Origin of the sequence: Sphingomonas sp. PP-CE-1G-424 (assembly GCF_004341085.1) — a bacterium.
Lineage (GTDB): Bacteria > Pseudomonadota > Alphaproteobacteria > Sphingomonadales > Sphingomonadaceae > Sphingomonas.
This window is the reverse complement of sequence record NZ_SLXW01000005.1, coordinates 1-54,235: the sequence shown is the minus strand read 5'-3', so window position 1 is coordinate 54,235 and position 54,235 is coordinate 1. Positions and strand designations below refer to the sequence as shown.

General features: G+C 65.2%; 65 protein-coding genes and 3 tRNA genes (1 of these 68 cut by a window edge). 50 read left to right on the top strand and 18 right to left on the bottom strand.

The features are described from left to right. Window positions 1–297 carry the beginning of a M1 family metallopeptidase gene (locus tag C8J43_RS16980; protein WP_133031920.1) on the bottom strand. It extends 1,431 nt beyond the left edge of the window, so the window shows 297 of its 1,728 coding nt (coding positions 1–297); its start codon is at window positions 295–297; its stop codon lies beyond the left edge, outside the window. 343 nt (window positions 298–640) lie between these two features. Between C8J43_RS16980 and lon the strand changes: the two genes are divergently transcribed. The 7 genes from lon to C8J43_RS16945 all read left to right on the top strand — a co-directional run bounded on the left by lon (window position 641) and on the right by C8J43_RS16945 (window position 8,734). Further along, window positions 641–3,034, top strand: a complete 2,394-nt coding sequence (gene lon / locus C8J43_RS16975; RefSeq protein WP_107962240.1) for an endopeptidase La — start codon at window positions 641–643, stop codon at window positions 3,032–3,034. 124 nt (window positions 3,035–3,158) lie between these two features. Next, window positions 3,159–3,431: an HU family DNA-binding protein gene (locus C8J43_RS16970; RefSeq protein ID WP_056048186.1), complete on the top strand. Its 273-nt coding sequence runs from the start codon at window positions 3,159–3,161 to the stop codon at window positions 3,429–3,431. Window positions 3,432–3,498: 67 nt separating this feature from the next. Continuing rightward, window positions 3,499–3,573: transfer RNA gene (locus C8J43_RS16965), tRNA-Val, on the top strand. 281 nt (window positions 3,574–3,854) lie between these two features. Beyond that, window positions 3,855–4,493 (top strand): CerR family C-terminal domain-containing protein, encoded by a 639-nt coding sequence (locus C8J43_RS16960; protein WP_133031919.1) that lies wholly within the window; start codon window positions 3,855–3,857, stop codon window positions 4,491–4,493. Continuing rightward, window positions 4,490–5,653: an HlyD family secretion protein gene (locus tag C8J43_RS16955; protein ID WP_133031918.1), complete on the top strand. Its 1,164-nt coding sequence runs from the start codon at window positions 4,490–4,492 to the stop codon at window positions 5,651–5,653. Before C8J43_RS16960 ends, C8J43_RS16955 begins: the two co-directional genes overlap by 4 nt. Window position 5,654: 1 nt before the next feature. Further along, window positions 5,655–7,271: a DHA2 family efflux MFS transporter permease subunit gene (locus C8J43_RS16950; protein ID WP_133031917.1), complete on the top strand. Its 1,617-nt coding sequence runs from the start codon at window positions 5,655–5,657 to the stop codon at window positions 7,269–7,271. Continuing rightward, a complete protein-coding gene (locus C8J43_RS16945) occupies window positions 7,271–8,734 on the top strand; it encodes an efflux transporter outer membrane subunit (RefSeq protein ID WP_133031916.1) in 1,464 nt (487 codons plus the stop codon). The genes C8J43_RS16950 and C8J43_RS16945 overlap by 1 nt, the downstream gene beginning before the upstream one ends. 307 nt (window positions 8,735–9,041) lie before the next feature. Here C8J43_RS16945 and C8J43_RS16940 read toward each other — a convergent pair whose 3' ends face one another. Further along, the gene (locus C8J43_RS16940) at window positions 9,042–9,377 is read right to left on the bottom strand and encodes a DUF6481 family protein (protein ID WP_133031915.1); all 336 of its coding nucleotides are present in this window, start codon (window positions 9,375–9,377) and stop codon (window positions 9,042–9,044) included. A 309-nt stretch (window positions 9,378–9,686) separates the two neighbouring features. On the opposite strand from C8J43_RS16940, the gene C8J43_RS16935 reads away from it, so the two are divergent. Both C8J43_RS16935 and C8J43_RS16930 read left to right on the top strand, forming a co-directional pair. Continuing rightward, window positions 9,687–11,315 (top strand): hypothetical protein, encoded by a 1,629-nt coding sequence (locus C8J43_RS16935; protein WP_133031914.1) that lies wholly within the window; start codon window positions 9,687–9,689, stop codon window positions 11,313–11,315. Window positions 11,316–11,421: 106 nt separating this feature from the next. After that, window positions 11,422–14,229, top strand: coding sequence for a TonB-dependent receptor (locus tag C8J43_RS16930; RefSeq protein WP_133031913.1), 2,808 nt, complete (start codon window positions 11,422–11,424; stop codon window positions 14,227–14,229). A 267-nt stretch (window positions 14,230–14,496) separates the two neighbouring features. On the opposite strand, the gene C8J43_RS16925 is transcribed toward C8J43_RS16930, so the two are convergent. Beyond that, entirely contained in the window at window positions 14,497–15,153 is a 657-nt protein-coding gene (locus C8J43_RS16925) for a 2OG-Fe(II) oxygenase (RefSeq protein WP_133031912.1), read from the bottom strand. A 158-nt stretch (window positions 15,154–15,311) separates the two neighbouring features. On the opposite strand from C8J43_RS16925, the gene C8J43_RS16920 reads away from it, so the two are divergent. From C8J43_RS16920 to C8J43_RS16825, 20 genes are all read left to right on the top strand, one after another. Beyond that, on the top strand, window positions 15,312–16,130 hold the full coding sequence (locus tag C8J43_RS16920) for a type II secretion system protein N (RefSeq protein ID WP_133031911.1): 819 nt from the start codon (window positions 15,312–15,314) through the stop codon (window positions 16,128–16,130). Continuing rightward, the gene (gspD, locus tag C8J43_RS16915; protein ID WP_133031910.1) at window positions 16,127–18,346 is read left to right on the top strand and encodes a type II secretion system secretin GspD; all 2,220 of its coding nucleotides are present in this window, start codon (window positions 16,127–16,129) and stop codon (window positions 18,344–18,346) included. The genes C8J43_RS16920 and gspD overlap by 4 nt, the downstream gene beginning before the upstream one ends. Further along, window positions 18,343–19,995, top strand: a complete 1,653-nt coding sequence (locus tag C8J43_RS16910; protein ID WP_243645642.1) for an ATPase, T2SS/T4P/T4SS family — start codon at window positions 18,343–18,345, stop codon at window positions 19,993–19,995. The genes gspD and C8J43_RS16910 overlap by 4 nt, the downstream gene beginning before the upstream one ends. Before the next feature lie 171 nt (window positions 19,996–20,166). Continuing rightward, window positions 20,167–21,393 (top strand): type II secretion system inner membrane protein GspF, encoded by a 1,227-nt coding sequence (gene gspF, locus C8J43_RS16905; protein ID WP_133031909.1) that lies wholly within the window; start codon window positions 20,167–20,169, stop codon window positions 21,391–21,393. After that, entirely contained in the window at window positions 21,390–21,842 is a 453-nt protein-coding gene (gspG, locus tag C8J43_RS16900; protein WP_133031908.1) for a type II secretion system major pseudopilin GspG, read from the top strand. Before gspF ends, gspG begins: the two co-directional genes overlap by 4 nt. After that, complete coding sequence (locus C8J43_RS16895; protein WP_133031907.1) at window positions 21,817–22,287, top strand: GspH/FimT family pseudopilin; 471 nt, start codon at window positions 21,817–21,819, stop codon at window positions 22,285–22,287. Before gspG ends, C8J43_RS16895 begins: the two co-directional genes overlap by 26 nt. Next, window positions 22,277–22,681 carry a type II secretion system minor pseudopilin GspI gene (gene gspI, locus C8J43_RS16890; protein WP_107954948.1) on the top strand — a complete coding sequence of 135 codons (405 nt, stop codon included), beginning with the start codon at window positions 22,277–22,279 and terminating at the stop codon, window positions 22,679–22,681. The genes C8J43_RS16895 and gspI overlap by 11 nt, the downstream gene beginning before the upstream one ends. Beyond that, the gene (gspJ, locus tag C8J43_RS16885) at window positions 22,678–23,364 is read left to right on the top strand and encodes a type II secretion system minor pseudopilin GspJ (RefSeq protein WP_243645640.1); all 687 of its coding nucleotides are present in this window, start codon (window positions 22,678–22,680) and stop codon (window positions 23,362–23,364) included. Before gspI ends, gspJ begins: the two co-directional genes overlap by 4 nt. Further along, window positions 23,351–24,349 carry a type II secretion system minor pseudopilin GspK gene (gspK, locus tag C8J43_RS16880; protein ID WP_165899656.1) on the top strand — a complete coding sequence of 333 codons (999 nt, stop codon included), beginning with the start codon at window positions 23,351–23,353 and terminating at the stop codon, window positions 24,347–24,349. The genes gspJ and gspK overlap by 14 nt, the downstream gene beginning before the upstream one ends. Beyond that, window positions 24,346–25,431, top strand: a complete 1,086-nt coding sequence (gspL, locus tag C8J43_RS16875; RefSeq protein ID WP_133031906.1) for a type II secretion system protein GspL — start codon at window positions 24,346–24,348, stop codon at window positions 25,429–25,431. Before gspK ends, gspL begins: the two co-directional genes overlap by 4 nt. Next, window positions 25,428–25,904: a type II secretion system protein GspM gene (gspM, locus tag C8J43_RS16870; RefSeq protein ID WP_056058034.1), complete on the top strand. Its 477-nt coding sequence runs from the start codon at window positions 25,428–25,430 to the stop codon at window positions 25,902–25,904. Before gspL ends, gspM begins: the two co-directional genes overlap by 4 nt. Further along, window positions 25,901–26,626 (top strand): type II secretion system protein N, encoded by a 726-nt coding sequence (gene gspN / locus C8J43_RS16865; protein WP_133031905.1) that lies wholly within the window; start codon window positions 25,901–25,903, stop codon window positions 26,624–26,626. Before gspM ends, gspN begins: the two co-directional genes overlap by 4 nt. Window positions 26,627–26,692: 66 nt before the next feature. Next, window positions 26,693–26,769 (top strand) — tRNA-His (locus C8J43_RS16860). A gap of 111 nt (window positions 26,770–26,880) precedes the next feature. Next, on the top strand, window positions 26,881–27,930 hold the full coding sequence (locus C8J43_RS16855) for a Glu/Leu/Phe/Val dehydrogenase dimerization domain-containing protein (RefSeq protein WP_133031904.1): 1,050 nt from the start codon (window positions 26,881–26,883) through the stop codon (window positions 27,928–27,930). A 190-nt stretch (window positions 27,931–28,120) separates the two neighbouring features. After that, complete coding sequence (ccmC, locus tag C8J43_RS16850) at window positions 28,121–28,846, top strand: heme ABC transporter permease CcmC (protein WP_133031903.1); 726 nt, start codon at window positions 28,121–28,123, stop codon at window positions 28,844–28,846. 97 nt (window positions 28,847–28,943) lie between these two features. Then, entirely contained in the window at window positions 28,944–29,390 is a 447-nt protein-coding gene (gene ccmE, locus C8J43_RS16845; RefSeq protein WP_133031902.1) for a cytochrome c maturation protein CcmE, read from the top strand. After that, window positions 29,387–31,300: a heme lyase CcmF/NrfE family subunit gene (locus C8J43_RS16840; protein ID WP_133031901.1), complete on the top strand. Its 1,914-nt coding sequence runs from the start codon at window positions 29,387–29,389 to the stop codon at window positions 31,298–31,300. Before ccmE ends, C8J43_RS16840 begins: the two co-directional genes overlap by 4 nt. Continuing rightward, entirely contained in the window at window positions 31,297–31,824 is a 528-nt protein-coding gene (locus C8J43_RS16835; protein ID WP_133031900.1) for a DsbE family thiol:disulfide interchange protein, read from the top strand. Before C8J43_RS16840 ends, C8J43_RS16835 begins: the two co-directional genes overlap by 4 nt. Window positions 31,825–31,958: 134 nt before the next feature. Then, window positions 31,959–32,330, top strand: coding sequence for a cytochrome c-type biogenesis protein (locus C8J43_RS16830; RefSeq protein WP_243645649.1), 372 nt, complete (start codon window positions 31,959–31,961; stop codon window positions 32,328–32,330). Beyond that, entirely contained in the window at window positions 32,246–32,974 is a 729-nt protein-coding gene (locus C8J43_RS16825; protein WP_243645639.1) for a hypothetical protein, read from the top strand. The genes C8J43_RS16830 and C8J43_RS16825 overlap by 85 nt, the downstream gene beginning before the upstream one ends. 112 nt (window positions 32,975–33,086) lie before the next feature. On the opposite strand, the gene C8J43_RS16820 is transcribed toward C8J43_RS16825, so the two are convergent. Beyond that, window positions 33,087–33,305, bottom strand: coding sequence for a DUF3072 domain-containing protein (locus C8J43_RS16820; RefSeq protein ID WP_056058060.1), 219 nt, complete (start codon window positions 33,303–33,305; stop codon window positions 33,087–33,089). A gap of 51 nt (window positions 33,306–33,356) precedes the next feature. After that, window positions 33,357–34,463, bottom strand: a complete 1,107-nt coding sequence (gene ald / locus C8J43_RS16815; RefSeq protein ID WP_132740815.1) for an alanine dehydrogenase — start codon at window positions 34,461–34,463, stop codon at window positions 33,357–33,359. Window positions 34,464–34,590: 127 nt separating this feature from the next. Between ald and C8J43_RS16810 the strand changes: the two genes are divergently transcribed. From C8J43_RS16810 to C8J43_RS16795, 4 genes are all read left to right on the top strand, one after another. After that, complete coding sequence (locus tag C8J43_RS16810; protein WP_056482500.1) at window positions 34,591–35,031, top strand: Lrp/AsnC family transcriptional regulator; 441 nt, start codon at window positions 34,591–34,593, stop codon at window positions 35,029–35,031. Between the two features lie 404 nt (window positions 35,032–35,435). Beyond that, window positions 35,436–37,283, top strand: coding sequence for a potassium transporter Kup (locus C8J43_RS16805; protein WP_133031974.1), 1,848 nt, complete (start codon window positions 35,436–35,438; stop codon window positions 37,281–37,283). Continuing rightward, window positions 37,283–37,801 carry a 2'-5' RNA ligase family protein gene (locus C8J43_RS16800; protein WP_133031899.1) on the top strand — a complete coding sequence of 173 codons (519 nt, stop codon included), beginning with the start codon at window positions 37,283–37,285 and terminating at the stop codon, window positions 37,799–37,801. Before C8J43_RS16805 ends, C8J43_RS16800 begins: the two co-directional genes overlap by 1 nt. A 66-nt stretch (window positions 37,802–37,867) precedes the next feature. Beyond that, window positions 37,868–37,944 (top strand) — tRNA-Met (locus C8J43_RS16795). On the opposite strand, the gene C8J43_RS16790 is transcribed toward C8J43_RS16795, so the two are convergent. The 12 genes from C8J43_RS16790 to C8J43_RS16740 form a co-directional block, all read right to left on the bottom strand. Continuing rightward, the gene (locus C8J43_RS16790) at window positions 37,901–39,532 is read right to left on the bottom strand and encodes a recombinase family protein (RefSeq protein WP_133031973.1); all 1,632 of its coding nucleotides are present in this window, start codon (window positions 39,530–39,532) and stop codon (window positions 37,901–37,903) included. The two genes, C8J43_RS16795 and C8J43_RS16790, sit on opposite strands and share 44 nt — an antisense overlap. 91 nt (window positions 39,533–39,623) lie before the next feature. Next, window positions 39,624–40,019: a hypothetical protein gene (locus C8J43_RS16785; RefSeq protein ID WP_133031898.1), complete on the bottom strand. Its 396-nt coding sequence runs from the start codon at window positions 40,017–40,019 to the stop codon at window positions 39,624–39,626. Further along, window positions 40,019–41,518, bottom strand: coding sequence for a ParB N-terminal domain-containing protein (locus tag C8J43_RS16780; RefSeq protein WP_133031897.1), 1,500 nt, complete (start codon window positions 41,516–41,518; stop codon window positions 40,019–40,021). Before C8J43_RS16780 ends, C8J43_RS16785 begins: the two co-directional genes overlap by 1 nt. Further along, the gene (locus tag C8J43_RS16775; RefSeq protein ID WP_207893437.1) at window positions 41,515–41,904 is read right to left on the bottom strand and encodes a hypothetical protein; all 390 of its coding nucleotides are present in this window, start codon (window positions 41,902–41,904) and stop codon (window positions 41,515–41,517) included. Before C8J43_RS16775 ends, C8J43_RS16780 begins: the two co-directional genes overlap by 4 nt. A 2-nt stretch (window positions 41,905–41,906) precedes the next feature. Beyond that, entirely contained in the window at window positions 41,907–42,083 is a 177-nt protein-coding gene (locus tag C8J43_RS21960) for a hypothetical protein (RefSeq protein WP_165899660.1), read from the bottom strand. Beyond that, on the bottom strand, window positions 42,080–42,406 hold the full coding sequence (locus C8J43_RS16770) for a hypothetical protein (protein ID WP_133031896.1): 327 nt from the start codon (window positions 42,404–42,406) through the stop codon (window positions 42,080–42,082). The genes C8J43_RS21960 and C8J43_RS16770 overlap by 4 nt, the downstream gene beginning before the upstream one ends. Beyond that, on the bottom strand, window positions 42,406–42,657 hold the full coding sequence (locus C8J43_RS16765; RefSeq protein WP_133031895.1) for a hypothetical protein: 252 nt from the start codon (window positions 42,655–42,657) through the stop codon (window positions 42,406–42,408). The genes C8J43_RS16770 and C8J43_RS16765 overlap by 1 nt, the downstream gene beginning before the upstream one ends. Continuing rightward, entirely contained in the window at window positions 42,654–42,836 is a 183-nt protein-coding gene (locus tag C8J43_RS16760; protein WP_133031894.1) for a hypothetical protein, read from the bottom strand. The genes C8J43_RS16765 and C8J43_RS16760 overlap by 4 nt, the downstream gene beginning before the upstream one ends. Next, on the bottom strand, window positions 42,833–43,285 hold the full coding sequence (locus C8J43_RS16755; RefSeq protein WP_133031893.1) for a helix-turn-helix transcriptional regulator: 453 nt from the start codon (window positions 43,283–43,285) through the stop codon (window positions 42,833–42,835). The genes C8J43_RS16760 and C8J43_RS16755 overlap by 4 nt, the downstream gene beginning before the upstream one ends. Further along, window positions 43,282–43,479 carry a hypothetical protein gene (locus tag C8J43_RS16750; RefSeq protein ID WP_133031892.1) on the bottom strand — a complete coding sequence of 66 codons (198 nt, stop codon included), beginning with the start codon at window positions 43,477–43,479 and terminating at the stop codon, window positions 43,282–43,284. Before C8J43_RS16750 ends, C8J43_RS16755 begins: the two co-directional genes overlap by 4 nt. A 94-nt stretch (window positions 43,480–43,573) precedes the next feature. After that, window positions 43,574–44,095: a phage regulatory CII family protein gene (locus tag C8J43_RS16745; RefSeq protein WP_133031891.1), complete on the bottom strand. Its 522-nt coding sequence runs from the start codon at window positions 44,093–44,095 to the stop codon at window positions 43,574–43,576. A gap of 141 nt (window positions 44,096–44,236) precedes the next feature. Next, window positions 44,237–44,530, bottom strand: a complete 294-nt coding sequence (locus C8J43_RS16740; protein ID WP_133031890.1) for a YdaS family helix-turn-helix protein — start codon at window positions 44,528–44,530, stop codon at window positions 44,237–44,239. A gap of 85 nt (window positions 44,531–44,615) precedes the next feature. Here C8J43_RS16740 and C8J43_RS16735 point away from each other — a divergent pair, with 85 nt between their 5' ends. The 5 genes from C8J43_RS16735 to C8J43_RS16715 all read left to right on the top strand — a co-directional run bounded on the left by C8J43_RS16735 (window position 44,616) and on the right by C8J43_RS16715 (window position 46,972). Continuing rightward, window positions 44,616–45,101: a helix-turn-helix transcriptional regulator gene (locus tag C8J43_RS16735; protein ID WP_133031889.1), complete on the top strand. Its 486-nt coding sequence runs from the start codon at window positions 44,616–44,618 to the stop codon at window positions 45,099–45,101. 178 nt (window positions 45,102–45,279) lie between these two features. Further along, window positions 45,280–45,744 carry a sigma factor-like helix-turn-helix DNA-binding protein gene (locus C8J43_RS16730; protein ID WP_133031888.1) on the top strand — a complete coding sequence of 155 codons (465 nt, stop codon included), beginning with the start codon at window positions 45,280–45,282 and terminating at the stop codon, window positions 45,742–45,744. A 28-nt stretch (window positions 45,745–45,772) separates the two neighbouring features. After that, the gene (locus tag C8J43_RS16725) at window positions 45,773–46,135 is read left to right on the top strand and encodes a hypothetical protein (protein WP_133031887.1); all 363 of its coding nucleotides are present in this window, start codon (window positions 45,773–45,775) and stop codon (window positions 46,133–46,135) included. A 47-nt stretch (window positions 46,136–46,182) separates the two neighbouring features. Continuing rightward, window positions 46,183–46,632, top strand: a complete 450-nt coding sequence (locus C8J43_RS16720; RefSeq protein ID WP_133031886.1) for a hypothetical protein — start codon at window positions 46,183–46,185, stop codon at window positions 46,630–46,632. A gap of 7 nt (window positions 46,633–46,639) precedes the next feature. After that, window positions 46,640–46,972 (top strand): hypothetical protein, encoded by a 333-nt coding sequence (locus tag C8J43_RS16715; protein ID WP_133031885.1) that lies wholly within the window; start codon window positions 46,640–46,642, stop codon window positions 46,970–46,972. Here the strand turns inward: C8J43_RS16715 and C8J43_RS16710 are convergent. Further along, window positions 46,969–47,169, bottom strand: coding sequence for a hypothetical protein (locus tag C8J43_RS16710; RefSeq protein WP_133031884.1), 201 nt, complete (start codon window positions 47,167–47,169; stop codon window positions 46,969–46,971). The two genes, C8J43_RS16715 and C8J43_RS16710, sit on opposite strands and share 4 nt — an antisense overlap. Before the next feature lie 56 nt (window positions 47,170–47,225). Between C8J43_RS16710 and C8J43_RS16705 the strand changes: the two genes are divergently transcribed. The 12 genes from C8J43_RS16705 to C8J43_RS16655 all read left to right on the top strand — a co-directional run. Next, entirely contained in the window at window positions 47,226–47,942 is a 717-nt protein-coding gene (locus C8J43_RS16705; RefSeq protein ID WP_133031883.1) for a hypothetical protein, read from the top strand. A gap of 47 nt (window positions 47,943–47,989) precedes the next feature. Continuing rightward, complete coding sequence (locus C8J43_RS16700) at window positions 47,990–48,706, top strand: hypothetical protein (protein ID WP_133031882.1); 717 nt, start codon at window positions 47,990–47,992, stop codon at window positions 48,704–48,706. 67 nt (window positions 48,707–48,773) lie between these two features. Then, window positions 48,774–49,058, top strand: coding sequence for a hypothetical protein (locus C8J43_RS16695; RefSeq protein ID WP_133031881.1), 285 nt, complete (start codon window positions 48,774–48,776; stop codon window positions 49,056–49,058). A gap of 169 nt (window positions 49,059–49,227) precedes the next feature. Beyond that, entirely contained in the window at window positions 49,228–49,968 is a 741-nt protein-coding gene (locus C8J43_RS16690) for a hypothetical protein (RefSeq protein ID WP_133031880.1), read from the top strand. 41 nt (window positions 49,969–50,009) lie between these two features. Beyond that, complete coding sequence (locus C8J43_RS16685; protein ID WP_133031879.1) at window positions 50,010–50,924, top strand: HNH endonuclease signature motif containing protein; 915 nt, start codon at window positions 50,010–50,012, stop codon at window positions 50,922–50,924. Between the two features lie 144 nt (window positions 50,925–51,068). Next, window positions 51,069–51,446, top strand: a complete 378-nt coding sequence (locus C8J43_RS16680; protein ID WP_165899658.1) for a hypothetical protein — start codon at window positions 51,069–51,071, stop codon at window positions 51,444–51,446. Beyond that, entirely contained in the window at window positions 51,427–52,047 is a 621-nt protein-coding gene (locus tag C8J43_RS16675; protein ID WP_133031877.1) for a hypothetical protein, read from the top strand. The genes C8J43_RS16680 and C8J43_RS16675 overlap by 20 nt, the downstream gene beginning before the upstream one ends. 190 nt (window positions 52,048–52,237) lie before the next feature. Beyond that, window positions 52,238–52,450, top strand: a complete 213-nt coding sequence (locus tag C8J43_RS16670) for a hypothetical protein (RefSeq protein WP_133031876.1) — start codon at window positions 52,238–52,240, stop codon at window positions 52,448–52,450. Next, the gene (locus C8J43_RS21955) at window positions 52,450–52,617 is read left to right on the top strand and encodes a hypothetical protein (RefSeq protein ID WP_207893436.1); all 168 of its coding nucleotides are present in this window, start codon (window positions 52,450–52,452) and stop codon (window positions 52,615–52,617) included. Before C8J43_RS16670 ends, C8J43_RS21955 begins: the two co-directional genes overlap by 1 nt. After that, entirely contained in the window at window positions 52,614–53,252 is a 639-nt protein-coding gene (locus C8J43_RS16665; protein WP_133031875.1) for a DUF3164 family protein, read from the top strand. The genes C8J43_RS21955 and C8J43_RS16665 overlap by 4 nt, the downstream gene beginning before the upstream one ends. 5 nt (window positions 53,253–53,257) lie before the next feature. Continuing rightward, window positions 53,258–53,620: an HNH endonuclease gene (locus C8J43_RS16660; RefSeq protein ID WP_243645638.1), complete on the top strand. Its 363-nt coding sequence runs from the start codon at window positions 53,258–53,260 to the stop codon at window positions 53,618–53,620. Between the two features lie 130 nt (window positions 53,621–53,750). Next, the coding region (locus C8J43_RS16655; RefSeq protein ID WP_133031874.1) for a hypothetical protein at window positions 53,751–54,235 on the top strand (485 nt) is incomplete at its 3' end.

Genomic DNA, 54,235 nt, shown 5'->3' with positions numbered 1-54,235 from the left:
GCCGTCGATCGCGATCGCGCTGACCGGCAGATTGCGGTCCAGGTCGATCGGTAGGCGGGCGAGAGGGGCCTTTGCCGTGAAGACCAGCGTAGCGACACCGTTCAGACTTTCCGTTTCGGGTAGCACCTCGAACGCGAGGTCGGCGCTGTCGAACCGGAGCGCGGTCTGCTCGGGTGTCAGTACGCCCCCAGACCGCTGCGTCTGCGCGGTGATCGCGGGCTCGCCCTTCTTGGGAAGCGGCGCGGCGGCTGTGAGAAGTGCGACGGCGCTTACCGCGAGGAGAAGACCTGATTTCATGGCGTATCCTCGCGCGGAGGTCAGGGCGATACAAGCTATAAGCCTATATTCCTCGTCATTCCCGCGGAGGCGGGAACCCATACCGGCTAGCCTCGCAGCATGATCACAGACCTCCGAGGATATGGATCCCCGCCTTCGCGGGGATGACGGTGGGGTATTCGAACGCTGGACCCCGGAACAAGGCTCTCCTGAGCGTAGCCGAAGGACCCGTGGTGACGGGGTGTTTGCGGCATCGTTTCGGACCGGATCGTACCGATCCCACCGCCAACCAATTGATGGACGGTTCATCCTCACCATATACACTGTAGATTATGCCCCCATGCAGGCACCCACCGGAGCGTTCATGACCCAGTACCCCGTCCTTCCCCTTCGCGACATCGTCGTGTTCCCGCACATGATCGTACCGCTGTTCGTCGGCCGCGATAAGTCCGTTGCCGCGCTCGAAGCGGCAATGGCGGCGGACAAGGAGATCTATCTCGTCGCGCAGGTCGACCCGGCGGAGGACGATCCCTCGCGCGACGACCTGTATTCGATGGGCGTCACCGCGACCGTGCTCCAGCTTCTCAAGCTCCCCGACGGCACCGTGCGCGTGCTGGTCGAGGGCAAGGGCCGTGCGACTCTGGAAACGCTCGACGAGAGCGGCGACTTCCTCACCGCTACGGTCGAGCCGGTCGCCGATGCCGAGGTCGAAGGGCCCGAACTCATCGCGCTGATGCGCTCGGTGGTCGACCAGTTCGAGAACTACGCCAAGCTCAACCGCAAGCTCTCGTCGGAAACGTCGGTGCAGCTGTCCGAGATCGAGGACGCGTCGAAGCTGTCCGACGCGGTGATCGCCAACGTCCAGATCAAGGTTGCCGAGAAGCAGGCGATCCTGCTCGAAACCAACCCGTCGAAGCGCCTCGAAATGGCGTTCGCGGCGATGGAGGGCGAGCTGGGCGTCCTGCAGGTCGAGAAGAAGATCAAGAGCCGCGTGAAGCGCCAGATGGAGAAGACGCAGCGCGAATATTATCTGAATGAGCAGTTGAAGGCGATCCAGCGCGAGCTCGGCAACGAGGACGGCGAGGGCGAAGGCGACGAAATCGCCGAGCTGACGCAGAAGATCGCGACGCTCAAGATGAGCAAGGAAGCGCGCGGCAAGGCGACGTCGGAGCTGAAGAAGCTCAAGACGATGGCACCGATGAGCGCCGAGGCGACCGTCGTGCGCAACTATCTCGACGTCCTGCTCGGGCTCCCCTGGGGCAAGAAGTCGAAGATCAAGAAGGACATCGCCGCCGCACAGGTGACGCTGGACGAGGATCACTATGCGCTCGAGAAGGTCAAGGACCGGATTGTCGAGTATCTCGCGGTGCAGGCGCGCACCAACAAGCTGAAGGGGCCGATCCTGTGCCTCGTCGGCCCTCCGGGTGTCGGCAAGACCTCGCTCGGCAAGTCGATCGCCAAGGCGACCGGCCGCGAGTTCATCCGCCAGTCGCTCGGCGGCGTGCGTGACGAAGCCGAGATCCGCGGCCATCGTCGCACCTATATCGGCTCGCTGCCGGGCAAGATCGTCACCAACCTGAAGAAGGCCGGCACGTCGAACCCGCTGTTCCTGCTCGACGAGATCGACAAGCTCGGCCAGGATTTCCGCGGCGATCCGGCGTCGGCGCTGCTCGAGGTGCTCGACCCGGAGCAGAACGGCAAGTTCCAGGATCATTACCTAGAGGTCGATATTGACCTGTCGGACGTGATGTTCGTCTGCACGGCCAACTCGCTGAACCTGCCGCAGGCGCTGCTCGACCGCATGGAGATCATCCGTCTCGAGGGCTATACCGAGGACGAGAAGGTCGAGATTGCCGAGCGCCATCTGGTCGAGAAGCAGATCGAGGCACATGGCTTGAAGCCGGGTGAGTTCACGCTGACGCAGGAGGGTCTTCGCACACTCATCCAGCAATATACGCGCGAGGCCGGCGTGCGTACGCTGGAGCGCGAGATCGCCAAGCTGTGCCGCAAGGCACTGCGCCAGATCCTCGAGAACAAGACCACCAGCGTGACGATCACGCCCGAGAACATCGGCGAATATGCCGGCGTGCAGAAGTATCGCCACGGTCTCGGCGAGACCGAGAACCAGATCGGTGCGGTCACCGGCCTCGCCTGGACCGAAGTCGGTGGCGAGTTGCTGACGATCGAGAGCGTGACGGTCGCGGGCAAGGGGCAGGCCAAGCTCACCGGCAAGCTCGGCGACGTGATGAAGGAGTCGATCGAGACCGCGTTCAGCTTCGTCAAGGCGCGCGCGCCGAGCTACGGGATCAAGCCGAGCCTGTTCGCGCGGAAGGATATCCATATCCATCTGCCCGAGGGGGCGGTGCCGAAGGATGGTCCGTCGGCGGGTATCGGCATGGTCACGTCGATCGTCTCGACGCTGACCGGTGTGCCGATCCGGCGCGAGGTGGCGATGACCGGCGAGGTCACGCTGCGTGGGCGCGTGCTGCCGATCGGCGGCCTCAAGGAGAAGCTGCTCGCAGCGTTGCGCGGGGGCATCGAGACGGTGCTGATCCCGGCGGAGAACGAGAAGGATCTCGCGGAGATCCCGGCAAACATCAAGGCGGGGTTGAAGATTATCCCCGTTTCGCATGTCGACGAGGTGCTTCGCCTGGCGCTGACCGAGCCGCTCGAAGCGATCGAGTGGACCGATGCGGACGAGCTGGCGGCATTGCCACCGGCACCGATCGCGCCGGTCGGGGGTGGCCTTCACCACTGATCCATGTTTGGTAAGCGATGACGCGGCGGTTTCGTTTGACAGCAGACGGGGCCGCCGCATTATTGCGCGCTGAGTGCGGTCGCGAGTCCATCGTGGCTGATTCGAGTTTTTTCCGGGGGATTATATGAACAAGCAGGAGCTGATCGCGACGGTTGCCGACACGTCCGGGCTGGTAAAAGCCGACGCGGTCAAGGCGGTCGAGGCGGTGTTCGACGCGATCGAGGCATCGCTCAAGAAGGGCGACGAGGTTCGCCTGGTCGGTTTCGGCACGTTCTCGATCTCGAAGCGCAAGGCGTCGACCGGCCGCAACCCCCGGACCGGCGAGCCGATGACGATCAAGGCGTCGACCCAGCCGAAGTTCAAGGCCGGCAAGGGCCTGAAGGACGCGGTCAACTAGAACCGGTGTCGATAGGGCTGGACAGGTGGACGGGGTCTGCCTAAAGGCCCGCTTCCGAACGAGTTTCGGGCGCGTAGCTCAGTGGTAGAGCACACCCTTCACACGGGTGGGGTCGCTGGTTCAATCCCAGCCGCGCCCACCAGATTTACGCCGGTTCCTTCGCACGAGGGGGCCGGCGTTGCTGTTTCTGGCGTGGTTCGGTGTAGCGTGATCTCACGGCGGGCTTCGTCCCCAAAGTTCCGTCATCCTGACGAAAGTCAGGATCCAGAGCCACGCGGTGCAACGCCGGTTACCCTGGACCCTGATTTTCGTGGGGATGGCGGGGTGGTTTTCGTGACGCGACGTGCGGCGGACTTCTAACTTCCGCGCACCATGACAGATTGTTCATTAGGCTGGTTCGTTCGATCGAACTAAACGCCCTCCGTGGTCCAGTCCCGACTCCTCGACATCGCGATCAGCGAATTCGGCACCAAAGGGCTGGAGGGAGCGAGTACGCGTGGGATCGCCGCCGCGGCGGGCACCGCGATGTCCTCAATCACCTATCACTACGGCGGCAAGGAGGGTTTGTACCTCGCCGCCGCCGACCGGATCGCCGAGCGCATGTCCGCCGTGATGGGCGACCCGTCCGAGCTGTCGCACGACGTCGCAGCGGACGATGCCACCGAAGCCCGCGCCCAGATTCACCGCATCTTCGGCCGGCTCGCGGACAAGATGGCGAGCAACGAGAGCGCGGACTGGACGCTGTTCGTGCTCCGCGAGCAGATGAATCCGAGCGAGGCGTTCGAGCGCATCTATGGCGGCGTGATGGGTCAGATGGTGCGCAGACTGAGCGACCTCGTCTGCATCGCCACCGGTTGTGCCGAGATCCGCACCGGCCGGATCGCGACGATCACCTTGATGGGACAAGTCATCACGCTGCGGGCGAACCGCGCGACCTGCCTCAAACTGCTCGAGCGCGACACGCTCGAACCCAACGACATCCTCGATATCAAGGCGCGGATCGACGCCAATATCGACGCCATTCTCGATTCGATGCGTGCTGAAGAACAGGGCCAGGCATGACCGACCAAACGAACCACTCCGATAACGACCATGACGATGAGGATCGGAAGCCCGATCCGAACGGCGAGGACCAGCAGTCCGATACCGACCAGCAGGACGGGTCTGAGGACGACAAGAAGCCGTCGGTGTTCAAGAAGCCGCTATTCTGGATCATCCTGGTCATCGTCGTCGGCGGACTGATCATCGGCGGCGTGCTCTATTGGCTGCATGCGCGCCAGTTCGAGTCGACCGACGATGCGTTCGTCGACACGCACATCGTCCGCCTCGCGCCACAGGTCGCGGGCACGCTGGTCCAGGTCGCCGACATCGACAACCGCCACGTCGAGGCCGGTCGCCTGCTCGCGGTGATCAAGTCGTCGGGCCGCCATGCGCAGGTCGTCGAGGCGCAGGCGAACGAATCGCAGGCCCGCGCACAGTTCGCGCAGGCCCAGGCACAGGTCACCGCTGCCGAAGCGCAACGTCAGCAGGCAGCCGCACAAGCGCGCGTGCCTATGGCCGCTGCGGTAAAGGCCCAGCAGGATCTCGCGCGCTACGAGGCGTTGCTGCGGCTCGATCCGAGCGCGGTCGCCGGCCAACAGCTCGATCAGGCGCGAGCCACCGCCCGCCAGACCGCCGCTGACGCCGCCGCCGCCCGCGAGCAGATCGACACCGCCAGCGCGCAGATCAGCGTCGCCAGGAAGCAGGTCGGCGCGGCCAAGTCGGTGATCGACGCCCGCCGCGCGCAGGTCGACCAGGCGAACGTCACGATCGGCGATCTCCGCGTGACCGCGCCGGTCGCAGGCCAGGTCGTCAATCGCTCGGTCAATGTCGGCTCCTATGTCGCGCCCGGCACGCAGCTGATGGCGATCATCCCCGACAAAATGTGGGTGACCGCCAACTTCAAGGAAACGCAGCTCACGCTGATGAAGATCGGCCAGCCCGTCGACATCCATGTCGACGCGTATCCCGGCGTCGACTTCAAGGGCCATGTCGATTCGATCCAGCGCGGCGCAGGCCAGGCGTTCGCCTTGCTCCCCCCGCAAAACGCGACCGGCAATTACGTGAAGGTGGTCCAGCGCGTCCCCGTCCGCATCGTGTTCGACGCGAAGAACGGCCCCGATCCAAAGCGCTATCCGATCGGCCCCGGCATGTCGGTGGTGCCGACCGTCAAGGTGCGCTGAGGTGGCGAAAGCTCCTGCGAAGGCAGATGCGGGCGGCGGCCACACGTGGTCGCCGAGCCGGTCGGCGGCGGGCAAGTACAGCCCGTGGCTGATCGTCGCGATCATCTCGATCCCGACCTTCATGGAGGTGCTCGACACGTCGATCGCCAACGTCGCGCTCGATCATATCTCGGGCGGGTTGTCGATCACCACCGACCAGGCGACGTGGGTGCTGACCAGCTACCTCGTCGCCAACGCGATCGTCATCCCGATCTCGGGCTGGCTGTCCGACGCGATCGGCCGGAAGCGCTATTTCCTGCTCTCGATCGCGCTGTTCACGCTCGCATCGCTGCTCTGCGGCCTCGCGCCGAACATCGCCACGCTCGTCGTCGCCCGCGTGCTGCAAGGCATCGGCGGCGGCGGATTGGCGCCAGTCGAACAGTCGATCCTCGCCGACACCTTCCCGCCCAAGCAACGCGGAATGGCGTTCGCCGCGTTCGCGATCGTGGTCGTCGTCGGCCCCGTGCTCGGGCCGACGCTCGGTGGCTACATCGTCGAATATTCGAGCTGGCACTGGGTGTTCCTGATCAACGTCCCCGTCGGCATCGCCGCGTGGTTCCTGGTCGAGACGTTCGTCGACGAGCCCGATCAGGTGAAGAAGGACCGCGACGAGCGCTTCAAGAACGGCCTGACGATCGACTATGTCGGCGTTGCGCTGGTCGCGCTCGGGCTCGGCTTCCTCGAACTCACCTTCGATCGCGGCGAGCGCGAGGACTGGTTCGCAAGCGGCTTCATCGTCATGTCGGCGATCATCGCCGCGGTGTCGCTGGTCACGCTCGTCATCTGGGAGCTGAACCACAAGGACCCGGTGATCGACCTCAAGCTGCTGAAGAACCGCAACTTCGCGCTGACGATCGGCGTGATGGGCGTCACCGGCATGATCCTGTTCGGTACCACGCAGCTCATTCCACAGATGCTGCAACAGGTGCTCGGCTACAGCTCGCTCGATGCCGGGCTGGCGCTGACCGCAGGCGGTCTGGCGACGCTCGTCATGGTGCCGTTCGCAGGGCGGTTGAGCGGGCTGGTCGACGTCCGCTTCCTCCTCTTCCCCGCGTTGTTGGTGCAGGCGTTCGCGCTGTGGAACATGAGCCACCTGACCGCCGACATCGCGTTCTCCGACGCGGCGTTCGCGCGGCTGTTCCAGGCGATGGCGCTGCCGTTCCTGTTCGTGCCGATCAACGCGATCGCCTATGTCGGGCTCAAGCAGACGCAGACCGCACAGGCGTCGAGCCTGCTCAACGTCTCGCGCAATCTCGGCGGGACGATCGGCATCTGCTTCGCGCAGACGCAGCTTGCAGGCGGGTTGCAGCGTCACCAGTCGGAACTGACGCAGACGCTCAATCCGCTCGATCCGAATTATAACGACTGGATGCAGAAGGCGACGAGCGTGTTCGGCGGGCAGGGCGATGCGACGACGCCTTTGGCCGTGCTGTACAGCCAGATGCAGCGGCAGGCGACGATGCTCGCGTTCCTCGACGTGTTCCGCGCGATGATGGTGGTCGTGCTGTGCGTCGCGCCACTGGTTCTATTCATGCGCTCCGGCAAGACCGGCGGCGCCCCCTCGGGAGGGATGCATTGATGCGTGCGCGGTTCATGGTGGTTGCGGTTGCGGCCCTGCTCGCGGGGTGCACCGTCGGCCCGAATTACACGCCGCCCGAGATGGCGGTGCCGCCGGCGTTCGTCGGTCCGCAAGCCACAGTGGGTGCGACCGTCGATCCGGCGCGCTGGTGGTCGGCGTTCGGCGATCCGCAACTCGACGGCCTCGTCGAGCGCGCGCTGAAGGGCAATCCCGACATCGCGATCGCCGCCTCGCGCGTGCGTCAGGCCCGTTTGCAGGAGATCGTCGCGCGCTCGCAAGGGTTGCCGAGCGTCAACGCCAGCGCCAGCCCGAGCCATATCGAGTTCAGCAAGAACGCCGGCCTCTCGTCGATCGCACGCGCGTTCAGCGGCGGCACGGGGGCAGGCGGCACCGGCTCGACCGGCGGCATCGCGCTGCCCGGCAGCGGGATCACGACCTATTCCGTCGGCTTCGACGCCAGCTGGGAACTCGACCTGTTCGGCGGTATCCGTCGCAGCACCGAAGGTGCGCGGGCTCGGACCGAAGCAGCAGTCTGGTCGAAACGCGACGCCGCGGTGACGCTCGCCGGCGAAGTCGCCCAAGCGTATTTCGCGCTGCGGCTCGACCAGGCGCAGATCGCGACGATCGAGGGCGAGATCGTCCGCCAGCGTCGTGCGCTGGAGATCGCGGGCAACACCGCTAAGGTTGGCCTCGTTCCCCCGATCGACGTGACGCGTCAGCGCGCCTCGATCACCTCGACCGAGGCGCGCGCCGAACCGGTCCGTGCCGATGTCGATGTTCGCATGCACGCGTTGGCGATCCTGCTCGGCGAGCCGCCGGCGACGCTGATGGCGGAGCTCGCGGCGCCTTCGGCCGCGCCACTCGGGGTGCCGACGATCCCGGCCGGGTTGCCGTCAGAGTTGTTGCGGCGCCGCCCGGACGTGCGGGCCGCCGAACGCGATCTCGCGGCCTCGACGGCGGATATCGGCGTGGCGGTGGCGGATATGTATCCGAAGTTCAGCCTCACCGGCATGGGCCAGCTGATCTCGACCGCGCTCGGCAATCTGTTCTCGGGTGACAGCCTCCAGCTGACCGCGTCCGGTGCGGCGCAGTTTCCGTTGCTCGACTGGGGCCGGCGCAAGGCGACCGTGAAGTCACGCGAGGAGGACCGCCAGCAGGCGTATCTCCGCTATCGCTCGACCGTGTTGCAGGCGTTGCGCGACGTCGAGGACCCGCTTGCGCAGATCGCGGCCGAGCGTCGCCGCAACGCAGCGTTGCAGCGCGCGGTGATCGATGCGCAGAGCAGCGCGAACGCGGCGGAGTCGCAGTACCGGACTGGGTTCGTGGCGCAGACGACACTGCTGAATGCGGAGACGGACGTGCTGACGGCGCGCGAACAGCTGGTGTCCAGCGATGCGCAGTTGCGGCAACTGACGGTGGCGCTGTTCAAGGCGCTTGGTGGTGGTTGGGAGCAGGCGGAGTAAGGGCCTGCTTCACCCCGTCCGTTACCCACGCCTGATTGTTCTCCCGCGAAGGCGGGAGCCCAGTCTGGACTCCCGCCTTCGCGGGAGAACAAGCTAGTTAGTGGACTGCACCCGTTCCACGATCACCACCCCGGCGAAGGCCGGGGCCCAATTGGGAAACGTCGGTAACCTAGGTGTGCGGTTCATCACTGCGACCTTGCCAATTGGGCCCCGGCCTTCGCCGGGGTGGTAGTCTTTTTGGGCAGGTGCTTTCAGCGAGCAGCCGTTGATCCAGAAGACAGGGGCGGCCCCACAGCCGCCCCAAAGATCACTTCTTCTTGTTCTTCCGCGCCGCATACTTGGCGTCACGGATCGCCTTCTTCTCGGCGTCGGTCAGTTCGACCTTAGCCTCGGCCTCGCGCTTCTTTTCGGCAGCGGCCTCGGCTTCGGCCTTCTTGGCAGCCTTTGCCTCGTCTTCAGCAGCACGCTTGGCAGCGCGCTTCTCGCGCTCCGCCGATTCCTTGGCTTCGCGCGCGGCAAGGCGCTCGGCGACGACGGCTTCGTCGATCGGCGGCTTGGCACGGAGCGCTTCGAGCGCCTTCTGCTTGGCGGCGGCTGCGCTGCTCGTGCGGTCCTGGAAACTGGGGTCCTTGAAAGAGGCCATTGTCGTCGAATAATCCTGTAATGATGGTCTGGCCGCTCGGACGCAGGGATGCGCGAGCGGTGACGCTGGCAGCGCCTGTAAATCATCGCGCGCCGGATCGGAAGAGATGTGTTCATCTGCGCGCGTTTCAAGCCTGCGTCCCAGCATCGTCCCAACCAGCGGTCATCAAACCGTCACATCATAGTCATGCAAGCGTAACCGAAATCGCATCGTGGCGTCATCTGCCCAGCCTAACCGCCATGTCACGGTCGGCAGGGGGGAGCCTGGGTCGATCCGAACAATCAACGGTACGACTCGGGAGTCCTTCGCATGACCACCTTTACTCGCCTCGGCACGATCCTGCTGACCGGCACGGCCTGCCTCGCACTCACCGCATGCGGTGGCGCCGACGATGTCGCTTCGCCAGGCGCAGGCACGGTGATCATCACGCCGCCCGCCACGCCGACGCCGACGCCGGCAACCCCGACACCCACGCCGACGGCAATTACCGCCGCGCAGTTCGCCTCGACCTCGGGCGCCATCGCAAGCGGTGCGATCACGATCAGCGCCGACGAGCAGCTCGCGATCGTCAATGCCGGCACCAACAACAACGTCAGCGGCACCAACGTCCTGACCGGCGTGTACCCGACCGCCGCGACGTCCGCCACGACCGCGACCGACTCCTCGTCGATCAACCCGTTCTTCACCAGCACGAACTTCGTCGGCGCGCTGAACGGACCGTCCGACACCGCGTTCCAGGGATGGACCTGCAACTCGACCTCGGCACAGTTCGGCGGCACCACGACCGCTAGCTGCACGGCGGTTCCCGCTGTCGGTACTGGCGGTTCGGCCGCAGCATGCCCGACCGGCACGATCGACGACGGCCTGGTCCAGACGTTCCGCGCCTGCCGCCTGCCGACCGTGATCTCGTCCAGCCTGACGCTGCCGAAGATCGCCGGCGTGTTCTACCGCCTGCGCGGCCAGACCGAAGTCGGTGCCGATGTCGGCACGACCGGTGCCGATACCGGCGTGACGCTGACGATCGCGCCGGGCGTCATCGTCGCGGCGGACTCGACCGAAGTCACCGCCGACCTCCTGCTCGTCAACCGCGGGTCGAAGATCAGCGCCGTCGGCACGCGCGATGCGCCGATCATCTTCACGTCGCAGCAGAACCTGACCGCCAACGGCGTCAGCGATGCGACGCAGGGCCAGTGGGGCGGGATCATCCTGCTCGGCCGCGCCCCCGTCGCGGTCTGCGCGACCGGCACCGGTCCGAACAACGCCGGCGGCACCAGCACGACCTGCCAGCAGGCGATCGAAGGCGTCACCGGGCGCTTCTACGGTGGCCCAACCGCCGCGGACAACAGCGGCACGATGCAATATGTCCAGATCCGCTACAGCGGCATCGCGATCAGCGACGGCAACGAGCTTCAGGGCCTGACGCTGGGCGGCACCGGTTCGGGTACGACGATCGATCACGTCCAGAGCCACAATTCAGCCGATGACGGCATCGAGATCTTCGGTGGCACCACGAACATCAAGTATTTCGCGGTCACCGGCGCGGACGACGACGGCTACGATATCGACAACGGGTATCGCGGCTTCATGCAGTTCATCATCGCCGCGCAGCGTCTGCTGGGTGCGACCGCCGACTCGTTCTCGACCGAGATCGACTCGAACGGTGCCGAGGATCTGCTGCCGCGGACCTTCGGCCAGTATTCGAACTTCACGTTCGTCCAGACCGCGCTTGCGCCGGCCGCGATCCGCCAGCGTGGCGGGTCGGACATGCGCTTCATCAACGGGATCGTGAAGACGCCGGCGACCGTCGCCTGCCTCAACCTGATCGCGCAGGAAACCAGCCAGGCCGATCGCTCGACGATCCGCGCGGCCGATGCGTCGAAGCAGGACGTTGGCCCGCCGATCTTCACCTCGGTCTACTTCAACTGCAACGGCCGGTAAGCCTCCGGTCGGCTCTCCGCAGTCGATGATGTGAGCAGCGATGCCGGGGCGGTTCCAAAGACCGCCCCGGCATTCGCCCATAGACCCCTGATCTGGATATTCGGCCATGCAAACGCGCTTCGGCTATGCCACCTTACTTCTCCTGACCTCGCAGCTGGTCACGCCGGCCGCGCTGGCCCAAACTGGTGGCGCCGCGCCGGCTCCCGCCGCGCCGCCCCCCGCCTCGACAACGCCGACGGGGCCTACCTCGACGCCGGTGGACACGTCTGCGCCACAGGCTGCAGGTGCACAGGCCGCCGGTGCACAGGCCGAAGTGTCGACGCCTGGTTATGATCCCAATGGCGGCGAGGACATCGTCGTCGTCGGCCGCAACATCCCGAATTTCGTCCGTGCGACGCCGCAGGTCGTGTCGATCCTGTCGACCGAGGACATCGCCCGCACCGGCGAAGGCGACATCGCCGGCGCCTTGTCGCGCGTTACCGGTCTCAGCATCGTCGGCAACGGCTTCGTCTATGTCCGCGGCCTCGGCGATCGCTACTCGTCGTCGCTGCTCAACGGTTCGCCCTTGCCGAGCCCCGAGCCGCTACGCCGTTCGGTCCCGCTCGACATCTTCCCGACCACGATCGTCGGGTCCGCGCTGGTCCAGAAGACCTATTCGGTGAACTATCCCGGCGAATTCGGCGGCGGCGTGATCAACCTCACGACCAAGACGATCCCGGACAAGAACTTCCTGTCGTTCGGAGGCTCGGTTTCGGCCGACACCGCGACGACCAGCGAGCTCGGCTACACCTACTACGGCGGCGATAAGGACTGGATCGGCTACGACGACGGCACCCGCAAGGTGCCGAGCTTCATCAAGGATGCGCCAAAGGGCAACGGCAACATCTCCGCCGCGCAGGCCGCCACGCTCAGCAACGCCTCGACCTCGCTGCTCCAGCGCAACAACCAGCTCCCCGCCAATTTCTCGGGCGAAATCAGCGGTGGTACGGTGTTCGACATCGGATCGGGCCGGCTCGGCGTCATCGCATCGGTCAGCGCGAGCAACACCTTCCGCACGCGCAACATCACGCAGCAGGATTCGGTCACGCCCGAGGGTTTGCTGCGCAACGATTTCCAGACGCTGCTGACCGACAACCGGATGGTCGCCAACGGACTGCTCGGCATCGGCTACGAGTTCGGCGAGAACAGCGTCAAGCTCACCAACGTCTACATTCACGATACGCTCAAGCAGGCGCGCGGGTCGGCGGCGACCACCTACAACAACTCGAGCGGTCTGCGCTTCCAGCAGAGTACCAACTGGTTCGAACGCCAGTTGTTCGAGACCCAGCTGGTCGGCGCGTTCAAGCCGGTGGACGCGCTGACGCTCGACGTCCGCGGCGCCTACGCGAATTCGAAGCGCAACGCGCCGTACGAGCGGCAGTTCGATTATCTCTGCTCGAACACCACCACGACGGGTCTGCCGATCACCGTGCAGGATCCGAACGGCACCGGGGGCGCGCAGTGTAACGGCGCCTATCAGGTGACGCAGCGCTTCTCGCCGTTCGCGTCGATCATCTTCAGCGAACTGAAGGAGGACCTCTACAGCGGGCAGGCCGATCTGGCCTACAAGCTGTCGACCGCGCGGCCGGTGACGCTTTCGACCGGTTATTTCTATTCGGACACGAAGCGCACGTCGTCGCGCCTTCAGTTCAATTACCAGACGCCGCGCGGTGGTGGCACCGCGCCGGGCTATCCCTACAATCTGCTGCGCCCGGACTATCTGCTCGCGATCGACACGAACGATCCGAACAACTCGCTGGAGCTGCAGTTCAACACCCCGCTCGGCGCGTACCAGTATGACGCGTCGCTGCGTATTCATGCAGGCTATGTCCAGGCTGAAGCCGAGGTCGCCGACGGTATCCGCGGCACGATCGGCGTCCGCTACGAGACGGCGGACGAGCGGGTGACCCCGATCGATTCCGCGACGACGCGCCTGAAGAACGACTATTTCCTGCCGGCTACCACGCTGACCTGGAATTTCGCGCCCGACATGCAGTTTCGCGTCAGTGGATCGAAGACGATCTCGCGCCCGCAGTTCCGCGAGCTTGCGCCGCAGCAGTTCCGCGATCCCGAATCGGATCGCCTGTTCTTCGGTAACCCGCTGTTGCAGGATACCAAGCTCTACAATCTCGACGCACGGTACGAGTGGTTCTTCGCGCGTGACCAGCGTTTCACGCTCGGTGCGTTCTACAAGCGGATCGACAAGCCGATCGAGCAGGTCGGTTTCTACACCGGCGCGGACGATCGTCTCCAGACCGGCTTCACCAATCTGCCCAAGGCCAAGCTGTACGGCGGCGAGGTCGAGTTCCAGAAATACGTGCCGCTCGACACGCTCGGCAGCGATTTCTTCGCGACGCGGCGGCTGCTGTTCATCGCCAACTACACCTATACGCAGTCGTCGATCACGGTGGACGACACCTGCGTGCCGAACGTGGTCGACCAGACCACGAAGGTCGCAGGGTGCGATACCGGGTTTGCGCCCGCGACGGGCAATTTCCGTGACGGCGCGCCGCTCACCGGTCAGTCGGATCACTTGGTCAACGTCCAGCTTGGACTGGAGGATACCAAGCGGCTGTCTCAGATCACGCTGCTGTTCAACTATGCCAGCGACCGCGTGACGAACCGCGGCCCGTCCAACCTCGGTGGCGCGGGCTTCCTGCCCGACATCATCGAAAGGCCCGGCATCCGCCTCGATCTCGTCGCGCGCCAGGGCATCGAACTGCGCGGGGCCAAATTCGAGGTGAAGGCCGAGGCGCGCAACCTCACCAAGACGCGGTTCAGCGAAGGCCAGACGTTCGAGAACGGCAACAAGGTGTACATCAACCGGTACAATCTGGGTCAGGTGTTCACGCTGGGTATCAGCACGACGTTCTGAGGAAGGGGCGGTCGTTCACGTTGCGCTCCAGCGGCGAGCGCAGTCGGAGCGACCGACCTCCCAAGAAGAGCACCTCCCCGGCGAAGGCCGGGGCCCAGTTGGAAAGGTCAGCGTAACGTAGCGCCGTCCTCCGTCAGCAACGTTGCCCAACTGGACCCCGGCCTTCGCCGGGGAGGTGCTTTAACTGGGGTAGGTGCTGAGGCGCGGGCACCGCCGCTACGCCTATCCACCCGTTCTCATCCGACCGATCATGGCCTTAGACCAAGCCTAGCCCCATGCCTTCTCGCGAAACCATTTGGTGATCACATACTTGACCCCCGACCGTACCTTCATCCCGTGATGCAGCGTCGCAGGGTTGAGGCTGCCATCCGCTCGCCGGTTGTTCCACGCGAGCAGCTTGCCCGTCTCCGGCTGGACGATCTTGTCGATCGCCTTGAAGCGCGTCGCGCCGCCCGCGCCTGGCCGGTTCAAGTAGATCATGACGGTCCACGTCCTGTTCCCCGCGACGCCGCAATAGCGCGTATAGTCCACCCCGTTCGGCTCGAAATAATCGGTATGCCCCTTGAACTCCTGTCCGACCGCATAGCGCTGGCCCTGCAGCGGCTCGCCGTGCACCGGATCGAGTCCGGTCAGCGCCGCGATCCGGCGCTCGACGTCGATCGCCACCGGATCAAGCGGCGAAAGATCGCCCGTCTCACTCGTCCGATAGCTCGCGTCACCGTTCGAATCGGAGATCGTCGAGGGGCGCCGTACCGCGTCGATCCGCTCGATCAGCGCTGCACACAGGTCGGGCGGCAGGAAGTCGCGCCGCACGAACAGGTCGAGCTTGGGGCTCGGTACGCGCTGAACGCCGGGCACGGACAGCCGCGCCAGGATCGCTGCGGGGGGCAGGCCGGAGCCACTGGAGGGGAAAGTATCGGACATGCGCGTCTTCTGCCCATCGCCGACGCGATGCGCTACCCTATCCATCACTTGGCGCCCCCCGCACCGGATTGCGCATATTCGGCGGGCAAGCCATTGACGCGGAATTGTAACATGGCATGCCTACGCGACGGGATGCGGGAAATTGGGGTGGGTCGCGGATGCGGTTGAAGCTGGACGCGCGGGCGCGCCGTATCTTGCGGCGTATGCCGGTCGTGAATGTCTACAGTGTCGTCGAACTCGCGCTGCTGGCCGGGCTGGCCACGCAGTGCGCGCGGTTGGCGTGGACGATCGTGACGCCGATCACGCCGCTCGGCGACTGGCGCCCCGCCGCGCCGATGGTCGTCGGATCGCCCGCCGATATCTTGCGCGGGTTCGATCCGTTCTTCCGCCTCGGTGGCGCGGCGGGCGCACCCGCCACCGTCACGTCGCTCCAGCTGACTCTATTCGGCACGCGCATCGACGAGGCGATGGGGCGCAGCTCCGCGATCATCGCCGGTCCCGACGGTCTCCAGCAAAGCGTTGCGGTCGGCGACGAGATCCAGCCTGGCGTACGCCTGAAGGCGGTCGCGTTCGATCATGTCACGATCGACCGTGGGGGCGCCGACGAAGACCTGTTCCTCGACCAGTCGGGTGCCGTCACCCCGGTCGTACCCGGAGCGGCCCCTGCTGGCGCTGTGTCCCCAGCGGTCGGTATCCCAGTCGCGCAGTTGCGGAGCGAGATCGGCTTCATCCCCCGCATCGACGGTGGCCGCATCAGCGGGCTGACGGTCCGGTCGCAGGGCTCGGGCAACGTCTTCCGCTCCGCCGGGCTCAAGGACGGCGATGTCGTCACCTCGATCGGCGGGCGGCCCGTTTCCGGCCCCGGCGATCTCGACCGCATCGCCAAGGATTTCGCGGGCGGCGGCAACGTCCCCATCACCGTAGAACGCGGCCAGGATACCCTGCCGCTCGCCATCACGATCGCGCCACCCCAATGAAAAAGCTTCTTCTCGGCCCCGTCGTCGCGCTCGCGTTGGCGGCAGGCGTCCACGCGCAGACCACGCTCAACGTCCGCGATGCCGATATCCGCGCGTTCATCGCCGACGCCGCCAAGGTCACCGGGCGCACCTTCATCATCGACAACCGCGTCGCCGGCAAGGTGACCGTGGTCACCGATCGCCCCCTGTCGCGCTCCGAATATTTCGAGATATTTCTCTCGACGTTGCGCGCCAATGGCCTCGTCGCGGTGCCGACCTCGGGCGGCGCGTTCCGCGTCCAGCCGCTCGACAACGCCGCGTCGCAGCCGAGCCGGATCGGCGTCGCAGGCGCCGCACGCAACAGCTACGTTACCGAGATCATCCGCCTCCGCGCGATCGACGCGCAGTCCGCGGTCGAGACGGTTCGCCCGCTGGTCAGCGCGCAGGGCTCGGTCAGCGCGAACCGCGGCGGCAACAGCCTCGTCGTGGTCGATTTCGCCGACAACATCCGTCGCATCCGCGAAGTCCTTCGCCGGATCGACACCGACACCTCCTCCACGCGCGTCGTCGCGCTGAAGAACGCCAGCGCCAAGGAGATCGCCACCGCGCTCCAGGGCTTGATCGGAACCGGCACTGGCGGCGGTCAAGGCGGGCAGGGCGGTGGCGCCGGCTCCGGTCCGAGCGCATCGGTCGTCGCGGTCGAGGGCTCGAACGCGGTCGCGTTGCGCGGCGATCCGACTACCGTCGCCCGCCTCGCGCAGGTCGCCGCGGACCTCGACCAGAAGGCGCGCAACGGCACCGAAATCAAGGTCGTGTTCCTCGAGAACGCCGATGCCGAGCAGCTGCTGCCGGTGTTGCAGGAACTCGTCGGCCAGACTCCGACGCAGCCCGTGCAGACCGCCTTGTCGCGTTCGAACTTCGGATCGAGCAGTACCAACGGTGCGTCCGGCGGCCAGTCGAACTTCTCGCAACCACAGATCCCGCAGTCCGGTCCTTCGTCGAGCGGCGGGGGTGGCGGATCGGGCCAGGCTGCGATCACCGCGGCCGGCGGCAAGACCGCCGCGGTCGTCACGCGCTTCGCCGGCGCCAACGCGATCGTCATCGCGGCGCCTGCCGAGATCCAGCGTCAGCTGAACGAGGTCGTCCGCCAGCTCGACACGCGCCGCGAACAGGTGCTGGTCGAGGCGATCGTCGCCGAAGTTTCCGATTCGACTGCGAGGACGCTCGGTGCGCAGTTCATCGTCGGCGATCCGAGCGGCGGTGCGTTCGGCGCGTCGACCTTCTCGAACTCCGCGCCCAACATCCTCCAGATCGCCGGCGCGATCGGCGCACGCTCGATCGGCGGCAACGGCACGACGGTCGTCGCGCCCGATGGCACGCGCACCGAAACGAACACGCCCAATGCCGCGGCGGACGCACTGCAGCAGTCGGCGATCGCATCGATCCTCGCGGCCACCGGCGGCTTTGGCGGGTTCGGCGGCAAGATCGGCAGCACCTTCTTCGGCGCGATCATCAACGCGGTAAAGAGCGACACGACCTCGAACCTGCTCCAGGTCCCGCACCTCGTCACGCTCGACAATCAGGAGGCGCACAGCCTCGTCGGGCAGGAGATCCCGATCACCACGGGCCAAGCGCTCAGCACCAATTTCGACAACGCCTTCCGCACCACGCAGCGGCAGAATGTCGGCATCGAGCTGACCGTGCGGCCGCAGGTGAACTCGTCGGGTACGGTGAAGCTCAACCTCCGCCTGGAGGTCAGCTCGATCGCCGGCCCGGTGTCGAGCGACAACAGCGATCTGATCCTCAACAAGCGCGAGGTCGAAACCGTCCGCACTGTCGACGACGGCCAGATCGCGGTGATCAGCGGCCTGCTCGACGATAACGAGCGCCGCACGATCGAGAAGATCCCGCTGCTCGGCGACATCCCCGTGCTCGGCCATCTGTTCACTTCGAAAGCGAAGCAGCGGTCGAAGACCAACCTGATGATCTTCATCCGCCCGACGATCCTGCGCACCGCGGAGGACAGCCGCAAGCTGACCGAGCAGCGTTATGGCTATGTCCGCCTGCAGCAGGGGCTGCAGGAGCCGGGTGCCGAGCCGTCGATCGACCAGCTCGTCCGCGATTACATGGGCGCTGCGCCGCCGATCCCGAGCGCGCCGATCCCCGGCAACATCGAGGATCCGCGCATCGCGGTGCCGGTCCGCACCTCGACGATGGTCGTGCGATCCAGGAAATGATCATCCGCGAAGGCCACGAGATCGACGCCGCTTCTCCCCTCCCGCTTGCGGGAGGGGTCGGGGGAGGGCCTGCCTCGATCATGGACGACGCGATCGAGGGGTATGTCATTCCCTCCCCCAACCCCTCCCGCGAGCGGGAGGGGAGCAGTGACCTTCCCCAGATCACCATCCCCTACGCCTTCGCCCGAAAGTTCGGCGTCGTCGTCGACCACACCGACACGGACTCCCACCTCACCATCGCAATGCGCGCCGGCGCAGACCCCAAAGTCCTGCTCGAACTCCGCCGCTACCTCGCGCGTCCGTTCGACGTGACGTTCGTGGAACAGATCGCCTTCGACCGCCTCCTGTCGAACGTCTACGCGATGGACGGCCAGGCCAACGCGCTCGCGGCGGTCGGCATGGGCGACGAACTCGACCTGCTCGCCGGCGACCTGCCGACTGCGGAGGACCTGCTCGACACCGCCGACGACGCCCCCGCTATCCGTCTCATCAACGGCATCATCGCCGACGCCGCGCGCAACGGCGTGTCGGACATCCACATCGAACCGTACGAGTCCGGCCTCGTCGTCCGGATGCGGATCGACGGCGTGCTGCGCGAAACGCTGCGGATGCCGCCCAACGTCGCCCCGGTGGTGGTCAGCCGCATCAAGGTCATGGCCCGCCTCGATATCGCCGAACGCCGCGTCCCGCAGGACGGCCGCATGGGGCTCACGTTAGGGGGCAAGCTGCTCGACGTCCGCGTCTCGACACTGCCGAGCCGCGCAGGCGAACGCGTCGTGCTGCGTATCCTCGACAAGGAAAACGCCGGCATCGACTTGGAGGCGCTCGGCCTGCCGCCCGCCTTGTTTGCGCTCCTGAACGAGGCGCTGAGCGAGCCCAACGGCATCATCCTCGTCACCGGCCCGACCGGTTCGGGCAAGACCACGTCGCTCTACGCCGCGCTACGCTTGCTCAACGACGGCAGCCGTAACATCCTCACCGTCGAGGACCCGGTCGAGTACGCGGTTGATGGCGTCGGCCAGACGCAGGTGAACCCCAAGGTCGGCCTCACCTTCGCGGCAGGCCTGCGCGCGATCCTCCGCCAGGATCCCGACGTCGTCATGGTCGGCGAAATCCGCGACCGCGAGACCGCCGAGATTGCGGTGCAGGCGTCGCTCACCGGCCATCTCGTGCTGTCGACGGTCCACACCAACGACGCGATCGGCGCGATCACCCGTATGCGCGACATGAAGGTCGAGAGCTTCCTGCTCGCCTCAACGCTGCGTGCGGTGATCGCCCAGCGCCTCGTCCGTCGCCTGTGCCCAACCTGTCGGAAGGCCGTGCCCGCGTCGGCTACGGTAGCCCCGCTGCTCGGCATCGCCTCCGACGCGGTCGTCTACGTCGCGCAAAGCTGCGAAGACTGCAACCAGACCGGCTACAAGGGCCGCATCGGTGTGTTCGAAGCGGTCCGCATCGACGACACGATCCGCCGCCTGATCAACGCTGACGGCCATGAGTCGGAGATCACCGCCCACGCCTTCGCCAAGTCGCCGAACTTGGCGCAATCGGCCCGCGACCTAGTCCTCTCCGGCCAAACCACCGCCGAAGAAGCCGTCCGAGTATCCCGCCGCGACACCACCGAAGCAGTCGAGGATTCAGTAGTTGCGTAGCGTGCGGCAATTCCTCCCCGGAACGGGGAGGGGAACCAGCGAGGCTTGTGGAGGGGGTTCACCACGCTCGCACCACCGGCCGTACGCCGCCAGCAGCGCAACGCAGCGTTCGCGGCACGCCCCCTCCACCACCGCTGCGCGGCGGTCCCCCTCCCCTTGCAGGGGAGGATGATGGCGGACTTCGACTATATCGCGATCGATACCAAAGGCGCCGAACGCCGCGGTCACATCGCTGCCGCCGACATAGATGTCGCCCGCGCCACCCTCGACGCACGCAAATTCTACGTCGTGAAGATCACCCCCGGCGCACCCCCGCAGGCGACCAAAGGCCGCCCGCTCTTCGGCCTTCAGCTTGGCACGCCGAAGATGTCGGGCAAGAACCTCACGCTCTTCACCCGCCAGCTCGCCACCCTCAACCGCGTCTCGCCGCTGGAGGAATCGCTCCGTACGATTACGCGCCAGACCGAACAGGACAGCGTCCGCACGATAGTCCAGCACGTCCACGCCGGCGTGGTCGAAGGCCGTCGCCTCGCCGACGCGATGGCGCGTGAGCCGAAAAGCTTTCCGCCGCTCTACCGCGCGATGGTGTCGGCCGGTGAAAGCTCGGGCTCGCTGCCGACCATCCTCGACCGCCTCGCCGCGCTGCTCGAACGCCAGGCCGAGATCCGCGGCAAGCTCATCACCGCGCTCGCCTATCCCTCGATCCTCGCGCTCGTCGCGTTCGGCGTCGTCACCGCGCTGATGATGTTCGTCGTGCCGCAGGTGGTCGAGCAATTCGACACGGTCGGTCAGCAACTCCCGCTGCTCACGCGGATGGTCATGGCGTTCTCGGCGTTCCTCGTCGGATACTGGTGGGTGATGCTGCTGATCGTCCTCGGTGGCGGTTTGGCAGGTTGGCGGGCGCTCAAGGACCCGACGCTCCGGCTCGCGTTCGACGGCTGGCTGCTCCGCATTCCGCTACTCGGCCGCCTGATCCGAGACCTTCACGCGGCCCGCATGGCGCGCACGCTCGGCACGATGGTCGCCAGTCGCCTGCCGCTGCTCGATGGCCTCAACCTGACCGCCAGCACGATCCACAACCGCCGCCTCCGCCTTGCCTCCGACCAGATCGTCGACGCGATCCGCGGCGGTGGTTCGCTCTCCGCCGCGATGCGCCGCGCCGGCGTCTTCCCCCCGCTGCTGACTTATCTTGCGGCGAGCGGAGAAGCCGCCGGTCGCCTCGACGAGATGCTGGAGCGCGCCGCGGACTATCTCGAACGCGAGTTCGACCGTTTCACCGCCACCGCGCTGTCGTTGCTCGAACCGCTGATCATCGTCGTGATGGGCGGCATCGTCGCGACGATCGTGCTATCCATCCTGCTCCCGATCCTCCAGCTCAACACGCTGGCCGGACAATGAGGTTTCGTATGCGTCCCGAAATCAGAAAGAAGCGCCGCGAGGCCGGCTTTACCCTCGTCGAGCTGATGGTCGTGATCGTCATCATCGGCCTGTTGGCGACGATCGTCGCGCTCAACGTGCTGCCCTCGGGCGACACTGCGCGGATCCAGAAGGCGAAGGCGGACATCGCCCAGATCGAGGGCGGGCTGGAACTCTACAAGCTCCAGAACATGACCTTCCCCAACACCACGCAGGGGCTGAACGCACTCGTCTCTGCACCCGCGGGTCTCGCCGATCCATCGCGGTATCAGCGTGGCGGGTATCTGAAGAAGCTGCCGAACGATCCCTGGGGTCGCCCGTATCTCTATGCCTCGCCCGGCGCGCACGGCGAGGCCGACGTCTGGACCTTCGGTGCGGACGGTAAGGAAGGCGGCGAGGGGATCGATGCCGATATCGGCAGCTGGCAATAAGCGCGAAGCCGGTTTCACGCTGGTCGAGCTGATGGTCGTCGTCACGATCATCGGGCTCGCATCGGCGGTAGCCGTCCTCGTCATGCCGGACCCGCGCGGCCGCGTACTCGACGAGGCGACGCGCTTCGCCCTGCGCACCCGCGCCGCGCATGATTCCGCGATCGTCGAGGCGCGCCCGGTGAGCGTCTGGATCAGCGGCGGCGGCTACGGCTTCGACCGTCGACTCGCTGGCGGCTGGACGCCAATCGCGGAGAAACCGATGCGCGTCGAACGCTGGAACGAGGGTACCAGGGCCAGCATCGGCGATAACAGCGGCCGGATGCGCGTGACGTTCGACCCGACCGGTCTTGTCGATCGCCCCGCGGAGATCCGGCTCGATCGCGGCGGCGTCGCGGCGACCGTCCACATCGACGCCGACGGCAGCGTAAGAGCCGATGCGGGCTGAGCGCGGCTTCACCCTTCGTCGACGTTACGCCGAACACGGCTTCACGTTGATAGAAATCATGGTCGCGCTGGCAGTCTTCAGCCTCGCGGCGATGGCACTCGTGCGTCTGGAAAGCGCGACGATCCGCGGCGCCTCGATCCTCGACGAGACGCTGGTCGCGCAGATGGTCGCGCGCAATGTAGCGATCGACGCGGTCACCAGCGCGCAGCCCCCGACCGCAGGCCGCGTCACCGGCGTCGAGACGAACGGCGGCCAGCCCTGGACGTGGACCCGACAGGTCAGCGCACTCGGTGGATCGAGCGTGTTGCGGATCGACGTAGCCGTCGCCGACCGGACCGGCACGCAACTCGGCCGCCTGACGATGGTGCGACCCGCGCCGCGGATGGTAATGTGACGCCTCCGAAAACCGAGGCCGGCTTCACGCTCATCGAAGTCATGGTGTCGCTCATGATCTTCGGCATGATCGCTGCGGCTGGCGTGGCGATCCTGTCGTTCAGCGTCAAGGCGCAGAGCTCGACCGGCGCGAAGCTCGACGACATCAGCGCGCTCACCCGGACGATGTCGATCCTGTCCGCCGACCTCGCGCAAGCCTCGAACCGCAGCAGCCGCGACGAGGCCGGCACCAGCGTCCTCGCATTCATCGGCGAGAGCGGGTCGGGCGTCACGCCGATGCTCCGCCTTGTCCGCGCCGGCTGGAGCAATATCGACGGTACGGCCCGGTCCAGCATGCAGAAGGTCGCCTACCGCGTCGATGGCGGCGTGTTCCAGCGGATCGCGTATCCGATGGTCGACGGCGCGCAGCCACTGCCGCCTGCCGCGTTGCTCACCAAAGTTCGTCAGGTCGGACTGCGCTATCGCATCGCGGGCGCCTGGAGCGATCGATGGGATGGCGCGAGCGGCCGGCCCTTGCCCGACGCGATGGAGCTCACCGTCCAGCGCAACGACGGTACGCAGTTCCGCCAGATGTTCCTCGTCGGCACCAGTTATATTCCGGCGCCGTCTGACGGAACGGGTCCCGCCGCCGCGCCACCGGCGGGCACACCTCCGGGACAGGAGACGCCCGGTGCGCGCACCTGATCGCGGCCTTGAGCGTGGGCGGGAACGGGGTGCGGCGTTGCTCACCGTCCTGATGCTCGTCGCGATCATCGCGGTGATGGCCGGCGCGGCGCTGGAAAAACTCCGGCTGTCCACCCGCCTCGCGAGCAACGCCGCGACCGGCGAGCAGGCGCGCGCCTATGCGCTCGCGGCGGAGACGATGGCGCTGACTCGCGTCTCCAACCTGCTCGCGCCAAAGCCTACGCGGGTCACGCTGGCCGGCGGCTGGAGCAACACCCCGTTCGGCCTGCCGGTCCCCGGAGGCTTCGCGACCGCGCGCGTCCGCGACGGTGCGAACTGCTTCAACCTTAACTCTCTCGTCGGCATGCCGACCCCCGGCGTGTACGTCGCGCGTGGCGAAGTCCGGCCGCAGTTCGTCCGCCTGATGCGGCTGCTCGACGTGCCGGTGCAGGTCGCGGAACAGGTCGCGGCGGGCACGACCGATTGGATCGACAGCGATCAGGACCAGTCACCGATGGGGGCCGAGGACGGCGCGTATCTCGGCCGCGTGCCGTCGTACCGCACCGCCGGCACGCTGATGAGCGACCCCAGCGAACTGCGCGCGATCGCCGGGATGACGCCTGAGATCTACACGAAGGTCCGGCCGTGGATCTGCACGCTGCCCTTCGCCAAGCCCTCGCCGATCAACGTCAACACGCTGCTGCCCGAACAGAGCGTGCTGCTGGCGATGATGTATCCCGATACGCTGTCGGTCGGTGCTGCCCAGCAACTGCTGCTGCGGCGACCGGTGCAGGGCTATGCGACCTTCGACGAAATGCAGAAGGGCGCGTCGTTGCTCGGCGCCGCCAATATCGCGCCCGGCGCGGACGCGCAGGTGCTGTCGAAATGGTTCACGCTCGATATCGACGTGGCTCTCGGCACGACACAAATGCAGGAACGTGCGCTGATCGACGCGAACCGGCTTCCCGCGCAGCTCGTATCGCGGCAATGGGGCGAGCCATCATGACGACTTTGCTGTTCCTTCCCGCCGGCGAGACCGGATTTCGCTGGATGCGCGTCGCGGATGCGCGCGTGGTCGGGGAGGGGGAGGGTATTCCCGATGTGATCGACGACGAGACGATCGCAGTGGCGCCTGCCGATGCGGTGACGCTGCACTGGGCGGAACTGCCGTCGCGGTCTGCGGCGCAGGCGACGGCGGCCGCGCGGATCCTGGCGAGCGAAGCGAGTGCATCGCCGCTCGCCGAACTCCACGTCGCGGTCGGGGACGAAGGCACCAGCGAACGACCGATCGGCGTCGTCGGTGCCGCGACGATGCGCGACTGGCTGCTGATGCTGGCGGAGGCGGGCGTCGACCCGGTCGCGGTCATCCCCGCACCGATGCTCCTCCCGCGACCCAAAGAAGGGTACGCGCGGGCGGAACTGGGCGGAAGCGGCGTGGTGCGCGGTACGTCGAGCGGGTTCGCTGATGAAGCCCGGCTGACCGAGCTTATCACCGGCGGCACCGCGCCCGCGACGATCGACCGCGATACGCTGGAGGCAGCGATCGTCGCCGCCGTCGCGTCGCCCCCGCTGGATCTTCGACAGGGGCCGTTCGCGCGGCGGCGAAGGTTCGCGATTGACTGGGGATTGATCCGTCGGCTCGCGTTGTTGTCGCTGACGATCCTCGCCGTGACGCTGGCGATCTCGCTCGTCCGCATCGCGAAGTACAGCTTCGGCGCGGATGCATTGGAGGCGGAGGCCAACACCGTGGCGGTCACCGGCCTGCCGCGCGGCGAGACGGTGGTCGACGCCAGCCGCCAGCTCGACGAGCGCCTGTCGCGCGTGCGGGGACCCGGGCTGGGTTTCACCAGTACGACCGCGGCGGTCTTCGCAGCGGTGCGTGCGACGCCCGGCACCGAAGTCACCGCACTCGATTTTCAGGCGAACGGCGACCTGCGCCTGTCGGTGGCCGTCGAACGCGAAGCCTTGGCGACCGACCTCAAACGAGCGCTCGAAGCCGCCGGCTTCTCGGTCCGCGCGGGCGTGTTCCAGGCAGCAGCCGGCCGGGTGACGGGTGAACTCACGATCAGCCCGGAGAGCGGACGATGACCGGACTGAAGACGTGGTTCGAAGGGCGTTCGCTGCGGGAGCGGCGATTGCTGCTCGTGATGGCGGGGCTAGCGGTCCTGACGTTGCTATGGGCGCTGATCATCCGCCCGGTCGGCGACGGCCTGTCCAGCGCGCGCGAACGTCATGCCGACGCCGTCACTCGGCTCGGCGAGACGCGCGCGCAAGTCGCGACGTTGCGCGATATCCAGCGGACGCGCGCCACCCCGCTGACCGGTACGCTCGCCGACGCGGTGCGCGCCGAAGCGGACCAGGCCGGCTTTGCGCTCGCGTCGCTCGATCAGGACGGCGCGAGCCGGGTACGGGTCGGCATCCAGTCGGCGCGCCCCGCGGCGCTGGTCGCGTGGCTCGCGCGCCTCGAACGGCTCGGCATCCTCGTCGATTCGGTGGCGATGACCGACAAGGGCGACAAGACCGTCGGCGTCGCGCTCACGTTGAAGGCACGCGCGGCATGAGGCGGATCCGTTTGCGTACCGGCCCCGCCGCGCTGTTCGGCGGGATGTTGCTGATCGCGCTGATCGTCTTCCTGCCGATGCGCGCGGTGCTCGGTTGGGTCGGCGTCGGCGACGAAGGGCTGGTCGCGCGGCGCGTGTCGGGGACGATCTGGGGCGCGACGCTCACCGAGGCGCGGTTCGGCGATCTCGCGCTGGGCGATCTGCACGCGCGGCTGTCGCCACTGCCGCTGCTGGTCGGCCGCGCGACGATCGTCTTCGCCGGTCCCGAATCGGTGTCGGCCAAGCCGTTGCGCGGGTCGGCGAGCGTCAGTCGCCACGGCTTCGGCGTCGACCACATGACCGCCACCGTCGCGACCGGCCGGCTGTTCGCGCCGGTGCCCGTCTCCGCGCTCGACCTCGACGACGTCTCGGTCCGCTTCCGCGATGGGCAGTGTGAAGCCGCCGAGGGCCGCGTCCGCGCGACGCTGGCGGGTGATGTCGGCGGAATCTCCTTGCCGCAGTCTGTGAGCGGCACCGCACGGTGCGACGGCACGGCGCTGCTGTTGCCGCTGGCGAGCCAGGCCGGGACCGAGAGCATCGCGCTCCGGATCGAGGGGGCAGGGACCTACCGCGCCGAGCTGTCGCTGCGTCCGTCCGATCCGCTGGCGGTCCAGAAGCTCGAGCAGGCGGGCTTCGTGAGCGGCCCGAACGGGTACAAGCTCGCCATCGAGGGACGTTTTTGACGTCTTTTTGGCAAGTCGACGGTTGACGCCGCCCGGCGACCCCCGCTAGGGGGCGATGCCTACGCGGCGGTCGTAGTTCAATTGGTTAGAGCGTCGGCTTGTGATGCCGGATGTTGCGGGTTCAAGTCCCGTCGGTCGCCCCATTTTCCCATTATTTTTCCGAGCCTCCCCAACGTGAGCGCTTTGGGCTGGTAAAACCGGCTGGAAAATAATATTTCGCCTCCCGGTAATTTTATTCTCCTCAGGAGCCGGCGATGACAGCGGTTTGGGACCTTCCCGATTTCGACGACCACGAGGGCGTTCATGCCTTCACCGATCCCGAATCGGGCCTGCACGCGGTGATCGCGGTGCACTCGACCAAGCTCGGGCCGGCAGCCGGCGGCGCACGCTTCTGGCATTATGCGGACAACGGCCGCGCGGTGACCGATGCGTTGCGCCTGTCGCGTGGCATGAGCTTCAAGAACGCGATGGCGGGCCTGGAGCTCGGCGGCGGCAAGGGCGTGGTCCTCGCGGCCAAGCCGGGCGACGTCATCACGACCGCCCAGCTCGAGGCGTTCGGTCGCGCGGTCGACTCGCTCGGCGGGCGCTACGTGACGGCCGAGGACGTCGGCATGTCCGAAGACCGCATGAAGGTGATCGCCAGCCAGACGCGCTACGTCTCCGGCCTGCCGGTCGCGAGCGGCGCTGCGGGTGGCGATCCGGGGCCGTACACCGCGCTCGGCATCTATCTCGGCGTGAAGGCGGCGGCACAGCGCGGTCTTGGCGCGACCGACATGAAGGGCGTGCGCGTCGCGATCCAGGGCGTCGGTTCGGTCGGCGGCGGGCTCGCTCGGTTGCTGGCCAAGGACGGCGCGGTGCTGACGCTTGCCGACGTCGACGAGGGCAGGGCGCAGAAGCTCGCGGGCGAACTGGGCGCGACCGCGGTGGCGGCCGAGGCGATCCTGACGACCGAGGCTGATATCTTCAGCCCGAACGCGCTGGGTGCGATCCTGACCGAGATGTCGATCGCTGCGCTGAAGGCGAAGGTCGTCGCGGGTGGCGCGAACAACCAGCTTAGTGTCCGTGAGGACGGTGCTCGTCTACATGCGCGTGGTATCCTGTATGCGCCGGACTATGTCATCAACGCAGGCGGGATCATCAACGTCGGCCTGGAATATCTGGGGCAGGGCGACGAGGCCGAGGTGAAGGCGCGGATCGCGCGCATCCCCGAGCGTTTGATCGAGGTCTGGAACGAGAGCGACCGTACTGGCCAGCCAGCCTCGGACGTGTCGGACTCGATCGCAAAGCGCCTGATCGGCCGGTAACGGTCCTTCTCCCCTACGGGGAGAAGGTGGCGCATCGCGCCGGATGAGGGGTGGTTGGGATGAGCGCCTGAGCCTCACTCCCCCTCACCTTCCCATCGCAAGTGCGGCGGGCCCCTCCCTCTCCCCAAAGGGGAGAGGGGGCTTAAGTCCGAGGTGACAGCCTCGTAATGTTGCCATAGTGGTGTCCGTAGTGGCCACCCTACACGCCTTCGCAAACCCCGCGCGCTTCCTGAAGATCGCCAAGCCGTTGACGCCTGCGCTCTTTTGGCTTGGTGTTGCATTCATCGTGCTCGGTTGCTGGGCGGGCCTCACCCAGACCCCGCCCGATTATCTCCAGGGCGAGACGGTCCGCATCCTCTACATCCACGTCCCCGCCGCCTGGCTCGGCATGGGCGGATGGAGCGGGATCGCGATCTCGAGCATCATGTTCCTCGTCTGGCGCCACCCACTCGCCAGCGTCGCCGCGCGCGCGATCGCGCTGCCGGGTGCGGTGTTTGCGGCGCTATGTCTCATGACCGGCTCGATCTGGGGACGGCCGACCTGGGGAACGTGGTGGCAATGGGACGGCCGGCTGACCTCGATGCTGCTGCTGTTCTTCGTCTATCTCGGCTACATGGCGCTCGCGAAGGCGGATGCGGATCGTGGCGGCGACGGGCGCGTGCCGGCGCTCTACGGGATCGCGGGATCGGTGCTGCTGCCGATCATCCGATACTCAGTGGTGTGGTGGAACACGCTGCACCAGGGGCCGAGCATCGGCCTGACGCAATCGACGATCGATGGCTCGATCCTGTGGCCGCTGCCGATCATGCTGGCCGGGTTCACGTTCGTGTTCGCCGGGATCGTGTTGATGCGAATGCGGACGATGCTGGCCGTGGCGAAGTCCGAAGCCCGCATGCGCAGAATGGCGAGAGCATGAACCCCTGGCCGTTCGTGACTGCTGCCTATGTCGTGACGCTGGGTGGCGGCGCGATCATCGCATTGCTGAGTTATCTGGCGATGCGGAAGGCCGAGCGATGAAGGCCAAACATCAACGCCTGACGCTGGCGCTGCTAGCGCTCGGCGCGGTCGTCGTCGCCGGGCTGCTCGCGCTGTCCGCGCTCAAGGACCAGGCCGCGTTCTTCTACGCGCCGTCCGACGTGCGTCGCGACGGCCTCCCACTCGGACGCGCGGTAAGGCTCGGTGGAATGGTCGAGGGTGGCTCGGTGAAGCGCGCGGCCGACGGCATCACCGTGCATTTCACCGTCACCGACGGCCAGGCAACCACGCCGGTCGTCTTCGCCGGCATCGTCCCGGACCTGTTCCGCGAGAAATCGGGCGTCGTCGCCGAGGGCCAGTTCCAGCCCAACGGCAGCTTCGTCGCGTCGAACCTGCTCGCCAAGCACGACGAGAAATACATGCCGCCGGAGATGGTCGGCAAGATGCACGAGACCAAGTCCCTCGAACCGGACGCCAAGCAATGATCGCCGAAGCAGGCCTAGCCGCGCTCTGGTTCGCGGGCGCGCTCGCGGCGTTGCAGCTCGTAATGGCAGCGATCGGCATCGCACGCGGTCGTGACGACGTCTCAGCGGCGGTCCGACCGGTGGCGATCGTCCAGGGTCTGCTCGCACTGCTGGCGATGGCGCTGCTGATCGAACTCTTCCTCGACTCCGACATGTCCGTGAAGCTGGTCGTCGAGAACAGTCATTCCGCCAAGCCGTGGCTCTACAAGTTCGCCGGTGCGTGGGGAAATCACGAAGGCTCGATGCTGCTCTGGGTGACGATCCTCGGGCTGGCCGGTGGCGCGGTGGCGATCTTCGAGCGCTCGCTGCCCGAACGCACGCTCACCGCCACGCTCGGCGCGCAGGCGACGATCGCGCTCGGTTTCTACGCGTTCCTGCTGTTCTCCTCGAACCCGTTCGCGCGGTTGAACCCCGCAGCACCCGACGGACTCGGGCTCAACCCGCTGTTGCAGGACCCCGGCTTGGCGTTTCATCCGCCGACGCTTTATACCGGCTATGTCGGCCTCTCGGTCGCGTTCTCGTTCGCGGTCGGTGCCCTCGTCACGCGTGATGTCGGGCCAGCGTTCGCGAAGGCGATGCGGCCTTGGGTGCTGATCGCGTGGATATTCCTGACGCTCGGCATCACCGCCGGATCGTATTGGGCCTATTATGAACTCGGCTGGGGCGGCTGGTGGTTCTGGGATCCGGTCGAGAACGCCTCGTTGATGCCGTGGCTCGCCGCCACCGCGCTGCTCCATTCGGTGACCGTGCTGGCGACACGCGACGGCCTGCGCGCGTGGACGATCATGCTGGCGGTGGTCGCGTTCTCGATGTCGATGATCGGCACGTTTTTGGTGCGCTCGGGCATCCTCACGAGCGTGCATGCGTTCGCGGTCGACCCGGAGCGCGGCGCGTTCATCCTGGCGTTGCTCGCAATCTACATCGGCGGTGCGCTCGCGCTGTTCGCCGCGCGGATCGGCACCGTCCGCGCGGGCACGACCTTCGATCCGGTCAGCCGCGAGGGCGGGCTGGTCGCGAACAATTTGCTGTTGTCGGTGATCCTCGGGATCGTCCTGATCGGTACGCTGTACCCGATCGTCGCGGCGAGCTTTGGCGTGCAGCTGTCGGTCGGGCCGCCGTTCTTTAACAAGGCGGCGGGGCCGATCGCGTTGCTGCTGGTCGCGGTGATGGCAGTTGGGCCGCTGCTTCGCTGGCGACGGGACGATGCGAAAGCGGTGCTGCGCCGCGTGATGCTGCCGATCGGCGCGACGCTGGTGGCGGCAATCGCGTTGCTGTTCGTCTGGCCGGGCGTGCTCCCCTGGGCTGGGCTGTCGCTCGCCGCCGGGCTCGCCGTCGCGAGCGGCGCGCCGTTGTGGAAGCGCAACCTGAAGCGCACGCCGTTGTTCACCTACGGCATGGTCATCGCGCACCTCGGCATCGCGGTCAGCCTCGCCGGGATGGCGTCTGACAGCGCGTTTACCAAGGAAACGCTGGTCGCGGTGCGCGCGGGCGAGCCGGCGAGAGTCGGGCCGTACACCGTGACGCTCGACGGGATTTCCCCAGTGATCGGCGAGAACTGGTCGGCCCTGGAAGCCCGCCTGACCGCGACGCGGGGCGACAGCGAGAACATCCTGCGCCCGCAACTCCGCTTCTTCGCCAACCCGCCGACGAGCACGAATGAATCCGCGATCCTGACGGTACTCGACGGCCAGCTCTATACTGTGCTCGGCCAGCCGGACGGGCAGGGGCGCTGGCAGCTCCGCCTCTGGTGGAAGCCGTTCGTGACGTTGATCTGGTTCGGCGGCGTGCTGATCGCGCTCGGCGGGATGCTGTCGCTGATCGGTCGGGTGCTCCGCGAGCGACGGGCTGCAATACGGGCTGAATGGGCATGAAGCGGTTCGCACTCTGGGCACCGCTGGCGATCTTCGCGCTGCTGTTCGCGGTGGTGGCGAGCGGGCTGTTCCGGCCGGCGCAGAAGGTGGTGCGATCGGCGATGGTCGGCAAGCCGCTGCCCGATTTCGCGCTGCCCGCAATGATCTCAGGCAAACCGGGCCTGGCCAGCGCGTCGTTCCGGCAGGGCAAGCCCCGGTTGCTCAACGTGTTCGCTAGCTGGTGCATCCCGTGCATCGCGGAGGCGCCGCAACTGATGCGTCTGAAGGCGATGGGCGTACCGATCGACGCGATAGCAATCCGCGACACCGCACCGGCAATTACCGGGTTCCTCCGACGCAACGGCGATCCGTACGAGCGGATCGGCAGCGATCGGGCCAGCCAGGTGCAACTGACGCTGGGCTCGTCGGGGGTGCCGGAGACGTTCGTGATCGACGGCCGCGGGATCGTCGTGAAGCAGATCATCGGCGATATCCGGCCGGAGAATGTGGCCGAAATCGTGCAAGCCGTGAAGGACGCACGGTGAGGGGCTCGCACTTCATTCCCCTCCCGCTCGCGGGAGGGGCTAATTCCCGCTCATCGAGCCTGCGTTCGCGTCATGCCCTCCCCCGACCCCTCCCGCGAGCGGGAGGGGAGGTCATTGCGGCGCTGTTGCTCTGCATCTCGCCGGCCTTCGCCCAGCCGGTCACCCCGCCAGCGCATTACGCGAACGTGCAACTTACCGACCCCGCCAAAGAAGCTTCCGCGCGCGCGCTGATGGAGACGCTGCGCTGCCTCGTTTGCCAAGGGCAGTCGATCGCCGATAGCGATGCCGACATGGCCGCGGACATGCGTGCGCTAGTGCGTGAACGGATCGAGCGGGGGGAGAAGCCTGCGTCGATCCGCGACTGGCTGGTTTCGCGTTACGGCGATTATGTGACGTACGACCCGCCGCTGTCGGGGCTGACATGGCCGTTGTGGCTCGCGCCGATCCTGCTGCTTGGCGTCGGTGGCTGGATCGCGCGCTCGAGTTTCCGGCGGAGAACACGCTGATGGGATATGTGTGGCTGGCCGCGATCGGGGCGGGGGCGTTTGCGCTGCTCGTGGTGCTGAAGGTGAACCGCGTCCTGTGGACGATGGCGGCGGCGGCGTTGATGCTCGGTGCGGCGGGGTATGCGTGGCAGGGCCAGCCGGGGCTTGCCGGCCATGAAGTGTCCACCGAGCTTGCAGCGACGCCGGACGACAGCGCGATGCTCGAACTGCGCGACCAGATGCTCGAGCGGTATACGGGCGCGGCAGCGTATCTGGTTGCGGCGGACGCGATGACGCGGATCGGCGATCGGCGCGCGGCTGTGCAGGTCTTGCTCGGAGGGCTCAGGATCGCCCCGAAGAGCGTGGTAATGTGGACGGGGCTCGCCAACGCGCTCGCGGCGCATGATGCCAACCAGGTTTCGCCGCCCGCGTTGTTCGCGTTCCAGCAAGCGATGCGGTTGGCGCCGAAGCATCCTGCTCCGCCGTTCTTTCTAGGGCTGGCGTATGTGCGGGCGGGAGAGTTCGCGACGGCCAGACCGTATTGGGCAAAGGCGCTGGCATTGACGCCGGCTAATATTTCATACCGAGGCGAGATCGCTACGCGTCTGGCTTTGCTGGATCGGTTCCTAGCCATGCAGGACGTGCCGAACGCAAGCCAAAAATAGTCCCGTCATCCTGGGCTTGACCCAGGATCCAGAGCCATGAACGTAAAGCTATTGGGCTCTGGATCCTGACTTTCGTCAGGATGACGAGAAAAAGGGTGACTGTAAGGAAGCCTTACTGCCCGCGGCCGGTCTTCGACTGCAACTCGTCGATCTTCTTCGAAGCATCCGCCTTGGTCAGCGTCTCGTCGAATTCCTCATGCGCTTCCTCGGACAGCGTCTTGAGGTAGCTCGCCTGCGCACCGGTCATCTTCTCGTCGCCGGTGGTCCAGTCATCCGGATCCTTCTCGGCGTTCGAGAACGGTTCGGACTTGGGGTTCGGGGTGTCGGACATTGGAAATTCCTTTCCCCTGTCCAACACCCGTGTTCCGTATCCGTTCCCGGATCAGCCGGCCCATGCTTCGTAAGGTAAACCTAGATCATCGGCGACCGCCTTGTACGCGATCTTGCCCTTGTAGACGTTCAGCCCGTTGGCGAGGTGAGGGTCGGCCTTCATCGCCGCCTCGGCCCCCAAATTGGCGAGCTTCAGCGCGAACGGCAGCGTCGCATTGTTCAGCGCGAACGCCGATGTGCGCGCCACGGCGCCCGGCATGTTGGCGACGCAGTAATGGATCACGCCGTCGACCTCGAACACCGGATCCTCGTGCGTCGTCGCGTGCGACGTCTCGAAGCACCCGCCCTGGTCGATCGCGATGTCGACCAGCACCGAACCGCGCTTCATCGTCTTCAGCATTTCGCGCGTGACGAGCTTGGGCGCAGCGGCGCCCGGCACCAGCACCGCACCGATCACCAGATGCGCGTTCTTCACCGCCGCCGCGATCGCGGCCTTCGAGGCGTAGGCCGTCTTGATCTGGCTGGAGAAGAACATGTCGAGTTCGGCCAAGCGATCGTTCGAAATGTCGTAAATCGTCACGTCGGCGCGCATGCCGACCGCCATCTGCGCAGCGTTGACGCCCGACACGCCACCACCGAGAATCGCGACCTTCGCCGGGGCGACACCGGGAACGCCGCCGAGCAGCACGCCACGTCCGCCCTGCTCCTTCTCGAGATAATGCGCGCCGACCTGCACCGACATGCGGCCCGCGACCTCGGACATGGGCTTGAGCAACGGCAGCCCGCGGCGATTGTCGGTGACCGTCTCGTACGCGATGCAGGTCGCGCCGGACTTCATCAGCCCCTCTGCCTGCGGCTTGTCCGCGGCAAGGTGCAGGTAGGTGAACAGCAGGTGGCGCGGCTCGAGCATCGCGATCTCGCTCGGCTGCGGCTCCTTGACCTTCACGATCATGTCGGCGCCGGCGAACACCGCGGCGGCAGTCGGCAGGATCGTCGCACCCGCGTCGACATAGTCCTGGTCTTCGAAATCGATGCCCGATCCGGCGAGCGTCTCGACAACGACCTCGTGGCCCGCGGCGACCAGTTCGGCGACCGACGGCGGGGTCAGGCCGACGCGATATTCGTGGTTCTTGATTTCCTTGGGGACACCGACGCGCATTGATTCCACTCCATTATCGTTTGCGCCATACTAGCGCGCCTTGGACGGGAAGGGTTCGCAAACTGGTCGCGGTGCGATACCGCGTCTGCAAGATGATTGCATCCATTGTTGCCGAAACGGGATAATCTTGAGCATCACGATCGAACGCAGGATTCTGGACCTGCTCGCCGCCAATTCCGACCTGACCAGCGCCGAGCTTGGCGACGCGGTCGGCCTGTCGGCGAGCGCCGCGCATCGCCGTGTCGCGCAGTTACGCGAGAGCGGGGCGATCACCGGCTATCGTGCGGTGCTCTCGCAGGCAGCGCGCGGTGATCCGAGCATTGTCCTCGTCAACGTCACGCTGCGGGATCAGCGCAAGGAGACGATGGCGGCGTTCGAGGCGGTGATCGTCGAGTGTCCGCAGGTCGTGCAATGCTTCCTGATGAGCGGAGAGGCGGACTACATGCTCCACGTCGAGATCCGCCACGGCGAGACGTTCGAACGCATCCACCGCGAGACGCTGTCGCAATTGCCGGGGGTGACTCGGCTGGCGTCGCACTTCGTCATCCGCGAGGTGATCAGGCGATAGATGATGGCGGACTGACGTTCGACGGGTACCCGACTCTTCTCCCCTCCCTGGAAGGGAGGGGGCGGGGGTGGGTCGGCTTCCGTATTACCGAACGTCGGCGGCACAGGCAGGCCAACCCACCCCCAACCCCTCCCTTCCAGGGAGGGGAGAGAGTGCTGGCACCTGCTTTCTCACGGTACCGATCAGGCGCGGTTAATCCACGTTGCCAGCCCCGCCGTTGCCGCCTCCCGGCGCTCATGCTAAATGCGCGGGCTTGGGGCACAGGGTGAAATCGGAAATTCGATGAGTATTGCTGCACTTCCGGGCCGATTCACCGTCCAGTGAGCGTCGATCAGACCGCCGCGGCCTCGACCGTGCCACCCGCCAATCTCGATCTCGAGACGGGGCATCACAACTCTGACGGCATGCTGAAGCTCGCCTTCGGTGCGATCGGCATTGTTTTTGGTGATATCGGCACCAGCCCGCTCTACGCCTTCCGCGAGACCTTCGCCGGCCACCACAAGCTTGCGCTCGACGCCGCGCACATCATGGGCGTCATCAGCCTGATGTTCTGGTCGATGATGATCGTCGTGACCGTCAAATACGTCATCATCATCATGCGCGCCGACAACAAGGGCGAGGGCGGCAGTCTCGCGCTGCTCGCATTGGTCTCGGGCAAGACCAAGACGAAGCGCTGGAGCAAGGGCATCATCCTGCTCGGCGTCTTTGCGACGGCTTTGTTCTACGGTGACAGCATGATCACGCCCGCGGTGTCGGTGCTGTCCGCGGTCGAAGGCCTTGCCGTCGCCGCGCCCGCTTTCGGCGGCCTGGTGCTGCCGATCGTGATCGTCATCCTGATCGCGCTGTTCTGGGTGCAGAAGAGTGGCACCGCGCGGATCGGCCTCGTGTTCGGGCCGATCATGCTGGTGTATTTCAGCGTCATCGCGGTGCTCGGCATCCTCAGCATCGTCCAGACCCCCGGCGTGCTCTGGGCGCTGTCGCCGCATTATGCGGTCGAGTTCTTCATCATCGATCCCGAACGCGCGTTCCTGGCACTCGGCTCGGTCGTCCTCGCGGTCACGGGCGCGGAAGCGCTGTATGCGGACATGGGCCATTTCGGCCGCAAGCCGATCGGCCTGTCGTGGCTGTTCTTCGTGCTCCCCGCGCTGATCCTCAATTACATGGGGCAGGGCGCGCTGCTGTTCCGCGAGGGTCGCGAGGCGCTGGTCAGCCCGTTCTACAATCTCGCCCCCGAAAGCCTCCAGCTCCCGCTCGTCATCCTGGCGACGATGGCCGCTGTGATCGCGTCGCAGGCGGTCATCTCCGGCGCGTTCTCGGTGACGCAGCAGGCGATCCAGCTCGGCTTCATCCCGCGTCTGCGCATCGAGCATACCAGCGCCTCGACCGCCGGTCAGATCTACATCCCGCTCGTCAACGGCGCGCTGATGGTCATGGTGATCCTGCTCGTGCTGTTCTTCCGCACCTCGTCGAACCTGACGAGCGCGTACGGGATCGCAGTGACCGGCGCGATGTTCATCGACACGTGCCTGCTCGGCGTGGTGCTGTTCCGCCTCTGGAACTGGCCGAAGATCGCGGCGATCCCGCTGCTGGCGATCTTCTTCACGGTCGATGGCGCCTATTTCGCTGCGAACCTCACCAAGGTCCCTGCTGGCGGATGGTTCCCGCTGCTGGTCGGCTTCATCATCTTCACCTTCCTGACGACCTGGTCGAAGGGGCGGCAGTTGATGATCGACCGGATGCACGAGGCCGCAATGCCGATAAAGGTGTTCATCGGCTCGGCCGCCAGCTCCGCGTCGCGGGTGCCTGGCACGGCGGTGTTCATGACCTCGACCGCGGACGGCGTGCCGCACGCGCTGCTCCACAACCTCAAGCACAACAAGGTGCTGCACGAGCGCGTCATCCTGCTCACCGTCAAGATCGTCGGCCAGCCCTACTGGCCCGCCAACGACCGTGCGGTGCGCGAGGAGCTTGGCGACGGCTTCCACCGCCTCGTGCTGCGCTACGGCTTCATGGAGGACGCCGACGTGCCCGCCGCCCTGCGCCAAGTCCATAATTGCGGTGCGGACTTCAAGATGATGGACACCAGCTTCTTCCTGTCCCGCCAGACGCTGCTCGCGTCGGACAAGCCCGGCATGATGATCTGGCGCGAAAAGCTGTTCGCGTGGATGCTGCGCAATGCGGAAAGCGCGATGGAGTTCTTCCGCCTGCCGACCAACCGCGTCGTCGAGCTGGGCAGCCAGGTCGAGATTTGATGATCAGCGATACGGGACCAGCCCCGATCATCGTCACGGCCCTGTTCGGCCGCCAGGATACCGCGTTCTTCGACTCCATGCGCCGTGAGCATTTTCCGCCCGAACGCAACCAGCTCGACGCGCACCTGACGCTGTTCCACCATCTACCGCCCTCGGGGCTCGACGAGCTCAAGCACCGCCTCAACCAGGAAACCCGTGGCATCCGTGCCCCGCAGGCGCGTGTCGGTGGCCTGATGTCGCTCGGACGGGGTGTCGCCTACCGGATTGAATCTCCGGACCTGGTTGGTATCCGTGCGCGGCTTGCCGATGCGTTCACCGGCATGCTCACCCCGCAGGACGCCGGCGGCTGGCGGCCGCACGTCACGATCCAGAACAAGGTCAGCCCGCAGGTCGCCAAGCTTCTGCTCGCCAATCTGCAGCGCGATTTCACCCCGAAGGACGTGGAAATCGCCGGTCTCGGCGCGTGGTGGTACCGCGGCGGACCATGGGAAGCGATTTCCCGGCACATGTTCGCTTGACCGCCTCGAAACCGCTTCCTATAGGCCGCGCCTCGCAGGGAAGAACGCTTCCCTGACGGACGGTACGGCGAAGTAGCTCAGTTGGTTAGAGCACGGGAATCATAATCCTGGGGTCGGGGGTTCAAGTCCCTCCTTCGCTACCATCATATCCGCCACAGGAAACCTCCTCCTTGTGGTGTTCGATTTAGAACCGGTTGCAAATGCGACCGCTGATTGAAGCGAGGGAATGACCTCGACTTCATTGCCGTCGTCCAGCGGCTTTACGTAAACCACTTGGATCAATTCACGGATTTGCGCGACGACAGGGTCGCCAGCTGCTTCGCCACGGCCGATCGATTCAGAAAGGCCGCGGATCCTCGCGCGATATGCTTCAGCGATCCGGGGATGCAGCGCGATCACCGGCACCGCATCCTCCTCACCAAGGCCGGCCCTTGCCGCATCTCGCTCTGCGGTCTTCTCAGCGAGCGCCGCCTTGATGTCTGAAAAGTCAGCCGCTCCGTCGGCGATCGCCGCCACAAGCCTCGCGATCGCCGCCTCGGCGGTACGCAGCCGGCGCTCGAGCGCTAGGCGGGTCTTCGCGCCTTCGCGAACCTGCTTCTCGCGCGCGACGTGATATTCGCGGACCAGCAGCGACACCGCCTCTGGCGATAGCAGCTGATCCTCCAAGCCAGAGATCACCCGACGCTGGAGCTCGGTCCGCTCGATCCGGCGGGCGTTGGAGCACGTGCCGGCCTCGCGATGCCGAGCGCACCCCATCCGGTTATCCGAGATGACCGTGTAGGAACCGTCACAGAGCCCGCAGCGCACCAGTCCTGACAGCAGGTGCTTCGGCCGGCGACGATGGACCAGCTTGCCGTTCCCGCGCTGCTCACGGGCTTCCTGTGCCGCCTCCCAAAGTTCGTCTGTCACGATTCGCAGCTCGGGCAGCTCGGCGAACTGCAGATCGCTGGCTGCGTTCGGTCGCGAGACGCGGTTGCGGCTCTCCGGATCCGTGAGCATCCGGACGCGATTATAAGCGAAGCGGCCGACGTAGATCGGATTGTGCAGGATCCCGATCATACGCGCCTTGTTCCCGACGATCGCGTTGGCGCGCCACTCACCGCCGCGCGCGGCGACGATGCCGTCGAGGTTCAGGCCATGCGCGATCAGCTTCGGGCTTCGGCCGGCGACGTATTCGGCGAGGATCCGCACGACGACTTCAGCCTGGTCGGGATTGATTCGCCGGCGGCCGGCCTCCAGTTCGCCCTTATCGTTCAACTCGCGAACGACGTCGTAGCCATAGCAAAGCCCGCCGGGGATCCGCCCACGCGACACACTGCCGCGCTGGCCGCGCCGAATCTTCTCGCCGAGATCCTTCAGGAACAGAGCGCCCATCGTGCCCTTCAGGCCGATGTGAAGCTCGTTGACGTGTCCTTCGGACAGTGTCTCGATCCGGACGTCCGCAAATACCAGACGCTGGTAGATCGTCGCGATGTCGGCTTGGTTGCGCGCGATTCGGTCGAGCGCTTCAGCGAGCACGATATCAAACGATCCGGCCGCGGCGTCGGCGAGCATTGCCGTCATGCCGGGTCGCCTGTTGTTGGCGCCGGAGATGGCGAGGTCGGCGTAGACCTGGACGACTTCCCAGCCTTCGCGCTCGGCGCGGGCCCGACAGTCCGCGACCTGGTCGTCTGCCGAGGTTTGGGATTGGCGGTCGGACGAGAAGCGAGCGTAGATGGCGCAACGGGACATTGGCGACTCCGGGATGTCGAGGATATGCGCGCTACATCCTCCGCCGCCATCTGGCGGGCAATCGTGCGAACGAGGTTGGCGATCTGCGGGCTCATTCGCTTGGGCCGCCGATCAGGTAGACGGCTGGCTGGCCGCTCCGGTATTCAAGCTGAACATCACCGCTCACCCGCTCGTGCACGGTTTTGCCATCCGATAGGACGATGTTAGCGAGGAACGCCTGCTCGAAGGTCTCGACACCGCTCTCGACGCTCTCAAGCTTCGCTTTGATGACCAGCATTAGCGCGCGGGCTCGCTGGCGCTGGGATGCGGGCGACTTCTCCCACGAGACCCGAAACTTGATCTGGCGATCGCCGAGGCCGAATATGATGGTCAGGCAGTCGCCATCCTCCATCTGTCCGACCTTGACGGCGCCGGCCTTCTTCACGAGCGCGATTATGTCGCGGATCGTCTTCTCGTACGGCACAGTGGTACGCTCGGCGTATGCCATCAGGCGTTCCCTCGAGCAGCGATCATCTGGTCGACTTTCGAAATCGCCGCCTTACGATACGCCGGAACCTGATCGGCTGGCACGAAGACCTGCATTCCAACCATGAAGCCGTCGACGCCGGCGATGTTGGAGGGCAGCTGTCGGTCGCTGCTTGCCTCAGGCCAGAAGACGCGGCCTTCGAACGGCGTGCCGGCGAACGGACCGACAGCGAGACGGCGCGACCAGCGGATGATCTCGCGCTCGCGATGGGCAGCTGCCTCGCGCTCCCGATCGGCGGCGACTTCGACCAGCGCCGGCCGGTCGATCGCCGCCCGCTGCGCGATCGGCACGAACGCGAACCGAGGATCCGCGATCAATTGGCCCTCCGCATCGATGCCGACGACGACATGCACGTTGAAGCCGTTGTTGCGGACCGTCCGCCAGAGCTTTGCATGGTCGGCGCGCTCGACCATGACGAACCCGACCGGCGGACGCAGCTTCTCGACGGTGCCGAAGGAGTGCAGGCGAAGCGTAGGTACTTTTACGTAGCCGACGATCGTCGGCGCCCACGCATCGTTCGCCTTCAGCTCCTCGAGCAAACGCATGGCCTGAAAGTCGACCATCGTGTTTGCGGCCGTCTCAAGGACGAACGGCTGCGCGAGCACGCGATCCTTGCCGGGTTCATTGAACAGGTCGTCTTCGTAAGTCCCGCCGTCCCGCGCATAGATCTCCGGGCCGACGAAGCGGAACAGCGGATCAGCCGTGTCCAGGCCCTTCATCCGAAGCGAGTGGCGGATGCCGGCAGGATCGTGCGCCGTGCGGCCGCGCTTGGTCTGATTCTCGAACACTTCGAGCTGCAGCACGGGATCTTGGCTAGTGGCATACGCCATCGCCGCATCGAGCGTGATCTGACGCTCGGCCAGCGCGTTGAGCACTTCCGGGACCAGCTCGGCCAGGCGCAGTCGCTGTTTCACGACGCGCTCCGAAAAGCCGAACCGCTTCGCGAGGTCGGCCGGCGATCGGCCGCCATTCTGCAGCAGCCGTTTGAAGCCGAGGAACTCGTCAACCGGCGACATGGTGCGCTGTTGCAGGTTCTCGGCGAGCGACAGCTCGATCGCTTCTTCCTGCGAGCGGATCAGCACAGGCACGAGGAACGTATCGTCGAGCAGACCACGCGTGCGGTTGATAAGCATCCCGCCCAGGCGACGACCTCCGCCGACGATGAACGACAGATCCTGGTCTTCCGGCCAATTGCCGTCATAGCCGATCAGCGATTGCAGCAGGCCATGTGCAGCGATGTCGTCTGCCATCTCCTCCAGCGCCTCGTCGCTGCGCGTATGCCGAACATTCTCGGGCGCGCGTCGGAGTTGGCCGAGCGGAATCAGCCGCGGTGCCGATGGCACAATTTGAACGCGGGGTGCCGCGGGAACCGTCGACGCGGCCGGCTTGCGGTCGAGCTTCAGGATCTCGCGACGAGGGCTCGATGCGAGGGGCTTTTCAGGAATCGTTGCTTGCTTCATGACGCGTGGATCTCCGGCTTTGCGGCCGTGAGCGCATAATTCGACGAGCGGCCTTCAGGTGCGCTCACACCGGCGGCTGGAACCGTCGGTGCGTCGGTATCGGGGAGGGGGGCGCATTCCGGCGCGTCTCCCGAACTGGCGGACGCGATCGCGTCCTCGATGTCAGTCTGACGTGGGTCGGGTGCGACGCTGCCGTATTGGATATCGGTAGCGATCTTGACCCATGTCGCATGACCAGTGCGGTCATGGTGTTGCGCGGCGAGCGCCTGCGCGTTTGCTTTTGTCCAGCGCGCCTTCGTGCCGTCACAGACGTGGCAACCCGCGAGCAGCTCGCGGACCGTCAACGTTTGCCTTTCCAGCACGAGAGGGAGCGTCGGCCGGCGCATGATCAGCCGTCGTTCTTCGTAGGAACGAAGATGCGTTCCCGGACGCTCGCTGTACGGACCCTGCGCCGCCAATTAGCGAAAGCGAACACGGCTAGGCAGAGCAGGCCAAGGGCGACGATCCCGCCTGCGAACCCCACGAGGATCCAGAACCCCGCATCGATCTGGTGCTGCTCGGTCATCGGCTGCGCTCGCTTTCGCGGGCCGCACGGGCGGCGATCACCCGCTCCTCGGTCGCTAGGTCCCGGATCGTTCCAGCAGCAGCGCGCAACGCCGCCACCTGAAGATCCGGCTCGACGGCCAAGCGTTTGATTTCCGCGAGCAGCGATTCGGACACCAAGCCCGGCTTGACCGTCTTGATCAGCGCCGCGACGATTGAGAGGTGGGCGGCATTAGCGTCGAGCACCTTCGCAGCGACTTCGAACGCATCAGCCTTGTTCAGGACGATCGTCGGCGGATGCTCGCGAAATTGGCGTTCCAAGCGGCCAAGGACGTCGTCGGACATCAGAAAACCCAGATCGTCGCGAGGAGCGCGGCCGCGGCGCCGGCCGGGTTGATCGCGAACATGATGGCGGACGCAACGGCGGCGCCAACGCAGGCGAGCTTGCCCATGTCGGCGGCGGTCAGCCTGTCCGGATCGCTGGGCACGTAGGGCGCGCAGGCTGCGCAGTCGCAGTCGTGATCGTGGATCTCGACGATACGCAGATGCGGTTCGCGCATGCGATAGGTGCGCTCGATCTTCGGCTGACGGTTCATGACCTGTTCTCCGGACGGGATTGAATCGCGACGCGGAGCTTCTCGATGCTCCACGTCAGCATGATCGTGGCGATCGCGAGGACGGCGATAGCGAGGCTCGGTGAGCCGAAGAGGACCATCGCCAGCACGACGCCGCACTGGATGACGATGATCGCGTGGATGGTGCGGAGGCCGCTCATGCCGCCATCGACCCTGCGCCGGCGCTAAGCTTGCTAGCCTCGGCGATCGCGATCCAATGGGCCAAGACGCGCAGGTCGACGCCGAGCACATCGTGCAGGACGAGGGCGGTGCGATCCGAGATCGCCTCCGCGTCGGCCTCGATATCGGTCAACCACGCCGCGCGCCGATGCGCGCAGACGCCCGGATCTGTTTCGAGCTGCAGCGCGACCTGCTCGACGGTCAGACCGAGTTCCTCGCGACGGATGCGGATGTAAGTTCCGGGACTGACCGGCGCATCGTCGCGCGCTGCGACGTCCACGCGATCGATCGCGTCGAGGAGCTGACGCATCGCCAAGGGCAGATTGCGATCGTTCGGTTCGCTAAGCGCCTGCATCGCCGGTACCAGTTCGCGCAGCTTGGCGGATAGGTCCGAGAGGGCTTGGCTTCGCGGGCCTGGGCTGTGCGTCATGCCGGCACCAGATTGTCGTTGTCGGCGCCGATCGGCGCCTGCGCAGCGACGTCGATCAGATCGATCGCGTCGCAAAGAAACCGGGCAGCGTTGACCAGGCGCACGTCGCGCGGTCCGCTAAGCGACACGATCGCGTCGTACTGCGCGTTGAGCGCTCCGGAGATGGCGGTAAGGTCTTCGCGTGGTTCGGGCATGGCAAGTTTCCAGGCAGCGGTTTCCCGCCCCGCGAATCGTTATGATCGCGGGCGGGGCGGGTGGCGGCGGTGTCAGTTGAGCGGTGGTGTGGTGTTAGGGCGGCGCTTCCGGCGGAGCGCCGACGCGTTCGAGCTGGCGGCGCAACCTTGCAGTGGCGCGCTCCAGTTCGACCAAATGACCGAGCGCGGCCTCCGCTTCGCGAATCGTAACCTTGGTGCCGTCCTCGCCGGTACCGGCGAGCGCGTCTGATATGGCGCGCGACACGTCGCCGACTTCGATGCTCAGCGCCATGACACCGCTGCGGAGACAAGGCTCCGAGCCGTCGTGGTCGGGAAGCATGATCACGACGGCGCCGAGGAGGCTGGCCATCGCGTTCAGGATGTGCGGATGACCGTCTTCGCGAGCGCCAATGCCATCGATCCGGACCGCGTTGCGAATCGAGATGCTGGCGCGGTCAAACTTCGAGCAGAAGCACGAGATCCGGGTATCTGAGAGACCGGTTTCGTCCTCGCATACCTTGCCACCGCCAGCGGCCTGAACGGCACGCTTGGTCGCCTCGGCGAGCCTACGCTCGGCGACGGGGAGCAGCACATCACCCATGACGGGAAACGCCATGTCGCATTCCCGATGCGCGCGAGTCGGCGCGAGGGCAAATGTGCCGCGATGAGAAGGACGTCGACGGCACACAGGGGAGGAAATGCCGTCGACGCTCGCCGCCAACGTGGCGGCCGAGGGGGAAAAGACGTGCGGGACGCGTCAACGCGCGGGCTCCAAGTTGCCGAGCCGGACGACATCTATTTCGGGCGAGACTGCAGGGTAAATGTCGGGTCGAAGTCGCTCCTTTGCCACTCCGGTTTCAGCTTCGACGATAAGAACGTGCTCAGCCGGCAAAGGCTTCTTTCCGCTGAGCCATTTCGAGACGGCGCCCTGGGTAACCTTCAACAGTCGAGCTGCCGCGGACTGCGAACCGATCTTGCCGATCGCCTCGCGTAGCGCTTCGACTTCGACGCTTGTCGAATCAAGAACTGGAGATGGATGCTGGCGGCCCATAGAAGCTGACTATTCCCAAAGTCATACCGGGTCAATCCCAATATCTAATCCGAATGGAATACTGAATAGGTTACGCCTGCCAGCCATGACCGTGACGGCGAACCGCCTGGCAGATGCCATGAAGCAGGCCAATGAGGACCAATCGTCGCTGGCTCGCGCGATCGGCATTACCCAAGGGGCAATCAGCAAGATCCTGCAGGGCAAGACCGCAAACTCGCGACACTTGCCTCGCATTGCTATCTATCTAGGAGTCTCTCTTCCTTGGCTGTTGGGTGAAACTGAAGATCCCGAGCCTAACGCCGCACCACGCCCGCCGGCGGCCCAACAAGTGGTGATGATGGGCGTACTGCTTCCCCCGGCGCGCGCGCTTGCGCGAATGTTTGAGGCGCTGCTCGCTGGGATCGATCCACAGCTCCCGCGGGCCGAGCAAGCTCTGCTGCTCGCAGAGCGACTTCCCATCGGGCTGTCGCAGTTACGAGATTTGCTACCCGATTCGGTGAGTCCTGTTCGCCAGGGACGATCAGATGACGCTGCAACTCCCGCCACGCCTCATCCCGAACTTGCACGCTGATGGAACATCCAGCTTCGCATACGGGGCACTCGTCAATGCAACCGGCGGCCGACTTAAAAACATGGTCAATCACTACCCCGCGCTTAGAGCATAGTGCTGATATGGCAGCCGAAACCCCGTCCATAATCGATCCTTTCGACATCGCTTCGTCGCCCCCGCGCCGGGCATAGGCTCGCCGATGAATACGCTAAGCCCGCGGCAGCGCGACTGCCTGCAACTCGTCTGGGAACGGCAGGCGACGTCGAAAGAGATCGCGGCAGAACTTGGGATCTCAAAGTCGACTGTCGATGGGTACATTGCCGAGGCAGTGGAGGCTCTGGGCGCGCGCGATCGCCGCGCTGCCGCCGCGCTGGCGTTCGGTCAGACGCCCCGTGCCGCGTCAGGGGGGCACATGACACGGGTGGTTGAGGTGCAGAATGTCGTGACACCCGATGCATCGTCGACGGAAGGGTTTCTGGCGTCGCGGCCCTGGCGGTCGCGGAGCCGGCCGAGGAACACACTATCGCTGGCGCAGACGCTCGGCTGGATCGCAATCATCGCGATTGGGTCGCTCGCTGCGCTGTCGCTGGCGGCCTCGATCGGCAGCGGACTACCGTCCGTTGCAAGGCCAGTGATCCATGCCGTTCGCACGCTGACAACATAGCGGGGGTAACCCCGCAGTAGGGGGCCCTATGCTGAAGCAACGTCGTGATGAAGTATCCCGCACCGTAACCACCGCGCTGGTCGACGTCGAAAGCAATCTCGACAACGCCTTGCTGTCCCATGCGAGATTGCAGATCGCCGTGATCGAGGGTCGGCGATCGGCGAATCTGCCGCTTGATGCTGGGCAGGCTGGGCTCGACAAGATGTCCGAGGCGGTCGGCCATCTGGTTGCCGCGCGGAAAGCGATCCACGAAGCGCATTACGCCTTCCGCCAGACCCGCACCGATCTTCGCATGCCGACGACGTCCTACGGCGATTTCGGGGACACGCCCGACGGCGGTATAGTCCCTGCCGAGCATGTCGGCCTGGCGCTTGTGCATGCAGCTGCGTGATGCATCGTGGTTGACGCGATGGGCAGGGTCGGGCGAGGGGACGGGGCGTGAGCCTCATTCTCTTCCTAGCCCTGTTGATCGTGTGCTGCGGCTACGCGATCGCCCGTGGGGGTGCGCCGGAACGGATCGGGGGCGGCCTTCAGGTCGGCGCGTTCGCGCTCAACCTTCCGGTCCATTTTCTGCTGGACGCGACCGGGTATCGATCGGCGATCGTCGGCACAGCAGCGATCGACGTGATCCTGCTGTTCGCGCTGATCGTGCTGGCGTGGCGGTCAACGCGGTTCTGGCCGCTGTGGGTCGCAGGTTGGCAGCTAGCGGCGATCGTCGCTCATTTGGCCAAAGGGCTCGATCCGGGGATGCTTCCGGCCGGCTATGCCATCCAGGCGCAGATCTGGGCCTATCCCATGCTGATCGCGACTGCGGTCGGCACGTGGCGGCACAGGCGACGGTTGGCTGCCGGCGATCCGGACCCGGCGTGGAAGACCATGCCGGCCTGATCATTCGGTGCCGCTCGTGACGCCAGCACACGTCGATGCGGCTGCGAAGCTCTACGCTTCACGCCGTGCCCGCGACGAGATGTTCGGCGCCGATCGCGACGGGTTCGGTGAGCCGGGGTGGGATATGCTGCTGGCGCTTGCGGCTTGGGGACCGATGACGTCGGTCGATCTGGCCGATAAAGCGTCGGGGCCGAATGCGGAGACGTATATCGCTTGGTTGGTATCGCGCCGACTGATCAGCCGGGATGGTGAAACGATCTGCCTCGCCGATCGCGGCCGCGCAATGTTGACGGGATACCTTGAGCACGAGCGCATCGGCGATGAGCGTCGAGATGGCTAACCCCACCAGCGCTCGTGATCGAAGATCTCGGCTGCGACCTCCAGCGCGGCGCGACGATTGCGACGATGTTGCTTCCGCCGGGCTCGATCTATCACGGCCTGGTTGAGCCGCTCTTGCCCAGGATGCGGCCGGCGCTTCTTCTTCGCCCGCATCGCGTGGAAATAGCCCGCAACCTGATCCTCCCATTCGCTCGCCATGCGAGTCTGGGTGACGAGCGGCCGACGTGTAGGACAGCATAAAAACAGGGGTAAATATGAAGACGACAATTATGATGATCGCCGCGTCGCTGCTGCTGTGTGGATGCAACTCCGTTAAAAACGAGAAGCTGCCGGCGTCCGCCGATACCGCCAAGTTGGCGGAGATCGGAAAGGGTCTGAGCGACGACGACAAGAAGTTGTTCGCCGGCTACCTCATGCGCCGTGAGTTGGCGAAAGCCTTCGGGAATTCCACTCTGCCAGATCAAGCGACGACCGTCGGCGAGGCGATAACGGCACAGCAGAAGTTCGCCGACAACCTTAGCGAGAGCGAGAAGAAGGCGCAGGCGCTGAAGCTGGAAATCGATCAGAAACGTAAGGCGGTCGCCGAGCAGATCAGCCGAACTGTCACGGTCGCATTCATCGACGCGCACCTAGTGCCCAGTGATATCAACGCCGGACGTTTCAATGCGACCTCGAGCCTGACGTTCGCAGTCCAAAACTCCGGTGCCAAACCTATCAAGGCGCTGAAGGGGCAGGCGGTATTTATCGACACCTTCGGGGACGAGTATGTCCGCGTGCCGATGCAGCTCGAGCATGCCGTCGCGCCAGGCGCACGTGAAGCCGTCGAGCTGTCCTACGAGATCAACGAATACCTCGATCTCGATAAGAAAATCATGACACTCGATAAGGACAAGCGTTTCCGCTTCGAACCAGAGCAGATCGTCTTTGCCGATGGGTCGACGTTGCGAGCCCCGGATGCGCCATCCTCCTAGCTTGCGGAGATAGGGGTACAGCCGGGGTACTTGCTCAAAAAACACGTTTGAAACTCGCGGTTTTCCGCGTGTTTCGGGCTACTGCGGCGGAGGGGTTATCCGCCGCAGCCGGCCTGTCTTTTACGCACTTGTTGACTTTTCCGCAGGAGTACATCGCGATGGCTACACCAGCATCGATAAAAACATTGAAGGCGTTCTCCAAAGCAAGTTCTCTAAGCTTGGAACCAGACGAGTTTTTTAAAGGCTTGGAAAAAGAAAGCGACCGCGGCGTAATCGTAGTTGCGACTACGATGCTAGAAGACGCTCTTACAATCGCCTTAAGGAAGGCCCTAAAGCAGTTTGACGAAACGGAATTCGACGAGTTCGTCAGTTTCAACGGTGTAGCTGGAACATTTAGCGGCCGGATCAAGCTTGCTTTTGGCCTGGGTATCATCACGGGCGAGATGCGGACGTCTCTGGATGTCGCTCGTGAGATGCGCAACGCGTGCGCTCACGCTCGGCAAGCGATTGGTTTCGATACACCTGAGATACGAAGCGTATTGCCGAGGTTGTTTCCCGGGCCAGGTTCCCAGCCACCCCAGGACTGGCACCCAGCCCAGGCGCGCGCGATGTTCATAAGCATGTGTGCCATCACCGCGAAAGTCATTGACGGAACTATTCCCACGGACGGCAGCCCCATTTCGCCCGATGCCGTTAACCCGGGAAGTTTTCTGGATGCGAGTTCGCATGCATTTTTGCGATCGATGCAGCTGTGGCCGAAATAACTCCACCGGGCGGCGGAGGGTGTATCCGCCGCGTTTGGACCTAATCGGTTTCGAAAAGGATATATTGATGGCTGTTTTCGTCGTGACTTGGAACCTCAACAACGAGGGAGGTAATTACGCCGCTGCTCGTGCGAAATTTATCAAGCAGCTAGACGCATACGATTACAAGATGACCGGCAAGCTCGATACCGTAGCATGGCTTTCGTCGGACATGGACGCCGAGGATATCTCGAAGCATCTGAATAAAGCGCAGGACAAAGGCGATACCCTGTTTGTTTCCGAGCTCAATGACGACGAATATAACGGACGCCTCACGGACGAGATCTGGGATTGGATTGAGGAGAGGCTTTGAATCAATCTTTTGGTGCCGGTCGCGCGCGTCAATACCCCCCCACGCTTCACGCGCCGCCCGGCCTTCCTCAGTAACGCGAATGTTGAAGTCGCCAGGTGCCTACGTAGGTTATCCGCCGCAAAAGGGGGCGTTCATATCTTATTGGTGTCAGCTAACGGGGAGATGATTCGTGAGTATTGAGACGTGGGCTAACGTTCTGAGCGCTGCAGGAACCGTGGCGGCTGCGGCGGTAGCAGCCTACGCAGCCCGGCTCGTTCTCACGCAGGTGCGTTTTCAGTTCGTTCCCAAGATTCTTGTGCAACGGCAGCAATATCAAATTCGCACCACCGGCTCGATCAAGACTGACTTCTGGTGGACGCCACCGGGCGAAGATGCCCGTTATCAAAACGGCGGGTCCGAGGACTATCGCTTTTGTCTCCTAAATGTGGGCAATGGCGCAGCCTTTGACATCAGAGTATTCGCGGAAATTGAGTATCAGACTATTTATGATGACGTGATGGGAAAACTCGCGCCGTACTTTCCCGGCCTAACCGTGCAGAATGACGATTTCGGGTGTCAGGTCCGCGACGGAGGAGAGGTAATTGGGGGCTTCCGACTGCCCGGCGAAAGCTTCGGAATAGTCGAATTTATCGGCCCCTCAGCGACGGCGGAACGTTCACAGCGCTTCATCATCGATCCGAACCTCGCTTTCTTCGCCACGTGCTACGCCCATTATCTGAGGTCGGCTCACGAGCAAGAGTTGAATGCGCGACAGACTCAAAAAATTCCCGTCAATTTTCGTATCGAGTATCTCGACGCCAGCGGCGAGCGGCAAATCACAAGGCAAGCCATGGCATTATCAATTTCGGGAGGCAGATACAAAGAAGATGGAAGCGATGGAGTATCCATCATCGGACTAAGTGAATTATAGTATGTTATTTGTCACCGAAACTTCTAAGAAATACGGGCTGATTGCCGGCGCATTTTGCGCTGTACGCTGGCAAGCTGAGGTGGATTTGCGGCATCGGGCGCGGTGCGGCGGAGGGTATCTCCGCCGCGATGAAGTTTGGAACAGTAGCAATGACTGACGCAAAACAAGCACGTCCGCCGATACCGGAGGGCGTGAAGCGCGAGGTCCGACAACGGTGCCGGTTCGGCTGTGTGATCTGCGGTATGCCGGTGTATCATTATGACCACGTGATTGAACACGCAGTTGTGCGCGAACACGCTGCTGAAAACCTCACGCTGCTTTGTCCGAACCATCATGATGCCAAGACCCGCGGCCGATTAGCTGTTGAGGCGGTACAGGAGCACAATGCCGCGCCGTTCAACCTTAATCGGAAGAATACAGCGGGCTTAGATATAGGTCGCGCTCGCGAACTACGGCTTGAGTTCGGCACGAACTGGTACGAAACGGATACTCCAGCTGAGAATATCGCGAAGTCTGTCGTGGTCGTGAATAACCGGACCTATCTCGCTTTTGATCGTGAAGACGGCTGGCTGACTGCGTCGGCAATCGTGACGGACCTGAATGGTACCGAACTATTGACGGTGGTGCGAGGCGAGTTGGTGGCCTCGACGGCATTGTGGGACATAACCTATGTAGGCAGCCGCCTCACCGCTCGCCAAACAGGGGGCGGCATCATTCTGGACCTGACGCTCACCAACGCTGAGCTGAACGTTCATCGCGGAGCGTTCATCGACTACCGCGACAGATCTGGGTTTTATGCTGATGGTGAAAAGCTGCAAGCCCTTGTCGGCGGCGAGGATTGGGGAAGCTCGTCGAATACCGGGATGGCGCATTGCGGCGGAGCAGGTTTTCAACTGACGCGCGAAGATACGCCACCTTGGAATATACTCCTTAGACGGCAGTTGCCTGCGAAATAGCGTCTTATTCTTCCGGTATTTTGATGAGGTACCCGCTCCTGAGCCAGATCCCACCTTCGCGCCACTGGCGATAAATTCTGATTCCCCCTATGTTCCTATCGGGGATCCGGGGGAACGATGGGCATATATTCCGAGGTGTTACCGGTGCGAGCGAGCCGAAAGCAGCAGGCGCTCGATTTCATATCTCAGTACATCCTCGAGCACGGCCGCAGTCCCGCAATGCGCGAGATCGCGCTGGCGCTCGATGTTAGCGACACCCGGGCGAAGGCGTTGGTGAAGAAGCTGGCGTTCGAGAAGATGATCGAGCGCGCGGCCGGCGCGCAACGCGCGATCACCGTGCCCGGGTTGCTGGAGCGGCAGCTGCTCGATCGGATGCGCCAGATGGGCGTCGTCGTGAACGAGGACTTCGCCGGCGCGGATCGCGTGCTGCCGTTACCACAAGGTCATCTCCCGCTCGTCGCGATCCTCGAGCATATCCCTGACGTCGACGCCGGGGATCCTCATGCCATACCTACCTACTGACGAAGCGCCTTCGCTCGCTGAAGCGCTCGAACGCGAGCGGCAGCGCGTCGCGCACCTGGTGCTCGGCGAACCGCGTCCGAAACCCAAGGGCGCGAACCGGCTGAAGAAGGGCAAGACGCCGGCGATCGTCTCGCTCGAGCCCGGCATCGAGGAGCGCGTGCTGCTGCGTGAGCGCTGGTCGCACAAGACGAACGGCACGGCCGAGACGCACGAGCACGCAGCGGTACAGGCGCGACGCGAGGGTGCGCTCGCCCGCCTCGTCGCTACCGGCGCGATCGACGCGCACCAGCTCGCCGCGGCCGATCAGATCGCGGAAGCATACCATTCCATCACGGCCGAAGTTGCGGTTCGCACTGCGAACTTGGAGCCGCGAAGCTCGGGTGGCGGTCCGCACAGCGCTTCGCACGCGCCAATCGCTGCCGTGATTCGGGAGCGCGCATACGCCCGTTGGCGCGACGCGGTTGCTCCGCATGCCCTGATGCTGCTCGCGATCATCGTCGACGACATGGCGTTGACGACGGCCGCGCGGGACTGGCGGCTTTCCAACCGACGGGCGCGATCGATCCTGGTCTCGGCGCTGGACAGCTGGAAGCGCTGCTAGGGGTGACCTTTGGGGAACTTCCCACAAGGACACCTGCCCAAACGGTCACGTAACTCGCAAATCGCCCCCGCCACAGTTGTATCTGCTTGGCGTCGCTCGCCCCCCTCGAGCACGCCATCCCGACGGGAGATCTGCAATGCGTCATGATCGATCAGGAACGGATGCACGGCCTGCCCAGCCGAACTCGAATTTGGCCGATCAGCTCGAACGCATTACACCGCGGTTCGATGAGCTGACCCAACGAGCGCGGCTGGGCATTGATTCCGCCGACCAATACAACGAACTCGAGGAACTGGCGCAGGGTATTTCCCGCGACATCCTCGAGCCCTTCCGTGGCACCACCGGTCGCGCTGCCCGTCCGCCCCTCTATCTCAGTGCCGACGGCACCAAGGCATGCTGGTAATGGCCATTCCGTTCGATGCTATGCGGCGTGCCGTTGACGCCGGCCATCCGGATACCGCCCTGATCGGCGTCCCGATCAGCCTGATGCGCGAGATCCTAAAGCGCCTGCCGGTCGAGACGATCGCCGCGATCACGGCACCGATCGCGCCTCAGCGGACGCCGGCATGACCACCGAGCCGCACCCCGCCGCGATGGAGGTCGCCGGCACCATGTACCTTAGGGACGCCAAGGGCAGCCTGGTTCCGCTCGCAGCGGTCAAGCCGGTCGACCTGCTCATGGACGAGACGGTGCGCGCTATCCTTACCGACGCGCGCGAACTGTCCGCCCTCGTCGCCGCGTTCAAGGTCCGGACGTTCGAGCGCGTCGGTGCCTTCCAGGCGCTGCTGGCGCAGGAGTACGGCACGACGGTCGGCGGGAAAAAGGGCAACATCACGCTGCTCACCTTCGACGGGCGCGAGCGGGCTCAGGTGCAGGTCGCCGACCTCCTCGAGTTCGGGCCCGAGCTGCAGGCCGCTAAGGTGCTGATCGACGAATGCCTGATGGGTTGGGCAGGCGGCTCGCCGGTCGAGCTGCAGGCCGTGGTCAACGGCGTGTTCCAGGTCGACAAGGAAGGCCAGATCAACCGGGCCGAGCTGTTCCGCCTACTACGCCTCGACTTCGACGACGTCCGCTGGCTGCGCGCCATGGAGGCGATCAAGGACTCGATCCGCGTCATCGGCTCGCGCACCTACGTCCGCTTCTACGACCGGCCCGCGCACGATGCGCCGTGGCACCCGGTCACGATCGATCTGGCGTCCGCGTAAGCCTCGTGGGTAAGCTGAAGGCAATCAGCAGCACGCTGACCAGGCTGAAGCCGACGATGGGCTCCCTTGCCCCCGTCGAGCGCAGCGCTGACGCCGATCGCCGCCTCTTCAAGCCCTGGCACAAGTGGTACAAGTCGGCGCGCTGGCGGGCCCTGCGCGTGCTCGTGTTCACCCGGGACCTCTACACCTGCCAGTGGCCCGGCTGCGGCTTCACGACGGCCGACACGTCGCGCCTGGTCGCCGACCATTGCGAACCGCACCGCGGCGACGAGCGCCTCTTCTGGCTGTTCGCCAACCTGCAGACGCTCTGCAAGCCGTGCCATGACAAGCACAAGCAGCGTGTCGAGCGGGCTGCCTTCCTAGCCTGACTCCGCGGGGCAGGGGGGGTGGGTGAATCCCTGGCCGGGGCCGACCCCCTGGACCCCTATGGCTCCCATGCGGAGATTATTTCCTCCTGGACGTCTCCGGGTGCGTACTTTCGTGGCGGGGTGCTGATCGATGGCAGTCCGCAAAACATCTGAAGAGTGGTCGCGCATTGAGCACGAATACTTGTCGGGTGATGATTCGATCCGCGAAATAGCTGATCGGCACGAGATTTCCGAAGCGGCTATTCGCAAGCGGGCGAAGCTCAAAGGCTGGGAACGGCCGGTTCGCACCCGCCAACCGGTGCGCACTTTGCTTCCGGCGCCGCGCATCGTGGTCGCGGATCCGGTGGAGGCTCGCGTGCCGATGGACGCCGGCACGATCGCCGAGAACGCCCGCCAGCTGGTCGGGCGTATGCTCGACGAGCTGGACGCGGTGACGAGCTTCCAGGGCGAACTCGAGGAGGCCATCGAGATCCTCACCGCCAACGACGAGAACGATTCTCGGCGCGACGCGATGATGAAGGCGGTGTCGCTGCCGGCGCGATCGCAGATCGTGAAGAACCTCGCTGCGTCGCTGAAGGTCATCAACGAGACGGCCGCGCCGACGAAGGGCAAGAA

What these genes read in the sequence shown, in the direction of transcription:
- C8J43_RS16920 (WP_133031911.1), top strand. Translation starts at nt 15,312, where the DNA reads ATGCGGTTGAAGCTGGACGCGCGGGCGCGCCGTATCTTGCGGCGTATG.
- C8J43_RS16740 (WP_133031890.1), bottom strand. Translation starts at nt 44,530, where the DNA reads ATGGGCCGCCAGCATCCATCTCCAGTTCTTGATTCGACAAGCGTCGAA.
- C8J43_RS21955 (WP_207893436.1), top strand. Translation starts at nt 52,450, where the DNA reads ATGGCCATTCCGTTCGATGCTATGCGGCGTGCCGTTGACGCCGGCCAT.
- C8J43_RS16730 (WP_133031888.1), top strand. Translation starts at nt 45,280, where the DNA reads ATGAATACGCTAAGCCCGCGGCAGCGCGACTGCCTGCAACTCGTCTGG.
- C8J43_RS16945 (WP_133031916.1), top strand. Translation starts at nt 7,271, where the DNA reads ATGCGTGCGCGGTTCATGGTGGTTGCGGTTGCGGCCCTGCTCGCGGGG.
- C8J43_RS16825 (WP_243645639.1), top strand. Translation starts at nt 32,246, where the DNA reads ATGGCCGTTGTGGCTCGCGCCGATCCTGCTGCTTGGCGTCGGTGGCTG.
- C8J43_RS16675 (WP_133031877.1), top strand. Translation starts at nt 51,427, where the DNA reads ATGCCATACCTACCTACTGACGAAGCGCCTTCGCTCGCTGAAGCGCTC.
- C8J43_RS16800 (WP_133031899.1), top strand. Translation starts at nt 37,283, where the DNA reads ATGATCAGCGATACGGGACCAGCCCCGATCATCGTCACGGCCCTGTTC.
- C8J43_RS16665 (WP_133031875.1), top strand. Translation starts at nt 52,614, where the DNA reads ATGACCACCGAGCCGCACCCCGCCGCGATGGAGGTCGCCGGCACCATG.
- C8J43_RS16725 (WP_133031887.1), top strand. Translation starts at nt 45,773, where the DNA reads ATGCTGAAGCAACGTCGTGATGAAGTATCCCGCACCGTAACCACCGCG.
- C8J43_RS16910 (WP_243645642.1), top strand. Translation starts at nt 18,343, where the DNA reads ATGATCATCCGCGAAGGCCACGAGATCGACGCCGCTTCTCCCCTCCCG.
- C8J43_RS16770 (WP_133031896.1), bottom strand. Translation starts at nt 42,406, where the DNA reads ATGTCCGACGACGTCCTTGGCCGCTTGGAACGCCAATTTCGCGAGCAT.
- C8J43_RS16935 (WP_133031914.1), top strand. Translation starts at nt 9,687, where the DNA reads ATGACCACCTTTACTCGCCTCGGCACGATCCTGCTGACCGGCACGGCC.
- gspD (WP_133031910.1), top strand. Translation starts at nt 16,127, where the DNA reads ATGAAAAAGCTTCTTCTCGGCCCCGTCGTCGCGCTCGCGTTGGCGGCA.
- C8J43_RS16820 (WP_056058060.1), bottom strand. Translation starts at nt 33,305, where the DNA reads ATGTCCGACACCCCGAACCCCAAGTCCGAACCGTTCTCGAACGCCGAG.
- C8J43_RS16925 (WP_133031912.1), bottom strand. Translation starts at nt 15,153, where the DNA reads ATGTCCGATACTTTCCCCTCCAGTGGCTCCGGCCTGCCCCCCGCAGCG.
- C8J43_RS16695 (WP_133031881.1), top strand. Translation starts at nt 48,774, where the DNA reads ATGGCTGTTTTCGTCGTGACTTGGAACCTCAACAACGAGGGAGGTAAT.
- gspF (WP_133031909.1), top strand. Translation starts at nt 20,167, where the DNA reads ATGGCGGACTTCGACTATATCGCGATCGATACCAAAGGCGCCGAACGC.
- C8J43_RS16895 (WP_133031907.1), top strand. Translation starts at nt 21,817, where the DNA reads ATGCCGATATCGGCAGCTGGCAATAAGCGCGAAGCCGGTTTCACGCTG.
- C8J43_RS16785 (WP_133031898.1), bottom strand. Translation starts at nt 40,019, where the DNA reads ATGGCATACGCCGAGCGTACCACTGTGCCGTACGAGAAGACGATCCGC.
- lon (WP_107962240.1), top strand. Translation starts at nt 641, where the DNA reads ATGACCCAGTACCCCGTCCTTCCCCTTCGCGACATCGTCGTGTTCCCG.
- C8J43_RS16840 (WP_133031901.1), top strand. Translation starts at nt 29,387, where the DNA reads ATGATCGCCGAAGCAGGCCTAGCCGCGCTCTGGTTCGCGGGCGCGCTC.
- C8J43_RS16955 (WP_133031918.1), top strand. Translation starts at nt 4,490, where the DNA reads ATGACCGACCAAACGAACCACTCCGATAACGACCATGACGATGAGGAT.
- C8J43_RS16705 (WP_133031883.1), top strand. Translation starts at nt 47,226, where the DNA reads ATGAAGACGACAATTATGATGATCGCCGCGTCGCTGCTGCTGTGTGGA.
- C8J43_RS21960 (WP_165899660.1), bottom strand. Translation starts at nt 42,083, where the DNA reads ATGACCGAGCAGCACCAGATCGATGCGGGGTTCTGGATCCTCGTGGGG.
- gspI (WP_107954948.1), top strand. Translation starts at nt 22,277, where the DNA reads ATGCGGGCTGAGCGCGGCTTCACCCTTCGTCGACGTTACGCCGAACAC.
- gspM (WP_056058034.1), top strand. Translation starts at nt 25,428, where the DNA reads ATGACCGGACTGAAGACGTGGTTCGAAGGGCGTTCGCTGCGGGAGCGG.
- ald (WP_132740815.1), bottom strand. Translation starts at nt 34,463, where the DNA reads ATGCGCGTCGGTGTCCCCAAGGAAATCAAGAACCACGAATATCGCGTC.
- C8J43_RS16855 (WP_133031904.1), top strand. Translation starts at nt 26,881, where the DNA reads ATGACAGCGGTTTGGGACCTTCCCGATTTCGACGACCACGAGGGCGTT.
- gspL (WP_133031906.1), top strand. Translation starts at nt 24,346, where the DNA reads ATGACGACTTTGCTGTTCCTTCCCGCCGGCGAGACCGGATTTCGCTGG.
- C8J43_RS16930 (WP_133031913.1), top strand. Translation starts at nt 11,422, where the DNA reads ATGCAAACGCGCTTCGGCTATGCCACCTTACTTCTCCTGACCTCGCAG.
- C8J43_RS16970 (WP_056048186.1), top strand. Translation starts at nt 3,159, where the DNA reads ATGAACAAGCAGGAGCTGATCGCGACGGTTGCCGACACGTCCGGGCTG.
- C8J43_RS16805 (WP_133031974.1), top strand. Translation starts at nt 35,436, where the DNA reads ATGCTGAAGCTCGCCTTCGGTGCGATCGGCATTGTTTTTGGTGATATC.
- C8J43_RS16835 (WP_133031900.1), top strand. Translation starts at nt 31,297, where the DNA reads ATGAAGCGGTTCGCACTCTGGGCACCGCTGGCGATCTTCGCGCTGCTG.
- C8J43_RS16775 (WP_207893437.1), bottom strand. Translation starts at nt 41,904, where the DNA reads ATGCGCCGGCCGACGCTCCCTCTCGTGCTGGAAAGGCAAACGTTGACG.
- C8J43_RS16710 (WP_133031884.1), bottom strand. Translation starts at nt 47,169, where the DNA reads ATGGCGAGCGAATGGGAGGATCAGGTTGCGGGCTATTTCCACGCGATG.
- gspN (WP_133031905.1), top strand. Translation starts at nt 25,901, where the DNA reads ATGAGGCGGATCCGTTTGCGTACCGGCCCCGCCGCGCTGTTCGGCGGG.
- C8J43_RS16790 (WP_133031973.1), bottom strand. Translation starts at nt 39,532, where the DNA reads ATGTCCCGTTGCGCCATCTACGCTCGCTTCTCGTCCGACCGCCAATCC.
- C8J43_RS16750 (WP_133031892.1), bottom strand. Translation starts at nt 43,479, where the DNA reads ATGCCCGAACCACGCGAAGACCTTACCGCCATCTCCGGAGCGCTCAAC.
- C8J43_RS16760 (WP_133031894.1), bottom strand. Translation starts at nt 42,836, where the DNA reads ATGAGCGGCCTCCGCACCATCCACGCGATCATCGTCATCCAGTGCGGC.
- C8J43_RS16755 (WP_133031893.1), bottom strand. Translation starts at nt 43,285, where the DNA reads ATGACGCACAGCCCAGGCCCGCGAAGCCAAGCCCTCTCGGACCTATCC.
- C8J43_RS16780 (WP_133031897.1), bottom strand. Translation starts at nt 41,518, where the DNA reads ATGAAGCAAGCAACGATTCCTGAAAAGCCCCTCGCATCGAGCCCTCGT.
- C8J43_RS16735 (WP_133031889.1), top strand. Translation starts at nt 44,616, where the DNA reads ATGACCGTGACGGCGAACCGCCTGGCAGATGCCATGAAGCAGGCCAAT.
- C8J43_RS16765 (WP_133031895.1), bottom strand. Translation starts at nt 42,657, where the DNA reads ATGAACCGTCAGCCGAAGATCGAGCGCACCTATCGCATGCGCGAACCG.
- gspG (WP_133031908.1), top strand. Translation starts at nt 21,390, where the DNA reads ATGAGGTTTCGTATGCGTCCCGAAATCAGAAAGAAGCGCCGCGAGGCC.
- ccmE (WP_133031902.1), top strand. Translation starts at nt 28,944, where the DNA reads ATGAAGGCCAAACATCAACGCCTGACGCTGGCGCTGCTAGCGCTCGGC.
- C8J43_RS16940 (WP_133031915.1), bottom strand. Translation starts at nt 9,377, where the DNA reads ATGGCCTCTTTCAAGGACCCCAGTTTCCAGGACCGCACGAGCAGCGCA.
- C8J43_RS16745 (WP_133031891.1), bottom strand. Translation starts at nt 44,095, where the DNA reads ATGGCGTTTCCCGTCATGGGTGATGTGCTGCTCCCCGTCGCCGAGCGT.